The sequence below is a fragment of the Nonomuraea sp. NPDC047529 genome (genome assembly GCF_040642995.1).
GTDB lineage: Bacteria > Actinomycetota > Actinomycetes > Streptosporangiales > Streptosporangiaceae > Nonomuraea.
Genome location: NZ_JBEYTJ010000039.1, coordinates 38297 through 95437 on the forward strand (window position 1 = coordinate 38297; position 57141 = coordinate 95437).

Annotated in this window: 51 protein-coding genes (1 of these 51 running past the window's edge); 14 read left to right on the forward strand and 37 right to left on the reverse strand. The window is 71.1% G+C overall.

The window, feature by feature from the left end:
* Positions 1 to 109 precede the first annotated feature (109 nt).
* The 8 genes from ABZ815_RS41580 to ABZ815_RS41615 all read right to left on the reverse strand — a co-directional run bounded on the left by ABZ815_RS41580 (position 110) and on the right by ABZ815_RS41615 (position 9480).
* A complete protein-coding gene (locus ABZ815_RS41580) occupies positions 110 to 1963 on the reverse strand; it encodes an ABC transporter ATP-binding protein (RefSeq protein ID WP_357706936.1) in 1854 nt (617 codons plus the stop codon).
* A gap of 387 nt (positions 1964 to 2350) precedes the next feature.
* Positions 2351 to 5077, reverse strand: a complete 2727-nt coding sequence (locus ABZ815_RS41585) for a DEAD/DEAH box helicase (RefSeq protein WP_357706937.1) — start codon at positions 5075 to 5077, stop codon at positions 2351 to 2353.
* A gap of 79 nt (positions 5078 to 5156) precedes the next feature.
* The gene (locus ABZ815_RS41590) at positions 5157 to 6044 is read right to left on the reverse strand and encodes a YegS/Rv2252/BmrU family lipid kinase (protein WP_357706938.1); all 888 of its coding nucleotides are present in this window, start codon (positions 6042 to 6044) and stop codon (positions 5157 to 5159) included.
* Between the two features lie 16 nt (positions 6045 to 6060).
* Positions 6061 to 6930, reverse strand: a complete 870-nt coding sequence (gene tatC, locus ABZ815_RS41595; RefSeq protein ID WP_357706939.1) for a twin-arginine translocase subunit TatC — start codon at positions 6928 to 6930, stop codon at positions 6061 to 6063.
* Between the two features lie 34 nt (positions 6931 to 6964).
* Entirely contained in the window at positions 6965 to 7324 is a 360-nt protein-coding gene (gene tatA / locus ABZ815_RS41600) for a Sec-independent protein translocase subunit TatA (RefSeq protein ID WP_357706940.1), read from the reverse strand.
* Positions 7325 to 7337: 13 nt separating this feature from the next.
* Positions 7338 to 7556 (reverse strand): hypothetical protein, encoded by a 219-nt coding sequence (locus ABZ815_RS41605; RefSeq protein WP_357706941.1) that lies wholly within the window; start codon positions 7554 to 7556, stop codon positions 7338 to 7340.
* Positions 7553 to 8521: a WYL domain-containing protein gene (locus ABZ815_RS41610; RefSeq protein WP_357706942.1), complete on the reverse strand. Its 969-nt coding sequence runs from the start codon at positions 8519 to 8521 to the stop codon at positions 7553 to 7555. Before ABZ815_RS41610 ends, ABZ815_RS41605 begins: the two co-directional genes overlap by 4 nt.
* Complete coding sequence (locus tag ABZ815_RS41615) at positions 8518 to 9480, reverse strand: WYL domain-containing protein (RefSeq protein ID WP_357706943.1); 963 nt, start codon at positions 9478 to 9480, stop codon at positions 8518 to 8520. The genes ABZ815_RS41610 and ABZ815_RS41615 overlap by 4 nt, the downstream gene beginning before the upstream one ends.
* A 38-nt stretch (positions 9481 to 9518) precedes the next feature.
* On the opposite strand from ABZ815_RS41615, the gene ABZ815_RS41620 reads away from it, so the two are divergent.
* Positions 9519 to 10586, forward strand: coding sequence for a DUF3866 family protein (locus tag ABZ815_RS41620; RefSeq protein ID WP_357706944.1), 1068 nt, complete (start codon positions 9519 to 9521; stop codon positions 10584 to 10586).
* Here ABZ815_RS41620 and ABZ815_RS41625 read toward each other — a convergent pair.
* The 8 genes from ABZ815_RS41625 to prcB all read right to left on the reverse strand — a co-directional run bounded on the left by ABZ815_RS41625 (position 10532) and on the right by prcB (position 17677).
* A complete protein-coding gene (locus ABZ815_RS41625; RefSeq protein WP_357706945.1) occupies positions 10532 to 11011 on the reverse strand; it encodes a DUF3291 domain-containing protein in 480 nt (159 codons plus the stop codon). The genes ABZ815_RS41620 and ABZ815_RS41625 overlap by 55 nt on opposite strands.
* A gap of 33 nt (positions 11012 to 11044) precedes the next feature.
* Positions 11045 to 11692, reverse strand: coding sequence for a helix-turn-helix domain-containing protein (locus ABZ815_RS41630; protein ID WP_357706946.1), 648 nt, complete (start codon positions 11690 to 11692; stop codon positions 11045 to 11047).
* Positions 11693 to 11711: 19 nt separating this feature from the next.
* Positions 11712 to 12614 (reverse strand): FKBP-type peptidyl-prolyl cis-trans isomerase, encoded by a 903-nt coding sequence (locus ABZ815_RS41635; protein ID WP_357706947.1) that lies wholly within the window; start codon positions 12612 to 12614, stop codon positions 11712 to 11714.
* A gap of 108 nt (positions 12615 to 12722) precedes the next feature.
* On the reverse strand, positions 12723 to 13661 hold the full coding sequence (locus ABZ815_RS41640; RefSeq protein ID WP_357706948.1) for an FKBP-type peptidyl-prolyl cis-trans isomerase: 939 nt from the start codon (positions 13659 to 13661) through the stop codon (positions 12723 to 12725).
* A gap of 89 nt (positions 13662 to 13750) precedes the next feature.
* Positions 13751 to 15109, reverse strand: a complete 1359-nt coding sequence (gene pafA, locus ABZ815_RS41645; protein WP_125642647.1) for a Pup--protein ligase — start codon at positions 15107 to 15109, stop codon at positions 13751 to 13753.
* A gap of 135 nt (positions 15110 to 15244) precedes the next feature.
* On the reverse strand, positions 15245 to 15799 hold the full coding sequence (locus ABZ815_RS41650) for a hypothetical protein (RefSeq protein WP_357706949.1): 555 nt from the start codon (positions 15797 to 15799) through the stop codon (positions 15245 to 15247).
* A 153-nt stretch (positions 15800 to 15952) separates the two neighbouring features.
* Positions 15953 to 16807, reverse strand: a complete 855-nt coding sequence (gene prcA, locus ABZ815_RS41655) for a proteasome subunit alpha (RefSeq protein ID WP_357707011.1) — start codon at positions 16805 to 16807, stop codon at positions 15953 to 15955.
* Between the two features lie 21 nt (positions 16808 to 16828).
* Positions 16829 to 17677, reverse strand: coding sequence for a proteasome subunit beta (prcB, locus tag ABZ815_RS41660; RefSeq protein ID WP_357706950.1), 849 nt, complete (start codon positions 17675 to 17677; stop codon positions 16829 to 16831).
* A gap of 170 nt (positions 17678 to 17847) precedes the next feature.
* Here prcB and ABZ815_RS41665 point away from each other — a divergent pair, with 170 nt between their 5' ends.
* The 5 genes from ABZ815_RS41665 to ABZ815_RS41685 are packed head-to-tail and all read left to right on the forward strand — an operon-like array spanning position 17848 to position 23031.
* A complete protein-coding gene (locus ABZ815_RS41665; protein WP_357706951.1) occupies positions 17848 to 19212 on the forward strand; it encodes an extracellular solute-binding protein in 1365 nt (454 codons plus the stop codon).
* Positions 19187 to 20113: a sugar ABC transporter permease gene (locus ABZ815_RS41670; RefSeq protein ID WP_357706952.1), complete on the forward strand. Its 927-nt coding sequence runs from the start codon at positions 19187 to 19189 to the stop codon at positions 20111 to 20113. Before ABZ815_RS41665 ends, ABZ815_RS41670 begins: the two co-directional genes overlap by 26 nt.
* The gene (locus ABZ815_RS41675) at positions 20110 to 20928 is read left to right on the forward strand and encodes a carbohydrate ABC transporter permease (RefSeq protein ID WP_357706953.1); all 819 of its coding nucleotides are present in this window, start codon (positions 20110 to 20112) and stop codon (positions 20926 to 20928) included. Before ABZ815_RS41670 ends, ABZ815_RS41675 begins: the two co-directional genes overlap by 4 nt.
* Complete coding sequence (locus tag ABZ815_RS41680) at positions 20925 to 21971, forward strand: ABC transporter ATP-binding protein (protein WP_357706955.1); 1047 nt, start codon at positions 20925 to 20927, stop codon at positions 21969 to 21971. The genes ABZ815_RS41675 and ABZ815_RS41680 overlap by 4 nt, the downstream gene beginning before the upstream one ends.
* A gap of 22 nt (positions 21972 to 21993) precedes the next feature.
* Entirely contained in the window at positions 21994 to 23031 is a 1038-nt protein-coding gene (locus ABZ815_RS41685) for a DNA polymerase IV (RefSeq protein ID WP_357706956.1), read from the forward strand.
* A gap of 70 nt (positions 23032 to 23101) precedes the next feature.
* Here the strand turns inward: ABZ815_RS41685 and ABZ815_RS41690 are convergent, their stop codons facing one another.
* Positions 23102 to 23311 carry a ubiquitin-like protein Pup gene (locus ABZ815_RS41690; protein WP_132622197.1) on the reverse strand — a complete coding sequence of 70 codons (210 nt, stop codon included), beginning with the start codon at positions 23309 to 23311 and terminating at the stop codon, positions 23102 to 23104.
* A 149-nt stretch (positions 23312 to 23460) separates the two neighbouring features.
* Here ABZ815_RS41690 and ABZ815_RS41695 point away from each other — a divergent pair, with 149 nt between their 5' ends.
* Entirely contained in the window at positions 23461 to 23865 is a 405-nt protein-coding gene (locus tag ABZ815_RS41695; protein ID WP_357706957.1) for a hypothetical protein, read from the forward strand.
* A 26-nt stretch (positions 23866 to 23891) separates the two neighbouring features.
* On the opposite strand, the gene dop is transcribed toward ABZ815_RS41695, so the two are convergent.
* The 6 genes from dop to ABZ815_RS41725 form a co-directional block, all read right to left on the reverse strand.
* Positions 23892 to 25409, reverse strand: coding sequence for a depupylase/deamidase Dop (gene dop / locus ABZ815_RS41700; RefSeq protein WP_357706958.1), 1518 nt, complete (start codon positions 25407 to 25409; stop codon positions 23892 to 23894).
* Between the two features lie 86 nt (positions 25410 to 25495).
* Complete coding sequence (locus ABZ815_RS41705) at positions 25496 to 26575, reverse strand: acyltransferase (RefSeq protein ID WP_357706959.1); 1080 nt, start codon at positions 26573 to 26575, stop codon at positions 25496 to 25498.
* Positions 26576 to 26641: 66 nt separating this feature from the next.
* Complete coding sequence (locus ABZ815_RS41710; RefSeq protein ID WP_357706960.1) at positions 26642 to 27661, reverse strand: pyridoxal-phosphate dependent enzyme; 1020 nt, start codon at positions 27659 to 27661, stop codon at positions 26642 to 26644.
* Positions 27662 to 27713: 52 nt separating this feature from the next.
* Positions 27714 to 29972, reverse strand: a complete 2259-nt coding sequence (hypF, locus tag ABZ815_RS41715; RefSeq protein ID WP_357706962.1) for a carbamoyltransferase HypF — start codon at positions 29970 to 29972, stop codon at positions 27714 to 27716.
* 192 nt (positions 29973 to 30164) lie between these two features.
* The gene (arc, locus tag ABZ815_RS41720; protein WP_357706964.1) at positions 30165 to 31928 is read right to left on the reverse strand and encodes a proteasome ATPase; all 1764 of its coding nucleotides are present in this window, start codon (positions 31926 to 31928) and stop codon (positions 30165 to 30167) included.
* A gap of 204 nt (positions 31929 to 32132) precedes the next feature.
* Entirely contained in the window at positions 32133 to 32984 is an 852-nt protein-coding gene (locus ABZ815_RS41725; protein ID WP_357706966.1) for a tRNA (adenine-N1)-methyltransferase, read from the reverse strand.
* A 55-nt stretch (positions 32985 to 33039) separates the two neighbouring features.
* On the opposite strand from ABZ815_RS41725, the gene ABZ815_RS41730 reads away from it, so the two are divergent.
* Together ABZ815_RS41730 and ABZ815_RS41735 are read left to right on the forward strand one after the other, a co-directional pair.
* Positions 33040 to 34131, forward strand: coding sequence for a GNAT family N-acetyltransferase (locus ABZ815_RS41730; RefSeq protein ID WP_357706967.1), 1092 nt, complete (start codon positions 33040 to 33042; stop codon positions 34129 to 34131).
* Positions 34132 to 34292: 161 nt separating this feature from the next.
* The gene (locus ABZ815_RS41735; protein ID WP_357706968.1) at positions 34293 to 34790 is read left to right on the forward strand and encodes a hypothetical protein; all 498 of its coding nucleotides are present in this window, start codon (positions 34293 to 34295) and stop codon (positions 34788 to 34790) included.
* 246 nt (positions 34791 to 35036) lie between these two features.
* Here ABZ815_RS41735 and ABZ815_RS41740 read toward each other — a convergent pair whose 3' ends face one another.
* Together ABZ815_RS41740 and ABZ815_RS41745 are read right to left on the reverse strand one after the other, a co-directional pair.
* On the reverse strand, positions 35037 to 36575 hold the full coding sequence (locus tag ABZ815_RS41740; protein WP_357706969.1) for an FHA domain-containing protein: 1539 nt from the start codon (positions 36573 to 36575) through the stop codon (positions 35037 to 35039).
* 317 nt (positions 36576 to 36892) lie between these two features.
* A complete protein-coding gene (locus tag ABZ815_RS41745) occupies positions 36893 to 38029 on the reverse strand; it encodes a site-2 protease family protein (RefSeq protein WP_357706970.1) in 1137 nt (378 codons plus the stop codon).
* A 116-nt stretch (positions 38030 to 38145) separates the two neighbouring features.
* Between ABZ815_RS41745 and ABZ815_RS41750 the strand changes: the two genes are divergently transcribed.
* The 3 genes from ABZ815_RS41750 to ABZ815_RS41760 all read left to right on the forward strand — a co-directional run bounded on the left by ABZ815_RS41750 (position 38146) and on the right by ABZ815_RS41760 (position 40934).
* Complete coding sequence (locus ABZ815_RS41750) at positions 38146 to 39006, forward strand: RecB family exonuclease (RefSeq protein ID WP_357706972.1); 861 nt, start codon at positions 38146 to 38148, stop codon at positions 39004 to 39006.
* A 72-nt stretch (positions 39007 to 39078) separates the two neighbouring features.
* Complete coding sequence (locus ABZ815_RS41755; RefSeq protein ID WP_357706974.1) at positions 39079 to 40254, forward strand: sensor histidine kinase; 1176 nt, start codon at positions 39079 to 39081, stop codon at positions 40252 to 40254.
* A complete protein-coding gene (locus ABZ815_RS41760) occupies positions 40251 to 40934 on the forward strand; it encodes a response regulator transcription factor (protein WP_357706976.1) in 684 nt (227 codons plus the stop codon). Before ABZ815_RS41755 ends, ABZ815_RS41760 begins: the two co-directional genes overlap by 4 nt.
* Before the next feature lie 57 nt (positions 40935 to 40991).
* Here ABZ815_RS41760 and ABZ815_RS41765 read toward each other — a convergent pair whose 3' ends face one another.
* From ABZ815_RS41765 to metH, 8 genes are all read right to left on the reverse strand, one after another.
* Positions 40992 to 42023, reverse strand: coding sequence for a dipeptide ABC transporter ATP-binding protein (locus ABZ815_RS41765; RefSeq protein ID WP_357706977.1), 1032 nt, complete (start codon positions 42021 to 42023; stop codon positions 40992 to 40994).
* Positions 42020 to 43048, reverse strand: coding sequence for an ABC transporter ATP-binding protein (locus ABZ815_RS41770; protein WP_357706978.1), 1029 nt, complete (start codon positions 43046 to 43048; stop codon positions 42020 to 42022). The genes ABZ815_RS41765 and ABZ815_RS41770 overlap by 4 nt, the downstream gene beginning before the upstream one ends.
* Positions 43045 to 44058: an ABC transporter permease gene (locus ABZ815_RS41775; RefSeq protein ID WP_357706979.1), complete on the reverse strand. Its 1014-nt coding sequence runs from the start codon at positions 44056 to 44058 to the stop codon at positions 43045 to 43047. The genes ABZ815_RS41770 and ABZ815_RS41775 overlap by 4 nt, the downstream gene beginning before the upstream one ends.
* Before the next feature lie 93 nt (positions 44059 to 44151).
* Positions 44152 to 45921, reverse strand: coding sequence for an ABC transporter substrate-binding protein (locus tag ABZ815_RS41780; protein ID WP_357706980.1), 1770 nt, complete (start codon positions 45919 to 45921; stop codon positions 44152 to 44154).
* A 63-nt stretch (positions 45922 to 45984) separates the two neighbouring features.
* The gene (locus ABZ815_RS41785; RefSeq protein ID WP_357706982.1) at positions 45985 to 46983 is read right to left on the reverse strand and encodes an ABC transporter permease; all 999 of its coding nucleotides are present in this window, start codon (positions 46981 to 46983) and stop codon (positions 45985 to 45987) included.
* A gap of 274 nt (positions 46984 to 47257) precedes the next feature.
* Positions 47258 to 47734, reverse strand: coding sequence for a cellulose synthase (locus ABZ815_RS41790; protein ID WP_357706983.1), 477 nt, complete (start codon positions 47732 to 47734; stop codon positions 47258 to 47260).
* 85 nt (positions 47735 to 47819) lie between these two features.
* Positions 47820 to 48461 carry an HAD family phosphatase gene (locus ABZ815_RS41795; protein WP_357706984.1) on the reverse strand — a complete coding sequence of 214 codons (642 nt, stop codon included), beginning with the start codon at positions 48459 to 48461 and terminating at the stop codon, positions 47820 to 47822.
* Between the two features lie 18 nt (positions 48462 to 48479).
* Entirely contained in the window at positions 48480 to 51944 is a 3465-nt protein-coding gene (gene metH, locus ABZ815_RS41800) for a methionine synthase (RefSeq protein ID WP_357706985.1), read from the reverse strand.
* A gap of 284 nt (positions 51945 to 52228) precedes the next feature.
* On the opposite strand from metH, the gene ABZ815_RS41805 reads away from it, so the two are divergent.
* Positions 52229 to 53083, forward strand: coding sequence for a PAC2 family protein (locus ABZ815_RS41805; protein WP_357706987.1), 855 nt, complete (start codon positions 52229 to 52231; stop codon positions 53081 to 53083).
* A gap of 113 nt (positions 53084 to 53196) precedes the next feature.
* Here the strand turns inward: ABZ815_RS41805 and ABZ815_RS41810 are convergent, their stop codons facing one another.
* Together ABZ815_RS41810 and ABZ815_RS41815 are read right to left on the reverse strand one after the other, a co-directional pair.
* Positions 53197 to 53952 (reverse strand): CbiX/SirB N-terminal domain-containing protein, encoded by a 756-nt coding sequence (locus tag ABZ815_RS41810; RefSeq protein WP_357706988.1) that lies wholly within the window; start codon positions 53950 to 53952, stop codon positions 53197 to 53199.
* The gene (locus tag ABZ815_RS41815; RefSeq protein ID WP_357706990.1) at positions 53949 to 55226 is read right to left on the reverse strand and encodes a uroporphyrinogen-III synthase; all 1278 of its coding nucleotides are present in this window, start codon (positions 55224 to 55226) and stop codon (positions 53949 to 53951) included. Before ABZ815_RS41815 ends, ABZ815_RS41810 begins: the two co-directional genes overlap by 4 nt.
* 305 nt (positions 55227 to 55531) lie before the next feature.
* On the opposite strand from ABZ815_RS41815, the gene ABZ815_RS41820 reads away from it, so the two are divergent.
* The gene (locus ABZ815_RS41820; protein ID WP_357706991.1) at positions 55532 to 55996 is read left to right on the forward strand and encodes a peptide deformylase; all 465 of its coding nucleotides are present in this window, start codon (positions 55532 to 55534) and stop codon (positions 55994 to 55996) included.
* Here ABZ815_RS41820 and ABZ815_RS41825 read toward each other — a convergent pair.
* Both ABZ815_RS41825 and ABZ815_RS41830 read right to left on the reverse strand, forming a co-directional pair.
* The gene (locus tag ABZ815_RS41825) at positions 55932 to 56222 is read right to left on the reverse strand and encodes a WhiB family transcriptional regulator (RefSeq protein ID WP_357706993.1); all 291 of its coding nucleotides are present in this window, start codon (positions 56220 to 56222) and stop codon (positions 55932 to 55934) included. The two genes, ABZ815_RS41820 and ABZ815_RS41825, sit on opposite strands and share 65 nt — an antisense overlap.
* Positions 56223 to 56246: 24 nt before the next feature.
* Positions 56247 to 57141, reverse strand: the 3' portion of a protein-coding gene (locus tag ABZ815_RS41830; RefSeq protein WP_357706994.1) for a glycosyltransferase. The gene runs 26 nt beyond the window's last position; only the last 895 of its 921 coding nucleotides appear in the window; the start codon falls outside the window, past its right edge — the gene reads right to left on this strand; it ends in the stop codon at positions 56247 to 56249.

Genomic DNA, 57141 nt, shown 5'->3' on the forward strand with positions numbered 1-57141 from the left:
GAGCCAGGAGGGGCGGCCGCATGGGACCCCGCGCGGACCTTCGGCGCGGTGCCGTCGGACCGTTCCACAAGGACGCTGCCGTCAGGACCGGGCCGACAGGACCGGGCCGTCAGGGCGGCGTGCTCAGGCGCGGTCGGAGGCCGAACGAGCCGACGCGCTTGAGCCGGATCCGCTCCTCGCGAGGCACCGGCTCCACCTCCACGATCCGCGCGCCCTCCGGCACGTGACGCAGGTCGTGCGTGATGAGGATGGTGGTGCGCCCGGCCATCAGCCGCCGCAGCGGCTTCATGATCTGGGCGACCGTGGCGTCGTCCAGCCCGGTCATGGGCTCGTCGAGCACCAGGACGGGCGCGTCGCGCAGGATGGCCCTGGCGATCCCGATCCGCTGCCGCTGGCCGCCCGACAGCAGCCGGCCCCGCTGCCCGACCGGGGTGTCGTACCCCTGGGGCAGCAGCTTGACGAAGTCGTGCACGCCGGCCGCCTCGGCCGCCCTGATCACCTCGTCGAGCGAGGCGCCCGGCCGGCCGTAGGCGATGTTGTCGCGTACGGACCCCGAGAACAGCAACGTCTCCTGGTGCAGGATCGCCACGCTGTCACGCAGCGACTCCCGCGTCAGGCCCCGGATGTCGCGGCCGTCGAGCAGGACGCGTCCCTGTCCCGGGTCGTAGAAGCGCAGCAGCAGCTTGGCCATCGTCGACTTGCCGCTCCCGCTGGGCCCGGTGCAGACGATCAGCTCGCCGGGCCCGGCGGTGAACGACACGTCGCGCAGGGCGGGCCGCGTGCGTCCCGGATAGGTGAAGCCGACGCCGTCGAACTCCACCCGTCCCTCGGCCCGGCCGGGCAACGCCACCGCCCCCTCGGGGTCGGTGACGAGGGGCCTGGCGCGCAGGACCTCGATCACGCGGTCGGACCCCGCCGCCGCCTCCGACACCGTCAGCGCGAGCTCCCCCAGGCTCTGCACGGCCGGGTAGAGCATCGCCAGGTAGGCGGCGAAGGCGAGCAGGCCGCCCAGGGTGAGTCGTCCAGAGACGATCTCCCAGGCGCCGAACCCGATGACGACGATCAGGCAGACCGTCTCGATGACCTGGACGACGGGCTGGTAGAGCCCCGACAGCCAGGCCTGGGACAGGTTGGCGCGCAGCCAGCGCCGGCCCTCGCCGTGCAGGCGCCCGGACTCGGCCCCCTGCCGGTTGTAGGCCTGGACGAGCGCCTGGTTGGCCAGGCCCTCCTCCAGCACGCTGTTCATGGCGCCGTTGCTGAGCCGCTCGCGGGCCGCCGCCGTCCTGAACCTGGCCGCGAACAGCTTCGAGACGACCAGGAACGCCGGGATCAGCGCCATCGTGACGAGGGCGAGGTCCCAGCGGATCAAGAAGGCGGCACCGGCGAAGAAGATCGCGCTGGCCGCCGTGGTGAACAGCTTGACCAGGCCGGAGCCGATCAGTTCCTCGATGGCCTGGATGTCGTCGGTCAGCCTGGCCATCAGGTCGCCGAGCCGCCGGTTCTCCGAGAAGTCCGGCGACAGGGTCTGGATGTGCGCGAACACGCGGTCGCGCAGGGCCAGCAGGAATCTTTCCGCGCCGTACGCCGTGGCGTACGTCCCGACGAAGGACGTCACCCCGGCGAAAGCGGCGAGCCCGAGCCAGGTGAAGGCGGGCGCCCAGAAGGCGTCCAGATCCCGTGTGGCGAGCACGTCGTCGGTGATGTGCCCGAACAGGCGGATCGCAGCGACCTCACAGAGTGCTGCAAGGACGGCGAACACCACGCCACACGCGAAAAACCGGCGCAGGCCTTTCGTGTCCGGCCAGAACTCGCGAAAGGTTCGGCGAATAGACACTGCGGGAGCGAGTTCACGGCCGGAGAGCGCAAGGGAGAGCCGGCGGCTGGGCCGCCGGCTCTCACGGGGTTGCTCTACCACCCCCAGCCCCACCACCTGCGGAAGTTGCAGCAGCGGCGGCGGGCCCACCGGCGCCTACGGCAGCGCCAGGACTCCTGGAAGCCGGCCTGGGTCAGCTGGTTGCTAGCCATATCTTCCTCCCCCGTATGGCTGTTCCATTCGACAAATGGGACGATACCCACGAATTCACGGCAAATCACCAGAAGTTCGGCTGTTAATACAAGACTTGACCGGTGAATCCCGGCCAGAAAGGCGCTTCCGAAGGCCCGTTAAATGAGCCGTAAATCGCCAAATCCGCTAATAGCGGTCACGGAACGCTCAAAGATGCTACTCAGAACTGGTTCTCACCTAATCGGAAAACCCGAAGGGCGGGCGGATCCGGCCGGATCCGCCCGCCCTTCGAGGACATTCCCGCACACCCAGGTGATGCGAGGGGATTCAGGTGAGCGCAGAGGCTCAGGTGAGCGAGGAGTAGGCCACCACGCCGCGCCGCATGGCGTCCATCGCCTTGCCCGCGGTCTGCTTGATCTTGCTGCCCTCGGGGGCCGCGTTCCCGAGCTGACCGAGCAGGTCCATCAACTGCTTGATCCACCGTACGAAGTCGCCGGCCGCCAGCTCGTTGCCGGCCACGCCCTCCATCAGCACCGCGTCGAGGCTGTGGCCCTTGGTCCACCGGAAGGCCGCCCACGCGAACCCCAGATCGGGCTCACGGATCGTGGACAGCCCGTGGTCGGACTCGATGCCCTCCAGCTCGCCCCAGAGCCGGATCATCGACGACAGCGCGTCCTGGGCCCGCCCGGCGGGCACCTTGGGACGGCGCGCGTCGTCGGACTGCCGTGACTCGAACACCAGCGCCGACACGCACGCGGCCAGCTCGGCCGGTTCGAGCTCCTCCCACAGGCCGCCGCGCAGGCACTCGGCGGTCAGCAGGTCGAGCTCGGTGTAGAGGCGGCCCAGGCGGCGGCCCTCGTCGGTGACGGTCTCGCCGTCGAGGTAGCCGAGCTGCTCCAGCACCGAGCAGATGCGGTCGAAGGTGCGCGAGATGACGTGGGAGCGGCCCTCGACGCGGCGGCGCAGCCCCTCGGTCTCACGCTGCAGCTTGTAGTAGCGCTCGGCCCAGCGGGCGTGGTCCTCCCGCTCGTCGCAGCCGTGGCAGGGGTGCTGACGGATGAGCCGGCGCAGCTCGTTGACCTCGTCGTCCTCGATCGAGTGGTCGCGCGCCCTGGCCGGCTTGCCGAGGTCGCGGTCGCCGATCTTGGCCAGCAGGGTGGAGACCAGGTTGGCGCGTTCCTTCGGCGAACGTCCGTTGAAGTTCTTGGGGATGCGCAGCTTCTCCAGCGGCTCGACCGGCACCGGGAAGTCGGCAGGGTCGAGCTTCTTGATCTGCTTGCCGATCGTCAGCACCAGCGGGTTGGGGCCCTGGCCGCGCGGGTTGCGGCCGGGGTCGAGCACGATCGCCAGGCCCGCCCTGCGCCCGCCCGGCACCCGGATCACGTCGCCGGGCTGCAGTGCCTCCAGCGAGCGCGCGGCGGCCGCGCGCCGGGCCGCGCCGCGCTGCTTGGACAGCTCGGCCTCCCGGTCCGACAGGCGCCGGCGCAGCGCGGCGTACTCGGGGAAGTCGCCCAGGTGGCACGTCATGGCCTCCTGGTAGCCCTCCAGGGCCTCCTCGTGCTTGCGCAGCTGCTTGGCCAGGCCCACGACCGCCCGGTCGGCCTGGAACTGCGCGAAGGACTCCTCCAGCAGCGTGCGGGCGCGCTCGCGGCCGAACTGGCCCACCAGGTTGACGGCCATGTTGTAGGACGGCTGGAAGCTGGAGCGCAGCGGGTAGGTGCGGGTGCCGGCGAGCCCGGCCACCGACAGCGGGTCCATGCCCACCTGCCACAGCACGACCGCGTGGCCCTCGACGTCGATGCCGCGCCGCCCGGCCCGCCCGGTGAGCTGGGTGTACTCGCCCGGGGTGAGGTCGGCGTGGGTCTCGCCGTTCCACTTGTCGAGCTTCTCGATCACCACGCTGCGGGCGGGCATGTTGATGCCGAGCGCCAGCGTCTCGGTGGCGAAGACGGCCTTGACCAGGCCGCGGGTGAACAGCTCCTCGACGACCTCCTTGAACGCCGGCAGCATGCCCGCATGGTGGGCCGCCAGGCCGCGCTCCAGGCAGTCGCGCCACTCCAGGTAGCCCAGCACGGCCAGGTCCTCGTCGGGCAGGTGCGCGGTGCGCTCGTCGACGAGCTGCCTGATCTCGTGGCGCTCGCGGTCGGTGGTCAGCCGGATCCCGGCGTGCAGGCACTGCTGGACGGCCGCCTGGCAGCCGGCGCGCGAGAAGATGAACGTGATCGCCGGGAGCAGCCCCTCGGAGTCGAGCTTCTCGATCACCTGGGCCCGGTCGGGCGGCCGCGAACGGTGGACCTTGCCGTAGCCGCCGCGCCCGCGCCGCCCGGCCATGAGCCGCTCGGCGTCGCGCGTCACCCGCATCAGCGTGGGGTTGATGCGCAGCGTCAGGTCGTCGGTCATGAACATGTCGTAGATGCGGTTGCCGACCATCATGTGCTGCCACAGCGGCACCGGCCGGTGCTCGTCGACGATGACCGTGGTGTCGCCGCGCACCTCGCCCAGCCACTCGCCGAACTCCTCGGCGTTGCTGACCGTCGCCGACAGCGCCACCAGGCGCACCGACTCCGGCAGGTGGATGATGACCTCTTCCCACACCGCGCCGCGGAAGCGGTCGGCCAGGTAGTGGACCTCGTCCATGACGGCGAAGCCGAGCCCGGCCAGGGTGGCCGAGCCGGCGTAGAGCATGTTGCGCAGCACCTCGGTGGTCATGACCACGATCGGGGCCTCGCCGTTGACGCTGTTGTCGCCGGTGAGCAGGCCGACCTTGGCCGTGCCGTAGCGCTTGACCAGGTCGTTGTACTTCTGGTTGGACAGCGCCTTGATGGGGGTGGTGTAGAAGCACTTGCGGCCCTGCTCCAGGGCCAGGTGGACGGCGAACTCACCGACGACCGTCTTGCCCGACCCGGTGGGCGCGGCCACCAGGACGCCGTCGCCGGCCTCCAGGGCCCGGCAGGCGTCGAGCTGGAAGTCGTCGAGCTCGAAGTCGTAGAGGCCGCGGAACGTTCTCAGCGCCCCTCCGTCGTCCCCGTGCTTCTGACGGAAGGCCGCGTAGCGTTCCGCTGGCGTTGTCATACCCGTCACCCTACCGAAAGCGCCATTCCGGTCCGTCCCGGTGGACTCGGCCCACGGCGAACGGCCTTTACGTTGTAGATCAAGTGATCACGCGGAGCGCGCCGGGCTGGATCTCGCAGGTGACCGGCACCGGCCCCACGCGCTCGCCGTCGGCGTAGGCCACCACGTCGGACGCCTCCAGCGTGACCCGGCGGGCCCGCCGCACCGACACCGCCGGATGGCCCACATGGGTGCCCCGGTAGACGCCGGGGAAGACGCGCAGGAACTCGCCCTTGGACACCGCGCCGACCATCATCACGTCGAGCAGGCCGTCGTCGGGCGAGGCGTCGGGGCACACGCGCATGCCGGCCCCGTACGAGCGGGTGTTGGCCACGGCGACCATCATCGCCTCCTGCTCGACCACCTCGCCGTCGTCGAGCGTGACCCGGAACGGGATCGGACGGAAGGCGCGCAGCTCCTCGGCCACCGCCACCAGGTAGCGGCCCTTGCCGGGCGGCCAGGTGCGCCGGTTGGCGCGCTCGTTGACGCGCGAGTCGAAGCCGCAGCACAGCACCCCGGCGAACAGCTCCTCCGACTCCCCCGCCCGGACGCGGGCCGCGTCGACCTGCCGGGCCCGCATCCGCAGCACGGTCCTGGCCGCGGCCAGCGGGTCGCGGTGGGCCAGGCCCAGGGCGGCGGCGAAGTCGTTGCCGGTGCCGGCCGGGATGATGCCGAGCGGCACGTCGGTGCCCGCCACGGCCTGGACGGCCAGATGGACCAGCCCGTCGCCGCCGAAGGCGACCAGCGCGTCGGGACGCTCTGCGACGGCGGTGCAGGCACGTTCGAGCGCGTCGGCGGCGTCGGAGCCGACGATCACCGACAGCTCGGCGCCGCCGGCCCGCAACCGGCGGGCGACGGGTTCGAGCAGTCGCAGGGTGCGCCCGCCGCGCGCGGCGGGGTTGACGAGCAGGGCGATTTGGGGGGCCACGCCCGGAACCTATCGCCTATCGGGCGCCATCGGAATCCTCGGCCTCCGGCGGGACGTCCGCCAGCGGGGAGGCCTCGTCGTCGGACAGGTGCGAGAAGTCCTCGCCCGCGGGCCTGCGGCGCTCCCGCGCGTACATGAAGAGCTCGGCGAGGAAGTACAGGATGATCATCGGCGCGGCCAGCGCCATCATGGTGAGCGGGTCGCCACCGGGGGTGATGACCGCCCCGAACACGAACATCGCGAAGATCACCGTACGCCGGTGCTTCTTGACGGCCGCGTGGGACAGGACGCCGATGACGTTGAGGAAGACCAGCAGCAGCGGCAGCTCGAACGACACGCCGAAGATCAACAACATGATCAGGACGTAGTCGAGGTACTCGTCGATCGAGATCGTCGCGACGGTGTCCTCAAGGGAGAAGCTCAGCAGGATGCCGAGGCTGGTGTCCATGATGACGTAGGCCAGGCCGGCGCCGAACACGAACAGCGGGACCGCCAGCCCGAGGAAGGCGATCGAGTAGCGCTTCTCGTTGCGGTAGAGGGCAGGGGTGACGAAGGCCCAGATCTGGTAGAGCCAGACCGGTGAGGCCACCACGACGCCCACCATCGCCGAGACCTTCAGCGTGATGAAGAAGGACTGGAAGATGCCGTTGTAGACCAGGCTGCAGTGACCGTTGAGCTGGCGCGACTGCACCGTCTCGCAGTAGGGGGCGCGCAGCGCCTCCCACACCGGGTCGAACAGGATCCAGCCGACGACGATGCCCACGACCACCGCGAGAACCGCGATGAGCAACCTGTTGCGCAGTTCGCGCAGGTGCTCCATGAGCGGCATCCGGCCCTCGGGGTCGGGGGCCGATCCGGAATCGCTCGACCGTTTGAGCAGCGCCATTCGCAGTCCAGGGGTGAGGGAGGAGGAAGGGGGGTCAGCCTTGCTTGTCGGCCTGGGCGGCGGCGCTGGCGCGCAGCCGGGCGGCCTGCTCCTCTAGCTGGCGGGCCTGCTCCTCGGCCGACAGCGCGGGGGCCGGGGCGGGAGCGGGGGCCGGGGCGGGCGTGATCGGCTGCGGCGCGGGCTGCTGCGCCGGGGCCGGGGCCGGAGCCGCCTGGGCCTGGACCGTGGTGTGGGGCGTGTCGTCGTCGTCATCGCGGAGCTTGGCGGTCTCCGACTTGAAGATGCGCAGCGACCTGCCGACGCCTCTGGCCACATCGGGCAGCTTCTTGGCACCGAACAGCAGGACGAGCACGCCTGCGATGATCAGGAGCTCGGGAACTCCAAGGTTCGACATGAAACGTCCTTTATCAGCGAGTGCCGGTCTTCAGCCCCGATGGTACGCCCCCGGGGGCCGTGGTCTCATCTCCCCGGGGCGTCAATCTGGCCTGCATGGGCTCCAGACGCGCCTTCGCCGCGGCGACCTCCCGTTTCAGAGAACGTGCCGCGGCCGCGGCCCTCGCGCCCGCGACGCCGAGCACGGCCAGCCCGGCCAGGACCAGCCCGGCGGCCCAGAAGATCCACGTCATGACTGCTGAGCGTACAGGGCCAGGGCCCGCTCGGCCTCCTCGCGCACGGTCTCGGCCATCCGGGGCGGGGAGACGACCCGGCCGGTGTCGCCCAGCCGCAGCGCCAGCTTGACGATCCAGTCCTCGTCACGCGCCCGCAACGTGATCTTCAGCCGCCCTTCACCGAGCTCGGCGACCTCCTCGCACGGGTAGTACTCGGCCACCCACCGCCCGGCCGCGCTGACCTCCAGCTCGACCAGCTCGTCGGTCGGCGAGGGACGGAAGACGCCCCGGGTGACGTCGATCGGCTCGGCCTCCGCCGGCGGGTCGGCCGGCACGTCGAGCACGTCGACGCCGAGCACCCGGTCGAGCCGGAACAGCCGCATCGCCTCGGCCCGGTAGCACCAGCCCTCCAGGTAGGTGCGGCCGTCGACGACCACGACGCGGGTCGGGTCGACCTCGCGCGGGGTGACCTCGTCGCGCCCGGGCACGTAGTAGCGCAGCGACAGCCGGCGCCGGCCGGTGAGCCCTTCGCGCACCCGGCCGAGGGCGTCGGGGGCGGCCTCGACGTCGAAGGCGACCTGGCTGCTGACCGTGGCCGCGCCCTCGCCCGCGGCGCGCTCCAGCTTGGCCACCACGCGCGGCAGCGCGTCGCCGGCGGCCACGTCGGCGAGCTCGGGGGTGGCGGCCATCATGCGCAGCGCGACCAGCAGCGCGCTGGCCTCGTCGATGCCGAGGCGCAGCGGCCTGGCGATGGTCTCGGCGTTGTCGATGATGATCTCGCCGCCGTCCCAGGAGACGTCGATGAGGTCGCCGGGGGTGTGGCCGGGCAGGCCGCACATCCACACCAGTTGCAGGTCGTCGATGAGCTGCTTCTCGCTCAGCCCGAACACCTCGGCGACCTCGCCTACCTGCGCCCCCGGATGGGACATCAGGTACGGCACCAGCGCCAGCAGCCGGGGCAGCCGGTCGGCCGAACCGCTCATGCCAGGGTTCCCTTCAGTCGGCGGATGACGGCCTCGCGGGCGTCCGGCGGCCCGACCACCTGGACGTCGGCGCCGAGGCTGGCCATCCAGCCCGCGAGGCGTTCGGGGTCGGTGAAGGCCAGCTCGGCCTCGTCCCAGCCGTCCTCGCGCGGACGCACGGCCCTGGCGAGCTGGCGCAGGCCCTCGCAGCAGCCCCGGCGCACCCGGATGACGGCGACGCGCTCGTCCACCGGCTCCTCGGGGAAGCCGACCATGGCCCGCAGGTCGACGCCGTGGGGCACCTCGACGACGCCGGGGCGGCCGACGGCGCCGACCGGGCCGGTGATGCGGCTGAGGCGGAAGGCGCGCGGCGCGGCGCGGTCGCGGTCGAACCCGGCCAGGTACCAGCGCCCGCGCCGGCTGACCACGCCCCAGGGCTCGACGGTGCGGGCGCGCACGGTCTCGCTGCCGGAGGCGCGGTAGTCGAAGCGCACCACGCGGCGGTCGCGCACGGCGTCCCACAGGGCGGGGAAGGCCGGGTCGCGGGTGTCGACGCGCAGCTCAAGGGCGCCGCCGCCGATCGGGCCGCCGACCGGCTCGTCGGTGGCCACGCCGGCGGCGCGCAGCTTCAGCAGCGCCCCCGAGGCGGCCTCGGCCAGGCTGGCCCGCTGCCACACCTGCGCCGCCAGGCCGAGCACGGCGGCCTCGTCGGCCTCCAGGGTGATCTCCGGCAGCTCGTACGACTGGGGATCGATGCGGTAGCCCGGCTCGTCCTCCCACGGGTCGCGTACGACGTCGATGGGGATGCCGATCTCGCGCAACTCGTTCTTGTCGCGTTCGAACATGCGCTGGAACGCCTCGTCGCCGTCGCGGTCGTAGCCGGGAACCGCCTGGCGGATCTGCTCGGCCGACAGCGGGCGCCGGGTGGCGAGCAGGCAGATCACCAGATTCAGCAACCGCTCGGTCTTACGGCGCGACATCTGCCTCACTCCTCCTTCATCGACGCTACCCTGCCCCCGTGATCAGATGGCGCAAGGGCGAGGTTGTCCGGATCCGACGCGAGTGGCCGGGAGCGGTGGAGCTGGACGTCGCCGTACCCGAAGGTGAGTGCCGGGCACTGGCCTACCCCCCATTGGTGGGCCGCCCGGAACCCGGCGACGAGGTGCTGCTCAACACGACCGCACTCGCGATGGGTCTCGGTACGGGAGGTTACGCCATGGTGGTGGCCGTCCCGAACCGTTTGCCGCAAGATCCGGAGGGTCCGGGGCACCTGGTGAAGGCCCGCTACACCCCGCTGCAGGCCACGGTGCTGGGCGCCGACGAGCAGGATTCGGAGTTCCACGAGGTCCTGAGCGAGGCCGACGACCTGGCCGGGATGCCGGTGATCGTGGCCGATCTGCATTCCGCGCTGGCCCCGATCCTGGCCGGCCTGTACGACGGCGCCCCCGGCCTGCGGGTGGCGTACGTGATGCAGGACGGCGGCGCGCTGCCCGCCTGGTTCTCGATGTCGGCGGCCCGCCTGCGCGAGGTCGGCTGGCTGGCCGGGGTGGTCACGACGGGCCAGGCGTTCGGCGGCGACGTCGAGACGGTGACCGTGCACACCGGGCTGCTGGCGGCCCGGCACGTGCTGGCGGCCGACGTGGCGGTCGTCGCGCAGGGGCCGGGCAACCTGGGGACGGGCACCCGGTGGGGCTTCTCGGGCGTGTCGGCGGGCGAGGCGGTCAACGCCGCCGGGGTGCTGCGCGGCCGTCCGGTGGCGGCGCTGCGGGTCAGCGAGGGCGACGCCCGCGAGCGGCACGTCGGCCTCTCCCACCACTCGCTGACCGCCTACGGGCGGGTCGCGCTGGCGCCGGCCGACGTGGCGGTGCCGGAGCTGCCCGGCGCGTTCGGCGAGCGGGTGCGCGAGCAGGCCGGGCCGCTGGCGGCGCGGCACCGGCTGGTGCCGGTGCCGGTGGACGGCCTGCACGAGGCGCTGCGCGCCGCGCCCGTGAAGCTGTCCACCATGGGCAGGGGCCTGGAGGAGGACCTGGCCTACTTCCTGACCTCGGCGGCGGCGGGCAGGCTGGCGGCCTCGCTGCTGTCGTAGGAGTCCTTGTACGTGAACGCCTCGGGGCTCGGCCCCTCGGTCCTGAGGCGTTCCAGCCGCCGCATGCCCTCGGCCAGCGAGGGGATGTGCCCCTCGGGCACCCACCACATCACCATGTACGGCTCGGCCACGCGCAGGAACCACTCCCTGCGCCGGCGCAGCACGCCCAGGTGGACGCTGCGGTAGGTGAAGTCCCACAGGGTCTGCAGGGACTCCCACACCGAGAAGTTGATCAGCAGGTGGTCGCCGAAGTCGTGCACGACGGTGGCGGTGGGGTCGCTCTCGCTCTCCTTCATCCGCCACACGAAGCCGGGGGCCTCGTCGGCGACGGCGTTGACGGGTTCGAGCAGGGCGACGAACTCGGCGAGTTCGGGGGCGTCGATGGGCGCGCGCAGGTGCGCGACGTTGAGCTGGGCCAGATGCATGGGGCTCAGCACATCACTCTCGCGGCTTCTATGTCAATCTTCATTTGTTTTAGAAAGGGAGACGCAGCACTCCCCCGGCCGCGGATCCAGCCGCGCCCTGCCCGGATCCTCACCCATGCCCTCCAGCAGCCCCTGGCACAGCGCCAGGTTCATCGAGCACACCAGCAGCGGCTGCTCCTGGGACAGCAGGTGGAAGGGGCAGTTGCGCAGCCGCAGCGCGCCGCCCTCGTCGTAGGGTTCGTAGCCGCGCTCACGCAGCACACGGTCGACGGGCTCACCGGACCGCCCCCTGGCGAGGCGCGCGCCCGCCCGGCGGGCCGCCTGCTCGGCCTGCTCCTCGGCGCCCAGCAGCTCCACCACGTCGGCCAGCACCGAGGCGGGCGTCGCGTAGTCGCGCGGAGGCAGGCTGACCGTGCGCTCGCCCTTGGCCCTGCGGTAGACCTTGGCCGGGCGGCCGCTGCCGGGCCCCTTCCTGTCCTGGGGGCGGAAGCCGCTCTCCAGCAGCCCGGCCTCGACGAGCTTGTCGAGGTGGTGGCCGGCCAGCGTGCGGGACACGCCGGCGGCCTCGGCGGCCTCGCCCCGGCCGACGTCGCCGCCGCCGGCCGTCACGGCCTCGTACAGGCTGCGGCGCACGGGGTCGTGCAGCAGGCCGAGCGCCTGCAGGTCGTCGTCACTGCTCACAGCCGGAGTCTACGGAGCCTCAGTAGGCGGCCAGGACGTCCACGACGAAGACGAGGGTGTCGGAGCCCTTGATCCCGTACGCGGCGTGGCCGGGCGCGCCGTAGCCGTAGGCGGGCGGCACGATCATCAGCACCCGGCTGCCGACCGGCACCCCGACCAGCGCCTTGTCCCACCCCTTGATCACGGTGCCGTCGCCGATCTTGAACGCCTTCGGCAGGCCGGTCGGCCAGGTGCCGTCGAAGACCCGCCGCCGGTCCCAGACCGCGCCCTCGTACTGGGTGACCAGGAGCTGCCCGGCCTGCGCCGGACGCCCGCTCCCCCGCCTGAGCACCTTCGAGGCGAAGGCGCGCGGCGGCGCGGCGGACGGGATCGACAGCTCAGGACGGTCGTCACCGGTCACCCGCACCCCGGCCAGCGACCCGCCGGCGCTCTTGACCGAGGCGCCCTTGTGGTGGGCGCCCAGGATGTCCACGACGTAGAACAGGTCGTCGGCCGGGCCGACGCCGCGCGGCGGACTCGTGCCGAAGCCCTCCCCCGGCGGGATCGCCGCGATCACCCTGCTGCCCACCGTACGGCCGCGCAGCGCCCGGTCCAGCCCCGGCAGCAGCGAACCCACCGGGAAGGCCGCCGGGGTGCCCCGGTTGAAGCTGGAGTCGACCAGGCGGTTGTCGCGGCCGTCCCAGACGTGCGCGGTGTACTGGACGACCGCGACGTCGTCGTCGCCGAGCCGGTCGCCGCCGCCCGTGCTCAGCTCCTCGACCCGCAGGCCGGCGGCGGGCCTGCCGTCGGGGAAGACGATCGTGGGCCTGGCGCCGAACGCGCCGCCCACCTTCAGGTCGAGGTCGCCGGCCGTCGCGCCCGTGCATCCGGCGGCCAGCAGGAGCAGCGGCGCCAGCGACGGCACGATCGTACGGCGGCGCATCGGTCCTCCCACGACGAAGCGGCCCGGCGGCGGGAAGCCACCGGGCCACGAGATGCTACCGCGTCGTCGGAACGCCCGTCAGGAGATCGCCCGTCAGGAGATCGCCCGTCAGGAGGCCGCCAGCACGTCCACCACGAACACCAGCGTGCTCTTGGCGGGGATCTTGTCCTGGGCCTGGTCGCCGTAGCCGAGGTCCGGCGGGATGCTCATGACGACCCGGCTGCCGACCGGCACTCCGGCCAGGCCCTTCTGCCAGCCCTGGATCACGTTCGCGAGCGGGAACTCGGCCGGCTCGCCGCGCTCCCAGCTGGAGTCGAACTGGCTGTCGGTGCCCCAGATCTTGCCCGTGTAGTGGACGGTCAGCGTCTGGGTGGGCAGCACCTTGGCGCCGGTGCCCTCGATGACGGTCTTGACCACCAGCTCCTTGGACGGCTTCTTGTCCGTCTTGGTGGTCAGCGTGGGGGCCTTGTCCCCACCCGGGTTGACCACCTTGACGCCGTCGAGGCTCTGGCCGGTCTCCTTGCCCGTGGCCGCCTTCGGCACGGGAGGCCGGGCGCCGACCACGTCGAGCACGAACACCTTCGTCGGCTCGGCGCCGGCCGTGGCCTGCCCCTGCGGCGCCGAGTCGTTGGCCAGCACCGCCAGCAGCCGGCCGCCGTGCTTGACCTTGGTGAAGCCATCGCGCAGCACCTGCGGCAGCTGCTCGTTGACCGGGACGGTCTCGGGCTGCTTGGTGTCGTAGGAGGAGCCCTGGATCGCGTTGCCCTTGCCGTCCCAGTTGTAGACGGTCAGGTTGACGATCAGCTTGTCGCCGGTCTTGACCTCGGGGCCGGTGCCCGGCTGGATCACCTGGTAGGAGGACTTCGTCGCCGGCGAGCCGGCGGGGAAGGTCACCGTGGGCTTGGCGCCCACGTCGCCGGTGACCTTGAGCCCGGCCGAGCCGGTGCTGGTGGCGGCGCCTCCGTTCGCCCCGGCGTCGGTGTCGCCGCACGCGGCGGCGAAGAAGATCAGAGGCACGGCTGCCAGTACGGCCAGAGCGCGGCGCATGGATTTCCCTCGGAAAAGACGTCAGATTCGCGTCACCCTACCCGACATCGAGGTAGGGCCGAGGTAAACACCACGCCCCGGCCCGTTCCTCACATGCCCGCGATGAGCTTGTCGACCCGTTCGTCCACGCTGCGGAAGGGGTCCTTGCACAACACCGTGCGCTGGGCCTGGTCGTTCAGCTTCAGGTGAACCCAGTCGACGGTGAAGTCGCGCCGCTTCTCCTGCGCCTTGCGGATGAACTCGCCGCGCAGGCGCGCCCTGGTCGTCTGCGGCGGCACCGACTTGGCCTCGAAGATCTTCAGGTCGGAGGCCACCCGCTCGACCGAGCCGCGCTTCTGCAGCAGGTAGAACAGGCCGCGCTTGCGGTGGACGTCGTGGTAGGCCAGGTCGAGCTGGGCCACCCTGGGCGAGGACAGCGGCAGGTCGTACTTCTTGCGGTAGCGCTCGATGAGCTGGTATTTGGTCACCCAGTCGATCTCGCGCGAGACCAGGTCGAGGTCGCCGGTCTCGACCGCGCGCAGCGTGCGCTCCCACAGCTCCAGCACCCGGCGGGTGATGGCGTCGCCGCCGCGCCGGTCGACGAAGTCCTGGGCCTTGGACAGGTACTCCTGCTGGATCTCCAGGCTGGAGGCCTCGCGCCCGTTGGCCAGGCGCACCCGGCGGCGGCCCGTCATGTCGTGGGAGACCTCGCGGATGGCCCTGATCGGGTTCTCCAGGGACAGGTCGCGCATCACCGTGCCGGCTTCGATCATGCGCAGCACCAGGTCGGTCGCGCCGACCTTGAGCAGCATCGTGGTCTCGCTCATGTTGGAGTCGCCGACGATGACGTGCAGGCGGCGGAAGCGCTCGGCGTCGGCGTGCGGCTCGTCACGGGTGTTGATGATCGGCCGGGACCGGGTGGTGGCGCTGGAGACGCCTTCCCAGATGTGCTCGGCCCGCTGCGAGACGCAGTAGACGGCGCCGCGCGGCGTCTGGAGCACCTTGCCCGCGCCGCACACGATCTGCCGGGTCACCAGGAACGGGATCAGCACGTCGGCCAGGCGGCCGAACTCGCCGTGCCGGCCCACCAGGTAGTTCTCGTGGCAGCCGTAGGAGTTGCCGGCCGAGTCGGTGTTGTTCTTGAAGAGATAGATGTCACCCGCGATGCCCTCTTCGCGCAGGCGTTTCTCGGCGTCGACGAGAAGGCCCTCAAGGATGCGCTCGCCCGCCTTGTCGTGCGTGACGAGTTCGATGACGTTGTCACACTCGGGTGTTGCGTACTCAGGATGGCTGCCCACGTCGAGGTAGAGACGTGCGCCGTTGCGGAGGAAGACGTTGCTCGATCGGCCCCAGGACACGACCCGCCGGAACAGGTAGCGCGCGACCTCGTCGGGGGACAGCCTGCGCTGTCCCCTGAACGTGCAGGTCACGCCGTACTCGTTCTCCAGCCCGAAGATGCGACGATCCATCACCTCACACTATGCCCATGGATCGGCGATCGGGAGAGATCTTCACAGGTGTTTTCCGGCGGACGTCCCATTTGCCAGGTTTGTTGGATGGGCTTTACCAGGTCCGCGCCCGCCCCCGCGAAGCGCGGAGCCGGTTCACGGGGTGTAGATCTCCTGCACCTTGACGATCTTGCCCTGGTACACCGTGACGAGCGACGGCTGCCGCTGCTTGCTGTGCCGCTTGACCAGGACGGACGAGGGACAGCGCTTGGCCCCCAGGCCGGTGTTGCGGTCGACGGTCATGGCCGCCATCTCCGGCTTGCAGCCGTAGGCCGACAGGAAGACGACGTCCTTGGCGATCGGGGAGGCGTAGGCCGTCACGTCGCCCTCGGGCGGGCCGACGAAGTAGCCCTCGGTCTGCTTGGACCGCTTCCACTTGATGGGCTCGTACTCGGCGACGCCGCCGCGCACGTCGGTGATCCAGCCGCGCAGGATGCCGTTGTGGCGGGAGTGGATGCCCTTGGTGAAGTCGTGGCCGGGGTCGGCCTGGAAGCTCGTGCCGAAGATCGCGGGCTTCTTGTACGCCGGGTAGGCCGACGCGGTCGAGGTCGTTGCGGTGGCCGCGGTGGCCGCGTTGGCGGCGACGACGGAGGCCAGCAGCGCGGCGGCGACGGTGCCGCCGGCGAGGAGGGTGCGCATCGAAGTGTTCACGCTTGCTGAGATCCCACCTCGCGCCCCAGGGTTCACCGTCGCGCCAGTGATACCGCCCACCCGGCCCCCGCCCCCCCCGCGCCGGGGCCGCCGCCCGGCAGAGGGCGCGGGCCGCCGGGGCGGCCCTCGCCCTCTGCCGGTGGTCTTCGGGCCTTACAGCGGCCCTGACCCGTCGTCCACGTCGCCCTCAGGGCCCGTGGGCGGGCCGGTCGGGGGCGCGGCAGGCGGCGTCGTGGGCGGAGTGGCGGGCGGAGTGGCGGGCGGCTCCGAGTCGGACTCGGCCGGCGGGGTCGCGGGCGGAGTGGCGGGCGGCGTCACGGACGACGTGGTCCGGGCGAGCAGGCGCTCCAGCCGCGCGCCCGTCAGCCGCACGAACTTGCGGTGCTCACGGTTGCGGTCGAGCACCGCGACCTCCAGCTGCGCGACCGGCGGCCGCTCGCCGCCCGGCTCGGTGAGCGCCGCCAGCGCCACCTCCAGGGCGTCGGCCAGCGACATCGACTCGCGGTAGCGCTCCTTCAGCCGCCCGGCCACGGCGTCGGCCTGGCCGCCCATGGCCGCGAAGCCGTGCTCGTCGAACACCGAGCCGTCGAAGGTCAGCCGGTAGATGGCGTCGCCGTCGGGGGTGTCGCCGACCTCGGCGACGACGACCTCCACCTCCAGCGACTTGATCGACTCGGTGAAGATGCGGCCCAGGTTGGAGGCGTAGAGGTTGGCCAGGCCGCGGCCGGTGACGTCGGAGCGGTCGTAGGTGTAGCCGTTGATGTCGGCGTAGCGGATGCCGCCGAGACGCAGCTCCTCGAACTCGTTGTAGCGGCCGACGGCGGCGAACCCGATGCGGTCGTAGATCTCGCTGATCTTGTGCAGCGCCCGCGACGGGTTGGGCGCCACGAACAGGATGCCGTCGACGTACTGCAGCACGACGACGGACCGGCCCCGCGCGATGCCCTTGCGCGCGTAGTCGGCCTTGTCCCGCATGATCTGCTCAGGGGACGCATATCCAAAAGGCATGGACACGGGCAGTGGTCCTTTCTAGCGCAGCGGGGCGATGGGGCCGTCGGGCGAGATCATCCGGGCCTCCAGCATCTGTTCGACGTGGTCGGCCACCTGCTGATCGCTCAGCCTGCGGAAGCCGTCGGCGTCGATCACCGACACGATCGGCCAGATCTTCCTGGACACGTCGGGCCCGCCGGTCGCCGAGTCGTCGTCGGCCGCGTCGTAGAGGGCCTGGATCACCGTCATCACCATGTCGTCGGCCGAGGCGCCGTCGCGGTAGAGCTTCTTCAGCGAGCCGCGCGCGAAGATCGAACCGGAGCCGATGGCGTCGAACCTGTCACGCTCGTAGGGGCCGCCCGCCACGTCGTAGCTGAAGATGCGGCCCTGGTCGCGGTCGGGGTCGTAGGCCGCGAACAGCGGCACCACCACCAGGCCCTGCATCGCCATGCCGAGGTTGCCGCGGATCATGGTGGCCAGCCGGTTGGCCTTGCCCGCCACCGACAGCGTGCGGCCTTCCATCTTCTCGTAGTGCTCCAGCTCGACACGGTAGAGCCGGGCCATCTCGATGCCCGTGCTGGCCGTGCCCGCGATGCCCATGCACGAGTAGTCGTCGGCGCGGAACACCTTCTCGATGTCACGCTGCGAGATGATGTTCCCCGAGGTGGCCCGCCGGTCGCCCGCCATCACCACGCCGCCCGCGAAGGTGGCCGCCACGATCGTGGTCGCGTGCGGGACCTGGTCGCCGATCGGAGTGGCCAGCGCCTGGTGACGCTGTGGCAGCAACTCGGGCGCGTACGAGCCGACGAACTCGGTGAACGAGGAGTTCCCTGAGTTTCGGAAAAGCTGGTCCACCAGGCCGACGGGCAGATCCCTGTTAGGTGCCACGCGACTCCCTCCCAACATCAGTGTCTCTAGGCCGACCCTACTCATGTTGCGTTGCTGTCTGCACTTCCCACGATCAGCTCACGGCGAACCGTTCATCAGATCGTTTCTTTACGCCCGCCACACCCCGTGCAATTGTCGGTATGTCTGCACGTCCTGAACAGGAGGCCGACTTGCGACTCCCCAGCCGGCCCGCGCTCGTCGCGGCAGCCGCCGTCCTGGCCCTCACCTCCTGCGGCTCCGGCACCCAGTCCGGGGGCAGCATCACCCTCACCATCACCGCCAACTCCATCGAGGGCGGCAAGAACTCCGAGTCCGCCGCCTGGATCAAGAAGTGGGTCATCCCCGAGTTCGAGAAGACCCATCAGAACGTCAAGGTGCTCTTCCAGGGCAACGGCGTGGACGACGAGCAGTACAAGACCAAGATCGCTCTCGACCTCAAGTCCAGGACCGGGGCCGACGTCATCGACCTGGACGGCATCTGGGTCGGCGAGTTCGCCCAGGCCGGATACATCAAGCCGCTCACCGAGGTCGGCGGCGCCGGCGTCGAGCAGTGGGAGGGCTGGTCGCAGATCCCGCAGGCCGTCCAGGGCCTCGGCATCTTCGACGGCAAGAAGTACGGCCTGCCTCAGGGCACCGACGGCCGGGTGCTGTTCTACAACAAGGCGCTGTTCAGGAAGGCCGGGCTGCCCGAGACCTGGCAGCCGACCAGCTGGCAGCAGATCATCGACGCCGGCGTCAAGCTCAAGGCCGCCGGGGTGCCCACGCCCGTCCAGATCGACGCCGGCACCGCCATGGGCGAGGCCACCACCATGCAGGGCGTGCTCCCCCTGCTGGCCGGCGCCGGGTCGGAGATCTACGCCTCGGGCAAGTGGGCCGGCGCCTCCCAGGCCGTCAAGGACGTCCTGGGCTTCTACCAGCAGATCTACGGCGGCAGCGGGCTCGGCGACCCCAAGCTCCAGCAGGAGGCCAAGGGCCGCGACAAGTCCTTCGCCCAGTTCGCCGCCGGGAAGATCGCCATCCTGGCCGAGAGCGACTACTTCTGGCGCTCGGTCATCGAGCCCAAGGCCGGGGTCGCCCCCATGCCCGACCGCGACCAGGTCGTCGGCTACGCCAAGATCCCGGCCAGGCAGCCCGGCGGCGGAATCCGCGGCCAGGACTTCGTGAGCATGTCGGGCGGGGCCGTACGCGTGCTCAACCCCTTCTCCAAGAACCCCAAGCTGGCCTGGGAGCTGCTGGCCTTCATGCACTCTGCGGCCGCGACCAAGTCGCAGCTGGCCGGGCAGGCCCGCATCAGCTCCCGTACCGACGTCAACGAAGAGGTGCTGACCGCCGACCCCATGCTCAAGTACGTGGCCGACGAGGTGCTGCCGGTCACCGCCTACCGTCCGGGACTGGCCGTCTACCCGCAGGTCTCGACCGCGTTGCAGGAGGCCACGGCGGCCGTGGTCGGCGGCAAGAGCGCGGACGAGGCGGCCGCGGCGTACCAGGGCAGGCTGGAGGGACTGGTCGGTGGCGCGGCCAACGTCGGCGGCTGACGCCGCGGGGCTGGGCCGGGGCAGGGCGGTCGCGTTCGTCCTGCCCGCCCTGGTCCTGATCGGCGTCTTCCTGCTCTTCCCCGCCCTGTGGACCGTCTACCTCGGCCTGACCGACTACCGGCTGACCGGCCTGGCCGCCGCCGACCCCCAGGTCGTCGGGCTCGACAACTACGCCACCGCGCTGGCCGACCCGCGTTTCCTGTCCTCCCTGTGGCTCACCCTGCTGTACGTCGGCGGCTCGGCCGTCGTCGGGCAGGCCGGGCTGGGGTTCGCCCTGGCCTGGATCCTGCGCTCCCGGACCGGCCCGCTGCGCAGGATCGTCGAGGGCGCGGTGCTGCTGTCGTGGATCCTGCCCAGCACCGTGGTCGGCATGTTGTGGTTCGCGCTGCTCGACCGCGACGACGGCACGCTCAACGCCCTGCTGCACACGCCCGGGTTCGCCTGGCTGCTGGACTACCCGCTGCTGTCGATCATCGTCTTCAACGTGTGGCGCGGCACCGCGTTCTCGATGATGCTCTACTCGGCCGCCCTGGAGAACGTACCGCCCTCGCACCTGGAGACCGCCCGGCTGGCGGGCGCGAGCGTGCCGCAGCAGCTGCGCGACGTGGTGCTGCCCACGATCAGGCGGCACGTCCTGACGAACCTGCTGCTGATCAGCCTGTGGACGTTCAACGACTTCACGCCGTTCGTGCTGACCGGCGGCGGGCCCGAGGGCCGCTCGGAGATCCTGCCCGTGTACGTCTACCGCGTCGCCCTCCAGGACGGGCAGCTCGGCGTCGGGGCCGCCATCTCCTTCCTCATCCTGCTGATCAACCTCGTCTTCGCCCTGGCCTACCTGCGGCTGCTGCGCGGCCGTCGCCGCGCGCCGGAGGCCGCCGCCGCCGGAGGACCGCCCGCATGATCCGTCACACCGTCGGGCGGCTGGCCGCAACCGTCGTCGTCGCCGTCGTCCTGGCCTTCTTCGCGCTGCCCATGCTCTGGCTGGCCAGCGCGCCCTTCGACGACACGCCCACGATCACCACGTCGATCCCCGAGTTCACGTTGCGCAACTTCGCCGCCGTCCTGGACAACCCGTACGCGCTGGGCTCGATCCGCAACTCCCTCATCCAGGGCGGCGGGGCCGCGCTGCTGGTCGTCGTCCTGTCGGCGCTGGCCGCGTACGCGCTGTCGCGGGTGCGGCTGCCCGGCCGCGACGTCCTGCTCTACCTGCTCCTGCTGCTGTCGTCCGTGGTGACCGGCACGGCGGCGATGGTGCCGATCTTCGAGCTGGCCACCCGGCTCGGCCTCATCGACACCCATCTCGGCGTCATCCTCGTGGTCTCGGCCGGGCTGCTGCCCGCCGCGATCTTCATCCTGAAGGACTTCATGGACGAGACGCCCACCTCCTACGAGGAGTCGGCCCGCGTCTTCGGCGCCTCCTCGCTGCAGATCCTGCGGCACATCGTGGTCCCGCTCGTCCGGCCCGGCCTGGCCACCATCGCCGTGTGGGCGCTGGCCAGCGTGTGGGGCGGGTTCCTGTTCCAGTTCATCCTGCTGCGCGACCCCGACAAGGCGCCCGGCTCGATCATCCTCTACACGCTCTACACCGAGGGCGGCGCGCCCAGGCTCGACCTCATCTCCGCCTTCTCCCTGCTGTACTCCCTGCCGGTGGTGCTGATGTACCTGTTCGTCTCCCAGCGGTACGGCTTCCGCTTCCACGGAGGAATCAAGCGTTGATCTCCCTGCACGGCCTGACCAAGGTGTTCCCCGGCGGGGTACGCGCGCTCGACGACCTCGCGCTCACCGTCGCCGACGGCGAGTTCTTCGCCCTGCTCGGCCCCTCCGGCTGCGGGAAGACCACCCTCCTGCGCAGCATCGCCGGCCTGGAGACCCCCACCTCCGGGACCATCGCCATCAATGACCGGGACGTCACCGCGCTGCCGCCGGGCGAGCGCGACGTCGCCATGGTCTTCCAGGACTACGCGATCTTCCCCCACATGGACGTCACCGCCAACATCGCCTACCCGCTGCGCATCAAGAAGGTGCCCCGCGCCCGGCGGGTGGAGAAGGCGGCCGAGGTCGCGGCCCGGCTCAGCCTCACCGAGCTGCTGCTGCGGCGTCCGGCCGAGCTGTCGGGCGGACAGCAGCAGCGGGTGGCGCTGGCCCGCGCGATCGCCTGCCATCCGGCCGCGTTCCTGTTCGACGAGCCGCTGTCCAACCTCGACGCCCGGCTGCGCCTGGAGGCCCGCACCTTCCTCAAGCGGCTGCAGCGGGAGCTGGCCGTCACCACTGTGTTCGTCACCCACGACCAGGCCGAGGCGCTCGCGCTCGCCGACCGCATCGCCGTCATGTCCAAGGGCTCGATGATCCAGGTCGGCACCCCGTCGGAGATCTTCCACCGGCCGGCCACCACGTTCGTGGCCTCCTTCATCGGCTCCACTCCGATGAACCTGCTGCCCGCCCAGGTCACCGACTCCGGGCTCAAGGTGGCCGGCGCCCTTCGCCCGCTGCCCGAGGGCCTGGCCCCGGACGACGACGTCCCGGTGACGTACGGCGTACGCCCGGAGTACATGGACCTGTCCCCCGCCGAGCGCCCCGACGCCTTCCCCGGCGTGGTCTCCGTCCTGGAGAACATGGGCACCCACACCCTCATCACCCTGGAGTCCCCGGGCGGGCTCATCCAGGCCGTCGTGCCCGAGGGCGAGGAGCCGCCGCTCGGCGCCTCGCGCTGGGCCGTGCCGCGCCGCGCCCTGGTCTACCGCGACGACCGGCTGCTGTGAGCCCGGCCCGCATACTGGACCCATGGCCAGGTCCTGGATCCTGCACGTCGACCTCGACCAGTTCATCGCCGCCGTGGAGCTGCTGCGCCATCCCGAGCTGCGCGGCAGGCCCGTCGTGGTGGGCGGTTCCGGCGACCCCACCCAGCCCCGCACGGTCGCCGCGACCGCCACCTACGAGGCCCGCGAGCACGGCGTGCACTCCGGCATGCCGCTGCGCACCGCGCTGCGGCGCTGCCCCGAGGCCGTCTTCCTGCCCAGCGACCCGCCCGCCTACGAGGCCGCCTCCGAGCGGGTCATGGCCGCCCTGCGCGAGCTGCCGGTGCTCGTGGAGGTCTGGGGCTGGGACGAGGCGTTCGTCGGAGCCACGACCGACGACCCCGAGGCGCTGGCGGGCGACCTGCGGCGGGTCGTGCTCGACCGCACCACGCTGAGCTGCTCGGTCGGCATCGGCGACAACAAGCACCAGGCCAAGCTCGCCTCGGCGTTCGCCAAACCCGCCGGGATCTACCGCCTGACCGGCGAGAACTGGGCGGAGGTGATGAACGACCGCCCGACGGACGCGCTGTGGGGCATCGGCGCCCGGACCGCGAAGAAGCTCGCCGGGCTCGGCCTGCGCACGGTCGCCGACCTGGCCGCCGCCGACCCGGCCGCGCTGGCCGGCGTCTTCGGGCCGGTCAACGGCCCCTGGTACCACTACCTGGCCCTCGGCAGGGGCGAGGCCGAGGTGGTCACCACCCCCTGGGTGGCCCGCGGTCACAGCCGCGAGACCACGTTCCCCCGTGACCTTACCGATCGCGACGCCATCGCCGGCCACGTGGCCGATCTCGCCGGGCAGGTCGCCCGCGACGCGGCCGCGGAGGGGCGTCTCTGCGCGCGGGTGACGGTCAAGGTGCGCTTCGCCCCGTTCCTGACGCGCACCCGGCAGTCCACGCTCCCGGCGCCGACGGCCGATCCCGGCACGCTGACCCGGGCGGCGCTCGCCGTGCTGGGCCGCTTCGACCTCGACCGGCCGGTCAGGCTGCTCGGCGTGGCGGTCGAGTACACCGCCCCCGAGGAGTGAGCCCCGGCCGGGACGGCCGGGGCTCATCCTTCCCCATGGTCAGAGCGGTGAGGACAAGGCTTCGTCAGCCCTACTCGCCACCCTTTTGCACATAGGAACGCACGAATTCCTCTGCGTTCTCTTCGAGCACTTCGTCGATTTCGTCCAGGATCGCGTCGACATCGTCAGTGAGCTTCTCCTGTCGCTCCTGCACGTCCGGCGCCGCCGAGGCCTCGGTCTCCTCAACTTCGGCCTCACGCCGGCCGGTCTGCTTCTGCCCGCCGGTGTCCTTGGTTGCCATGTCCTACCTCCGCTTGGGGGACTGCCTCTAAGGCATATCTTCCCCGAACCTGACGACATTTCGCGTCGAACAGCCTGCGATCTTGGCGGCTTGACTGGATAGCACTCCTATCCAATAATGGATGCACCTATACACAAGGAGATCCCGACATGTCACCTTCTTCGCTGAGCACGGCAGGTGTGCTCCTCATCACAGTCCCGGGCGTCGCGTTCGGCGGCGTGACCCTGCTGCGATTCCTCATGCGCAACGAACCGGGCTACCTGGACAACCCCGTCCGCAGGGGGCTGTGGCGGGCCGGGCACGCGCACGCCGGCGTCCTGGTGCTGTTCAGCCTGGTCGCGATGCTGTACGTGGACCAGGCGAGCCTTCCGGACGGCGTGAAGGCGTTGACGCGGACGCTCATCGTCGCCGCGCCCATCCTGATGCCGCTGGGCTTCTTCCTGTCGGTGGTGCGGCCGCGCGACACCAAGCCCAACCGGCTGATCTGGCTGACCGCGGTGGGCGGCGCGTCGCTGGCCGTGGGCACGCTGACGCTGGGGATCGGCCTGCTGTGAGCCCCCGGGGGCGGCCCGGGGCCGCTCTACTCCCCGGTGCCGGTCAGCGCGGCGACCAGGTCGGCCGCGGTGCGGCAGCGGTCGAAGAGCTCGCCGACGTGGGCCTTGGTGCCACGCAGCGGTTCGAGCGTGGGCACGCGCTGCAACGACTCCCGGCCCGGGATGTCGAAGATCACCGAGTCCCAGGAGGCGGCGGCCACCGACTCGCTGTACTGGCTCAGGCAGCGCCCCCGGAAGTAGGCGCGGGTGTCGGTCGGCGGCAGCTCGATCGCGCGCTCGACCTCTTCCTCGCTGATCAGGCGCTGCATGCGCCCGCGCGCCACGAGCCGGTTGTACAGGCCGCGGTCGGGGCGGATGTCGGAGTACTGGAGATCGACGAGCTGCAGCCTCGGGTGGGACCAGGGCAGGCTGTCGCGGGTGCGGTAGCCCTCCAGGAGCTCCAGCTTGGCGACCCAGTCCAGCTCGCGCGAGAGCTGCATCGGGTCCTCGGCCAGGCGGGTGAGCACCGACTCCCAGCGGTCGAGGACGTCCTTGTTCATCTCGTCCTGGGCGGTGCCGCGTTCCTCGACGTACTTGCGGGCCTGCTCCAGGTACTCCATCTGGAGCTGCACGGCGGTGAGCCTGCGGCCGTCGCGCATCGGGATCTCGTAGCGGCAGCTCGGGTCGTGGCTGACCGCCCGCAGCGACTGGACCGGGTTCTCCACGGCCAGGTCGCGGGTGAGGAAGCCCTCCTCGATCATGGCCAGGACGAGCGCGGTGGAGCCCAGCTTGAGATAGGTGGAGATCTCCGACATGTTGGCGTCGCCGATGATCACGTGCAGCCGGCGGTACTTCTCGGGGTCGGCGTGCGGCTCGTCGCGGGTGTTGATGATGGGCCGCTTGAGCGTGGTCTCCAGGCCGACCTCGACCTCGAAGAAGTCGGCGCGCTGGCTGATCTGGAAGCCCTCGCCGCGGGAGTCCTGGCCGATGCCGACCTTGCCCGCGCCGGTGACGACCTGCCGGGAGACGAAGAACGGCGTCAGGTGCCGGACGATGTCGGCGAACGGCGTGGCGCGCCGCATCAGGTAGTTCTCGTGGCAGCCGTAGGAGGCGCCCTTGGCGTCGGTGTTGTTCTTGTAGAGCTGGATCGGCGCGTTGGACGGGACCGCCGAGGCGCGGGTGGCCGCGTCGTACATGACGCGCTCGCCGGCCTTGTCCCAGATGACCGCCGCCCGCGGGTTGGTGCACTCCGGCGAGGAGTACTCCGGGTGGGCGTGGTCGACGTAGAGCCTGGCCCCGTTGGTGAGGATGACGTTGGCCAGCCCGAGGTCCTCGTCGGTGAGCTGGCTGGGATCGGCGACCTCGCGGGCCAGGTCGAAGCCGCGCGCGTCGCGGAGCGGGTTCTCCTCCTCGAAGTCCCAGCGCGCTCTGCGCGCGCGGGCCGCCGAGGCGGCCAGGTAGGCGTTCACGACCTGGGAGGAGGTCACCATCGCGTTGGCGCCTGGCTGACCTGGTACGGAGATGCCGTATTCGGTCTCGATGCCCATCACCCGACGCACCGTCATGCAACACCCTCTGTTCGTCCGGATCTGCCTATCCGCCGTTTATATGCCCGAGCCTATGCCCTTCACAGTGCCCCGAGGCCACAGAGTTATGGCACCGACGCCTTTTCAATCTGTACGGCGGAGCTTGTTGTGATTTGCGGGGATCTGCGGGGCTTGAGTAGTCGCTGGATCGGCCGTTCGGCAAAGGAGTAGATCAGATACGACAGCACGACGGCGGCCACGGTCGTGACCAGGGCCACCGTCCAGGGGGGCAGGTCGCCGGTGAGCAACGGGATGAGCGCCGCCGCGGTGACCCCATGGAAGAGGTAAAGCGGGTAAGTGGTGGCCCCGAGCGCGGTGAGCGTCTTCGAGGGTTTGAGCCGGATCAGGCCGAGGGCGACCAGGGCCATGGCGATGAAGATCAGGGTGATGGTGACGATCACGCTGGTGTCGGTGACGGGCATGTTCTTGAACCCGGCGGCGTCGATCCGGCGGTGCACGCGGCCCAGCGCGGCGGGGATGGCCATGGCGTACCCGGCGGCGACGTACAGCCACGGGAGCAGGGCCTTGCGGTTGCGGTGGATGAGATACAGGGCCATGCCGGCGACGAAATAAGGGGCGTAGTCGGGCATGAGGATCTCGTTCAGCAGGTCGTTCTCGATCATCCTGGCGGCCAGCGCGGCGGCCAGCCAGACGCCCGAGAAGACCAGCACCCGCCCGTACGTGACGCCCACGATCACCAGGATCGCGATCAGCAGGTAGAAGCGCAGCTCGGCCCACAGCGACCAGTAGACGCCGCTGGCGTCGGCCACCTTGAACAGCCGCTGGAACATGGTGGCGTTCACCAGGTACTGGCCTGGTGAAAGTTTTGGGTCCAGCGCGGTGGCGCCGGTCAGCCCGTACAGGGCCGCCACGGCGCCGAGGCTCAGCCAGTACGCCGGATACAGGCGCACCAGCCGCGACCGGGCGAACGCCCCGAGCCCCCGCCCCCAGACCGTCATGAGGATGACGAACCCGCTGATGACGAAGAACAGCTCCACGCCCAGGATGCCCAGCCCGGCGAAGGGCGCGAGCGGGGGGAACAGCGCGGCGGGCCTGGCCCCCCAGACCGAGGCGAAGGCCACCAGATAGTGGAAGGCGACGACCGCCAGGGCGGCGATGAAGCGCAGGAGGTCGAGTTCGGCCAACCGGCCGTCTCCCCGAGCATGCTTTGGCCGGTTAGGTTGGTGCACGCCCTTTTGACGACCCTGTGATCACTTTGGTTCCACAGGTCCCTCTGTTCCCACCAGCAACACGCGTGATGCGGGGCCCAGAGCGATCGCCTCGCGGGTGCCCGGGTCGAGGGCGAGCAGCCCGGCGGCCCCCGCCGCGCCGCACTCCGACAGCGCCACCCCGCGCCTGGCCAGCAGGGCGGCGGCCTCGGCGGCCTGCTCGTCGGCCACGGTGACGAACAGGTCGGCCTGACGGCGCAGCAGGTCGAAGGCGATCAGGGACGGTTCCAGGCAGTCGAGCCTGCCCAGCCGGGTCGGCGCGCCGGCCGAGTGCACCGGCTCGCCCGCGCGGGCGCTCTCCAGCAGGCAGGGCGCGCCGTCGGGCTCGACCACGACGATCCTGGGCAGCTCGCCCCACCGGTCGCGCGTGTACCCGGCCGCGGCGGCGGCCAGCCCGCCGACCCCGGCCTGCACGAACACGTGCGTCGGCGGGATCTCGATCTCGTCGAACAGGACGGTGTAGCCGCGCATGACGTCCAGCGGGATGTCGTGGTAGCCCTCCCAGGAGGTGTCGGCGACCAGGCGCCAGCCGTGCTCCTGGGAGGCGTGCAGGGCGGCGGCCAGGCTCGCGTCGTAGTCGTCGCCCTCGCGGACGACGTCGGCGTCCAGGGCGCGCAGCCGGTGCGCGAACGGCTCGGGGACCTGGTGGCTGAGGTAGACGACGCAGCGCGCGCCGAGCTCCCTGGCCCCGGCCGCGACCGAGATGCCGTGGTTGCCGGCGCTGGCGCAGACGTACGTGGTGCCGCCGCCGTCGCGTTCGGACAGCCGGTGCACGGCGTAGGCCCCGCCGAGCGCCTTGAAGCTGCCCAGGCCCATGCGGCCGCTCTCGTCCTTGACGTGCACGGTGCCCGCCCCGGCCAGGTCGGTCAGGGTGTGCACGGGCGTGGGCCGGTAGGCCGGGTGCCGGGCGAAGTGCGCGCGGGCCTGCCGGGCGTGCCCGACGCCGATCAGCTCGCGGTCGCGTTCGGTGGAGGGCGTGCGGCCGGGGTTGAAGAAGTGCATGATCGCCATGCTAGGACGGGCCGGGCGTCGTTCCCCGGCACCCGGGCGGGTGTCACGTGGAGCGGTCGCGGGCGGCGGCCACGGCGGCCTGGCCGAGGCTGAGCCCGCCGTCGCCGGGCGGCACCCGGGTGTGGGTGAGCACCCGGAACCCGGCCGCGCGCAGGCGCTCGACGGTCCGTTCGAGCAGCAGCGCGTTCTGCAGGACGGCGCCCGACAGCGCCGTGGTGTTCAGGCCCGTGCCGTCCCTCAGCATGACGCAGCAGCGTACGACGGCGTCGGCCACGCCGTTGTGGAAGCGGCCCGCGATCGTGCCGGGGCCGATCCCGGCCGCGACGTCGGCGGCGGCGGCCCGTACGAGGTCGGCGGCGTGCACGACGAGCAGGTCGCCCTCGGTGATGGTGGCCGCGTACGAGCCGGTCTCGGCGGGGTCGGCGCGCTGTTCGAGCTCGGCGGCCGCCTGCCCCTCGTAGGTGACGGTGTCGCGGATGCCGAGCAGCGCCGAGACGGCGTCGAACAGCGGGCCGGCGCTGGAGGTCATGGGCGCGCCCACCCCGGTACGGGTCCGGGCGAGCACGTCGGGCCAGTGGGCGGCGTTGCGGCGGACGACGTCCAGGCCCGGGTGCTCGTCGCGCAGATAGGCGGCGGCCATGCGCCACGGCTGGCGGACCGCGGCCGCGCCGCCGGGCATCGGGACCAGGGCCAGGTGGCCGAGCCGGGTGCAGGAGGCCAGGTCGGCGCGCAGGAACTCGCCGCCCCACAGCGTGCCGTCGAGGCCGTGGGCGGGCCCGTCGAGCGCCACCCCGATCACCGGGCCCGTCTCGCCGTTGTCGGCCAGGCAGGAGGCGATGTGGGCGTGGTGGTGCTGGACGCCGACTAGCTCGACGCCGGTCAGCTCCAGGGCGTGCCTGGTGGACAGGTAGCCGGGGTCGAGGTCGTGGGCGACGACCTCGGGGCGGATGTCGAACAGGCCGCAGAAGTGGTCGATGCCCTCGACGAAGGAGCGCAGGGTCTCCTGGTCGTCCAGGTCGCCGATGTGCTGGGACAGGAAGGCGCGCCGGCCGCGTACCAGGCAGAAGGTGCTGCCCAGCTCGGCGCCGCAGGCCAGCACCGGGCGGGGCGCGGGACGGCGCAGCGTGAGCGGCTCGGGCGCGTGGCCGCGGGCGCGGCGCAGCACGGTGTGCCCGCCGGACCACGGGCGCAGCACGGAGTCGTCGGCGCGCACGTGGATGGCCCGGTCGTGCACGAGGAAGGCGTCGGCGATGCCGCCGAGCCGGGTGACGGCGTCGGCGTCCTCGTGGGCGATGGGCTCGTCGCAGACGTTGCCGCCGGTCAGCACCATGGGCTCGGCCAGCTCCCGGAGCAGCAGGTGGTGCAGCGGCGTGTAGGGCAGCATCAGGCCGAGGTCGCGCCTGCCGGGCGCGACCGCGTCGGCGACCGGCGCGCCGGGCAGCCGGGGCAGCAGCACGACCGGGCGGGCGCGGCCGGTGAGCAGTTCGGCGGCCTGTCCGTCGACCGCGCACAGGCGGCGGGCCTGGTCAAGGTCGGCGACCATGACGGCGAACGGCTTCTCCGCGCGGTGCTTGCGGGCCCGCAGGGCCGCGGCGGCCTCCTGGTGGGCGGCGGGCACGGCCAGGTGGAAGCCGCCCAGGCCCTTGACGGCGACGACGCGGCCGGCCCGCAGCAGGCTCGCGCAGGCGGCGATCGGGTCGCCGCACAGGTCGGCGCCGCGCGCGTCCAGCAGACGCAGGGACGGGCCGCAGGCCGGGCAGCAGGTGGGCTCGGCGCGGAAGTGGCGGTCGCCGGGGTCGTGGTACTCGGCCGAGCAGTCGGCGCACATCGCGAACCCGGCCATGGTGGTCAGCAGCCGGTCGAAGGGCACGCCGCGCACGACGGTGAAGCGCGGCCCGCAGTTGGCGCAGGCGACGAACGGGTAGCGGTGGCGGCGACCGGCCGGGTCGGCCAGCTCACGCAGGCAGTCGTCGCAGGTGGCCAGGTCGGCCGGGACGAGGGCGCGGCGCGGGCCGGCCGGGTCGCCGGCGGTGATGGTGAAGCCCCGGTGGCCCGCGGGCGCGCCGCTGACCACGGTGACGCTCTCGATCTCCGACAGGGCCGGCGCGTCGCGCTCCAGCGCGGTCAGGAACTCCTCGACCCCCGCCAAGGCGCCCTCGACCTCGATGAACACCCCCTCGACGTCGTTGCGCACGCGTCCGGCCAGGCCGAGTCTGCTGGCCAGCGAATACACGAAGGGGCGGAAGCCCACGCCCTGGACGACGCCTTCGACGCGGACGTCCACCCGTTTGCGGACTGTCACAGGCCCCAGTGTGCGCCTCGTCGAGCCTGCTTGTACGGCGGATGACGCGTGTCGCGCGCCCCTTCTGACGGCAGGCGCCCCACGGCTCTCCCGGCGAGCGCCCCACGTCGGGCCCGGCGAGCCCCCCGCGGGCGCACAGCGGACATGGAAAGGGCCGCGCGGTCGGCCGCGCGGCCCTTTCCAGCTGCTTCCCTACAGGTACTGGCCGGTGTTGGCGACCGTGTCGATCGAACGGCCGGCCTCGGTGCCCTGCTTGCCGGAGACCAGCGTGCGGATGTAGACGATCCGCTCGCCCTTCTTGCCGGAGATGCGGGCCCAGTCGTCGGGGTTGGTGGTGTTGGGCAGGTCTTCGTTCTCGGAGAACTCGTCGACGCAGGCGGTGAGCAGGTGCTGCACCCGCAGACCCTTCTGGCCGCTCTCCAGGAACTGCTTGATGGCCATCTTCTTGCCCCGGTCGACGATGTTCTGGATCATCGCGCCCGAGTTGAAGTCCTTGAAGTAGAGGACTTCCTTGTCACCGTTGGCGTAGGTCACCTCGAGGAAGCGGTTCTCCTCGCTCTCGGTGTACATGCGCTCGACCACACTCTGGATCATGCCGTGGATGGTCGCCTCGCGAGAGTCGCCGTGCTCGGACAGATCGTCGGGGTGCAGGGGAAGCTCGGCCAGCAGGTACTTGGAGAAGATGTCCTTGGCCGCCTCGGCGTCGGGCCGCTCGATCTTGATCTTCACGTCCAGGCGGCCGGGCCGCAGGATCGCGGGGTCGATCATGTCCTCGCGGTTGGAGGCGCCGATCACGATGACGTTCTCCAGGCCCTCGACGCCGTCGATCTCCGACAGCAGCTGAGGGACGATGGTGTTCTCCACGTCGGAGGAGACGCCGGAGCCTCGGGTGCGGAAGATCGAGTCCATCTCGTCGAAGAACACGATCACCGGGGTGCCCTCGGAGGCCTTCTCACGAGCCCGCTGGAAGACCAGGCGGATGTGCCGTTCGGTCTCGCCGACGTACTTGTTGAGCAGCTCCGGGCCCTTGATGTTGAGGAAGAAGCTCTTGCCCGACTGGCCGGTCTTCTCGGCGACCTGCTTGGCCAGCGAGTTGGCGACCGCCTTGGCGATGAGCGTCTTGCCGCAGCCGGGCGGGCCGTAGAGCAGCACGCCCTTCGGGGGACGGAGCTTGTGCTCGCGGAACAGGTCGGCGTGCAGGTAGGGCAGCTCGATGGCGTCCCTGATCTGCTCGATCTGCCGCATGAGCCCGCCGATCTCCTCGTAGGAGATGTCGGGGACCTCCTCGAGGACGAGCTCTTCGACTTCGGACTTGGGTATGCGCTCGTAGACGTAGCCGGAGCGGGGTTCGAGCAGGAGCGAGTCACCGGCCCTGATGGGCTGGCCGACCAGCGAGTCGGCCAGTCGCACGACGCGCTCCTCGTCGGCGTGCGAGATGACCAGGGCCCGCTTGCCCTCGTCCAGCAGTTCCTTGAGCATGACGATCTCGCCGACCTCTTCGTAGCCGAGTGCCTCGACCACGTTGAGCGCTTCGTTGAGCATGACCTCCTGGCCACGCCTCAGCGAGTCGACGTCGACGGCGGGGCTGACGTTCACCCGGAGCTTGCGCCCTCCGGTGAACACCTCGATCGTGCCGTCTTCTCGGGCTTCAAGGAAGGTGCCGAAGCCGGACGGCGGCTGCGCCAGCCGGTCGACCTCCTCCTTGAGAGCGACGATCTGGTCCCTGGCCTCCTTGAGTGTGGCCACCAGGCGCTCGTTCTGGCCGGTCACGGCCGCGAGATTCGCCTGTGCCTCATGGAGACGCTCTTCGAGGACTCTGGCCTGACGGGGTGACTCGGCCAGCTTCCGCCTCAGCGCGGTGATCTCCTCCTGCAGGAAGGAGACCTGTGTTGAAAGATCAGCGACCTCCCGTTCGCGCTGCGCGGCTCGAGCCTCAGCATCATCGCGAGCTGCCACGCCCCGTCACCTCCTTCCCAGTCGAGGGCGACTACTAAGGACCTTACCTATCTCGGGCCCCTCCGTAACCTGGCCGGGCAGTGTTCGTCGAGTGACATGCAGTATTCGGTGAATAATCCCCAATGGTGCGTTTAATACTCCCAGCATATGAACACGGCGATCTGTTCCCGTGTCACGCACCAACGCACCCTCGTGGCCAAATTGTCATAGTTCCTCGGTGGTTCCCTTCGGTCGGCGGCGTCGCGGTGGCGGCGTCACTCCGTCTGCCATGCGACGGGCGCTGACGAGGAAGCCGGTGTGGCCGATCATCCGATGATCGGGACGAACCGCGAGCCCTTCGACATGCCAGTCGCGAACCAGGGTCTCCCACGCATGAGGCTCGGTGAAACACCCGTGATCGCGAATGGCCTCCACGGTCTTGGACATCTGGGTCGTCGTGGCGACGTAGCAGCAGATGACCCCGCCGGGGGTGAGGGCCTTGGCGGCGGCGTCGACGCACTCCCAGGGGGCGAGCATGTCGAGGATGACGCGGTCGACGTCGGTCTCGTCGATCGAGGAGACCAGGTCGCCGAGGGCCAGGCGCCAGTTGTCGTCCATGGGGCCGCCGAAGAACTTCTCCACGTTCTTGCGGGCCACCTCGGCGAACTCCTCGCGGCGCTCGTAGGAGGTCACGTGGCCCTCGGGGCCTACGGCGCGCAGCAGGAAGCAGGTCAGGGCGCCGGAGCCGACGCCGGCCTCGATCACCCGGGCGCCGGGGAAGACGTCGGCCATGCCGACGATCATCGAGGCGTCCTTGGGGTAGATGACGGCCGCGCCGCGCGGCATCGCGAGCGTGTAGTCCTGCAGGAGGTGGCGGAAGGCGAGGTAGGCGGTGCCGCCGGAGGACCGCACGACGGAGCCTTCAGGCTGCCCGATCAGGTCGCTGTGCGGGATGGCGCCCTTGTGCGTGTGGAAGACGCCGTCCTGCTTGAGCGTGATCGTGTGGCGCTTGTTCTTGGGGTCGGTGAGCTGCACCTGATCCCCTGCCTGGAACGGCCCATGCCTGCGGAAACCCATGGTGGCAAGGTTATATGGGTTTCTCCCGCGTCCGGACGCACGGTATCTATGGGGGATGCTCCCGCGCGACGTGATCTCCACCGGCCCCCTGATCCTGCGAATGCCCGCCGAGCCCGACGCCGAGGCCGTCGCGCGCACGATGGACGATCCCGTCACCGCCCGGCATCTGCCGCTGCTGCCCTCGCCGTACCGGGCCGAGGACGCCCTCGCCTACCTGAAGTACGCCGAGGACAAGTGGGACTCGGGCGGCGCGGAGTGGGCCGTCACCGAGGACGGCCGCTACTGCGGCGCGATCGGGGTCCGCCCGCCCGACCGCTGGGGCACGGCCGAGATCGGCTACGTGGTGGCGCCCTGGGCGCGCGGCAGGGGCGTGGCCGCCCGGGCCGCCAGGGCGGTCGCCGACTGGCTGGCCGACCAGGGGGTGCACCGGGTCGAGCTGCAGGCCGAGGTGGAGAACGTGGCGAGCCTCAAGGTCGCGCTCAGGGCCGGGTTCCGCGAGGAGGGCCGCCGGCGCAGGGCCAGGCGGCTGCGCGACGGGCGGTGGGCCGACCTGGTGTCCTTCGCCAGGATCGCCGGGGAGCCGGCGCCGGCCGACGAGCCGTACCTGCCCTTCTTCGACGGCGGCGAGCTGAACGACGGCGTGGTGCGGCTCGTGCCGCTCTCGGTGGACGACGCCGCCGAGTACCACCGGATGATGTGCGACCCGAGCGTGACGGCCTACTCCCTGACCCCGCCGGCCTCCCTGGCGGAGGACGAGCAGCGCTGCCGCTGCACCGGCTACTGGTGGGCCACCGGCCAGCGGATCGAGCTGGCGATCAGGGACGCGGCCACCGGCGCCTTCGCCGGGCACCTCCAGCTCATGCAGGTCGCCCCTGTGCTCGGGCAGGCCATGATCGGCTACTCGCTGGTGCCGGGCTTCCGCGGCAGGGGGTTCATGACCCGCGCGGTGCGGCTGCTGGTCGACTGGGCGTTCGCGCGCACGTCCCTGCACCGGATCGTGGCGGGCACCGACGTGGTGAACACGGCCTCGCACGCGGTGCTGGAGCGCGCCGGTTTCAGCAGGGAGAGCCTGCACCGGGAGCTGTTCCCGAAGCCGGACGGCACGCGGGCGGACGACGTGGAGTGGGTGCGGCTGCGGTCGTCGTGAAGGGCTCGGCCGGCCTGACCTCCTAAATGCGGAAAAATCGCAATTTCCTGTTGAGGGGTAGTCAAGAGCCGCGTCGAGGGTGATACTCCGGGGCACCGTTCGGAGTTTCGCGTGACCGGGCCGCGCGATCTCTTCCCCCTCTACCCGAGGGAATCACCGCGATGCCAAACAACCGTGTCGATATCGCCATGCGTGACCTCATCTCCGCGTTCTCCTGCCTGGAGGTCGCCGACGTGATCGATCGGCTCGCGCGTGCCGCGGCCGTCGTGGCGGGCACCGCGTACGCGGGGTTCGTCCACGTGGACGTGCTGCGGCGGGAGGCCCGTCCGGTGCACGTCCACGCGCCGCCGGGTGACCCGCTGCGGGTGCGGCGGTGGCTGACGGAGTCGGGGGTGCTGAAGGAGCTGGCCGTCGCGGAGGAGGCCCTGCGGCTGGCCCGGGACGAGACGATGGGCGAGCCGGGGTTCCTGGCCGTCCCGGTGCCGGCGCAGCTGCGCGACCACACGTTCGTATGGGTGGCGGGACGGGGGTTCCAGGAGGGGGACGAGCACCTGCTGGGCCGGTTCGCGACGGCGGCGGGGCGGGCGGTGGAGGGCGCGCGCGGGCTGGAGACGGCCGTGCGGCTGTTCCGCGGCGTACGGACCTTCCGGCCCGGCTGACCCTTTGGACGGCCCGGATCCCGCTTTCCGAGAGGGCCGCCGATCAAGTCCGGACTTTTCCGGAAACGTCACGCAGCGTTCGCAGGAAATGCGTTCTCCGGTCCCGATATTTCGCATTCAGACGGGAAATATCAGGCATTATCCAAGCAATTCCAGCAACAGCTTCCCGGCACACGAACGCCCGCACTCCCGGCGAGGGAATGCGGGCGGACGGGACCTCGATCAGCCCCTCGATCAGCCCCTCGATCAGCCCCGGTGGGCCTCGAAACGCAGGGTGCGGGAGACGCCCACCCGGACCGTCGTGCCGGGCGCGATGGTGACCGGCTCGTTGGGCGGGATGTCGTAGAAGTTGGGGTCGCCGGGCGGCTGGATCTGGGTGCCGTTGACCGAGCCCAGGTCGACCAGGTTGACGTCCCAGCCGTCGAGGGCCACCCGCAGGTGGCGGCGCGAGACCGAGCCGTCGGGGCTGGTGACCTTGGCCGGCCTGGCCGAGCCGCCCGCCACCTCGGGCGCGCGCTCGGGATCACGGCCCAGCAGGTAGTCGCTCTCCAGCGGCAGCGCCGTGCCGTCGTCGAGGATGAGCACCCCGAGCGAGGGCCGCGGCCCCTTGTACGGCACCAGCGTCCGCTGCACCAGGGCGATGCCGCAGACGGCGCAGTAGGGCACCCTGGGGTCGTTGAAGTGGTCGTTCTTGCAGTCGACCCCGTAGACCAGCGGACGGTCACCGTGGTCGCCCTGCTGCTCCTGCGGCGGCGGCCCCGGGTGGTCGAAGTGCTCCGGCGGGCCCAGCACGGGCGGGGCCGGCTGGTCGAAGTGGTCGGGCGGGCCCAGGTGCTGCTGCTGGTGGTCGGCCATGCCGCTGCCGGCCGGCGGCAGGTCGTCGTAGGAGGGGAACTGCTGCGGGGGCTCGGGGTGGGACTGCTCCTGCGGAGGCAGGTAGGGAGGCTGGTCCTGGGGCGGGAGGTAGGGCGGCTGCTCGTGGCCGAACGGCGGCTGCTCCTGGCCGAAGGGCGGCTGGTCGTGCCCGAACGGCGGCTGGTCCAGCGACGGAGGGCCGGAGTGGGGGCCGGAGTGGGGGCCGGACGAGGGGCCCGGGTGCGGGACGCCGGCCTGCGCACCCGAGGGCGGGCCCTGCTGGACGAGCGGCGGCTGGTCGGCCAGCGGGTAGGGAGGCCGCTCGACCGGTCGCTCGACCGGCGGCTCGACCGGCGGGGCCAGGTCGGGCTCCATGTGCAGGCCCGTGTTGGGCAGCTCGCTGGTGAGCGGCCTGGACCGGTCGGGCGCCTGCGCCTGGGGACGTACGTGCACCGGCTGGTCGGTGAGGTCGCCGATCAGGCCGCCGCCGTGGACGACGCCGCCCTCGAAGCCGACCGCGGGATGCGCGGCGCCGGCGCCGGGCAGGGTGAGCTCGACGCGCTCGACCGGGCCGCTGATCAGCCGGTCGGCCCAGGTCAGCGAGTCGCTGCCGGCCAGGCGCGTCTCGCCGCCCGAGGTGCTGACCGAGGCGGACGCGGAGCCGCTGACCAGCACCGCCACGCCGCCGCCGACGGGACCGGCGACCGCGCACGTGACCGGGTCGCCCGCCATGTTGGCGGCCAGCACCTGCGCCGCGCGGCGGGCCAGCGCCCGGCCGTCGCCGCCGGAGGCGGCGGTGTCGCGCAGCGCCTCGATCAGGCCGTCGGCGGCCGTCTCGCCCGCGTCGCACACCAGCAACAACCCGCCGACGTAGGCGACGAGCCCGTCACCGGGAAGGGGACGCACCACTCCGAAGCCCTGGCCGCTCATGCGCCCTCCCTCATGACGACCGTGCTGCGCTCATCGGTGCCCTCGCTGCGCTCGGTCACTCAACTCTCCTCCCCGGAAGCCGGCGATATTACGGCACCCGCACTGCCGTGCCGGCCACCAGCCATACGCATACCCAGGCGACGTGCCCGTGTCGCGGCCCAGGCGTCTCGATTCGGTGAACCGGTGGACCACGACCAACCCGTCAACTGTGCAAGTTCGGCCAAACAGAAGACTATCGGCCTGCCGTCCTGGCATCGAAATCGCCGGGCTACGGGAAGTGGCCGGACAAGACCTTAGCCGCAAACAGGCGGGGCATGTCAGACCCCGGTGAAGACGCGGTTGACGTCGGCGGTGGCGAGCACGCCGTAGATCTCGCCGCCGTGCTCCACCAGCAGGTACTCGCCGGCGGGGGCCGAGCGCATGGCGTCGATGAGCGGTTCGCCGGTCAGGTCGGCGGCGAGCACCATGGTGGGTTCGATCGCCTTGGCCAGCGAGGCCACGTCGACCCACGGCCGCCGGTGCTCGGGGGTGGCCTGGACGGCCGCCTCGTTGACGATGGCGACCGGCCGTCCGTCGTGGTCGACCACGACCAGGGCGCCCGCGCGCTGCTCGGTGGCCTGCCGCAGCGCCTCGGCCAGCGGCGTCTCGCCCGCCACCGGGATCGCCCTGCGGGCCAGCGCCCGCGCGTTGACCTGCGGGATGCGGGCGCGGATGCGGGCCACGCGCAGCGACTGGGTGGCGCCCATCCAGATGAAGGAGGCCAGCACCACCGGCCACAGCAGCTCGACCGGGTCGAACCCCTGCCCGCTCGTCATCGACGTCGCGAACGGCAGGACGACCAGGAGCACGGCCAGCACGCGCCCGCCCCAGGCGGCCACGACCGTGCCGGAGCCGGGGTTCTTCGTCAGCTTCCAGACGCCCGCGCGCAGCATGCGGCCGCCGTCGAGGGGCAGGCCGGGCAGCAGGTTGAACACGCCGACGATGAGGTTGGCCACCCACAACTGCCAGATGAGCACCTCGGCGATGCCGCCGTCGTTGATCAGGTACGTGTCGGCGAGCAGGCCCAGGCCCGCCAGTCCCAGCGACAGCCCAGGCCCGGCGGCGGCGACCAGGAACTCCTTGCCCGGCGTGGGCGGCTCCTTCTCGATCTCGGACACGCCGCCGAGGAAGTAGAGGGTGATCCGGCGCACCGGCAGGCCGAACATCTTGGCCAGCACGCTGTGGGCCAGCTCGTGCAGCAGCACCGAGACGTAGAGCAGCACGGCGAAGACGAAGGCCACCGCGTAGGCGACGGTGCTGTCCAGCTCGGGCAGCATGTCGCGCATGCGGGGGCCGAACATGACGGTGATGAAGCCGGCGACGATGAACCACGTCCAGGAGACGTACACCGGGATGCCGAAGGGACGCCCCATCCGAAGGCCGGGGAACTCCTGACGCGGGCTCTGCTCGCTCACCGCACTCCTCGTACGTCCATTACGTGCTGTTGCTGCCTCGATGCTACGCGCCCGATCACGTGTTCCTCGTCCCGGCGAGGGTTATTCTGTCGGGCTCTTGACCTAGAGTGCGGTGCATGACGTTGACCGAACCGGTGATCATCGGAGCTCTCTCCCCGTCCCGGGCAGGCGATTTCATGACCTGTCCCCTGCTCTACCGGTTCCGGGTCATCGACCAGCTGCCCGAGAAACCCTCCCCCGCGGCCGTGCGCGGCACCGTGGTGCACGCCGTGCTGGAGCGGCTCTACGACCTGCCGGCGCCGCGCCGCTCGGTGCAGGCGGCGCTGGAGCTGCTGGAGCCGCAGTGGCAGCGGCTGCTGGAGGACGACGAGCAATATGCGCGCATGTTCGCCGACGACGCCGAGCAGGCCGAGTGGCTGGCGCAGGCGCGGGCGATGCTGGAGCGCTACTTCACCCTGGAGGACCCGACCCGGCTGGAGCCGGCCGAGCGCGAGCTCTACGTGCAGGCGGTGCTGGAGGGCGGCCTGATGCTGCGGGGCTACGTCGACCGGCTCGACGTGGCGCCCACCGGCGAGGTCCGGGTGGTCGACTACAAGACGGGCAGCGCGCCCGGCCCCGACTTCGAGGCCAAGGCGCTGTTCCAGATGAAGTTCTACGCGCTGGTGCTGTGGCGGCTGCGCGGGGAGGTGCCCCGGCTGCTGCAGCTGGTCTACCTGGGCGGGCGCGGCGAGGTGCTGCGCTACGCCCCCGACGAGGCCGACCTGCTGGCCACCGAGCGCAAGGTCATGGCGCTGTGGACGGCGATCGAGCGGGCGCTGGAGACCGGCGAGTGGCGGGCGCGCCGCAGCAAGTTGTGCGACTGGTGCGACCATCAGGCGCTGTGCCCCGAGTTCGGCGGCACCCCGCCGCCGGTGCCCGACCGTCAGCCGGGCGACACCGTGCGCAGCAACCGGCGCGCGGCCACCGACGAGCTGTAGCCCTCCGACAGGCCGCCCCTTATCCTCCCGAGGGAGGAGTTCCAGGCTCTCACCTGGGCCTACAGTGAAGCGGTGCGGATCGACCGACCCCTGTTCCACGACACGGCCCTGGCCGTGGTGGTGGCCGCGGCCTCGGTGACGCTCTTCCTCCTCTACGGGCCCGAGCGCCTGCAGCCGCCGGAGCTGGCGCCCGAGGGCATGCGCGCGCCCGACGGGCTCGGGGCGGCGCTGCTGGTGCTGGCCGCCGCGCCGATCGCGGTGCGCAGGCGCTGGCCGCTGGCGGCGCTGTGCGCGGGCCTGGTGCCCGAGACGCTGCTGACCTCCCTGGGTTACGGCGCCGGCGCGTCGGGGGTGTCGGGGCTGGTGCTGCTGTACTCGGTGGCCTCCAACCGGGGGCTGGCGGTGGCGCTGGGCGGTCTGCTGGTCTCGCTGCTGACGTACACGGTGGGGGCGCTGGCCGGGCCGGTCACGCTGCCGGGCCCGAGTGAGCACGTGGTGGCGATCGTGGTGCTGCTGGCGGTCTGGGGGGCGGGCAGGAGCCTGCGGCTGCGGCGGGCGTACCTGGAGGAGCTGCGCGACCGGGCGTCCAGGCTGGAGCGGGCCCACGCGGCCGACACGCGGGCCGCGCGGGCCGAGGAGCGTTCGCGCATCGCCCGCGAGCTGCACGACGTGGTAGCCCACCACGTGAGCGTGATGACGGTGCAGGCGGCCGCGGCGCGGCGGGTGCTTTCCGCCGATCCCGACCTGGCGCGGGAGGCGCTGTCGGCGATCGAGAACACCGGGCGGCTGGCGATGACGGAGATGCGCAACATCGTGGGCGTGCTGCGTACCGACGCGCGGGCCGAGCTGGGGCCGCAGCCGGGCGTGGGCGACCTGCCCGGGCTGGTGGAGCAGATGCGCGAGGCGGGGCTGCCCACGCTGCTGCGCGTGGAGGGCGAGCCTCGGCCGCTGCCCGCCGGGGTCGACCTGGCCGCCTACCGGCTGGTCCAGGAGGGGCTGACGAACAGCCTGCGGCACGCGGGGGCCGGGGCCGAGGCGGTGGTCACCGTCCGCCACGCCCCCACCGGCCTGGACGTACGCGTCGAGGACGACGGCATGGGCACCGCACCGGCGACCGACCGGCCGGGCCACGGACTGGTCGGCATTCGCGAGCGGGTCGCACTCTATGGTGGAATTCTGAACATCGGTCCGCGACCGGGGGGCGGTTTCGAGGTGCGGGCGAGCTTCCCGTTGAAGGACGGCCAATGACGATCAGAGTGCTGCTGGTGGACGACCAGCCGCTGCTGCGCACGGGATTCCGGCTGATCTTGGAGGCCGAGTCCGACATCACCGTGGTCGGCCAGGCCGGCGACGGCAAGGCCGCGATGGAGCAGACCAGGGCGCTGCTGCCCGACGTGGTGCTCATGGACATCCGCATGCCGGGCGTCGACGGCATCGAGGCGACCCGCAGGATCGTGCGGGAGGCCGCGCCGACGGCGCACGTGCCGAAGGTGCTGGTGCTGACCACGTTCGACCTCGACGAGTACATCGTGGAGGCGCTGCGGTCGGGGGCGTCGGGGTTCCTGCTGAAGGACGTGCCGCCCGACGAGCTGGTGCAGGCGATCCGGGTGGTGGCGGCCGGCGACGCGATCGTGGCGCCGAGCGTGACCAGGCGGCTGCTCGACCGGTTCTCCAGGCGGCTGCCCTCGGCCTACGAGCAGGCCACGCCCGCCCGGCTCGACCGGCTGACCGAGCGGGAGCTGGAGGTGCTGCGGCTGATCGCCAAGGGCATGTCCAACGCGGAGATCGCGGCCAAGCTCGTGGTGAGCGAGACGACGGTCAAGACGCACGTGGGCAACGTGCTGACCAAGCTGGGGCTGCGCGACCGGGTGCAGGCCGTGGTCCTGGCGTACGAGACCGGGCTGATCACGCCCGGCGCGCTGTCCTGAGGCCGCCGCCCCGGCAGGAGGGCGGCGGCCAGGGGCGGTGGGGCCCCCGTCAGGCGGTCAGGCCTGGGTCGCCGCGGCGGTCGCGGCGGCGGGCGCGTTCTCCGGGAAGTGGCAGGCCACGCGGTGGCCGCCGGCCATGGTCTCCAGGGGCGGCTCGACCGTCTTGCAGATCTCCTGCGCCTTCCAGCAGCGGGTGTGGAAGCGGCAGGCGGGCGGCGGGTTGAGCGGGCTGGGCACGTCGCCGGTGAGCCTGATGCGCTCGCGTTCCTTGCGCGCCTTGGGGTCGGGCACGGGCACGGCCGACAGCAGGGCGTTGGTGTAGGGGTGCATCGGCGAGCTGTAGAGGCTCTTGCGGTCGGCGATCTCGACGATCTTGCCCAGGTACATGACCGCGACCCGGTCGCTGATGTGGCGCACCACCGACAGGTCGTGGGCGATCACGACGTAGGTCAGGTCGAGCTCGTTCTGCAGGTCCTCCAGCAGGTTGACGACCTGGGCCTGGATGGACACGTCGAGCGCGGAGACCGGCTCGTCGGCGATGATGAGCTTGGGCTTGAGCGCGAGCGTGCGGGCGATGCCGATGCGCTGCCGCTGGCCGCCGGAGAACTCGTGCGGATAGCGGTTGTAGTGCTCGGGGTTGAGGCCGACCAGGGCGAGGATGTCCTGGACCGCCTTCTTGACGCCGTTCTCGGTCTGCACGCCCTGGATGCGGAACGGCGCGCCGACGATCGTGCCGACGGTGTGGCGGGGGTTCAGCGACGAGAACGGGTCCTGGAAGATCATCTGCATGTCGCGGCGGAGCGGCCTGAGCCTGCCCTGCCCCATGTGCGTGATGTCCTGGCCCTCAAAGACGATCTTGCCGCCGGTCGGCTCCAGCAGCCTGGTGACCAGGCGGCCGGTGGTGGACTTGCCGCAGCCGGACTCCCCCACCAGGCCGAGCGTCTCGCCCTTGAAGACGTCGAAGCTGACCCCGTCGACCGCCTTGACGGCGCCGACCTGCCGCTTGAGCAGGCCCTTCGTCACCGGGAAGTGCTTCTCCAGCCCTTGGACGGAAAGAAGCGGCTCGTTCGCGGTCACCGTCTCGCTCACTGGCTCTCCAGCACTGGCTTGATCTCGTTCTCCCACAGCTCCCGCCGCTCCGTCCTGCTCATGTGGCAGCGCACCAGGTGGCCGCCCTCGGTCTCGATCAGGCCGGGCACCTCGCTCCTGGCCTTGTCCCCGGTGCGCTCGGCGTAGGGACAGCGGGGGTGGAAGGCGCAGCCCGGAGGCACGTTGATGAGGGACGGCGGCGAGCCCTTGATCGGCAGCAGCCGTTCGGTGGGCTCGCGGTCGAGGCGGGGCATCGATCCCAGTAGACCCCATGTGTAGGGGTGCTCGGGACGGTAGAAGATGTCGTCGGCGGTGCCGTACTCGATGCACTTGCCGCCGTACATGACCAGGATGTCGTCGGACAGCTCGGCCACCACGCCCAGGTCGTGGGTGATGATGATCAGCGCGGAGTTGAACTCGCGCTGCAAGTCGACCATGAGGTCGAGGATCTGGGCCTGCACGGTCACGTCGAGCGCGGTGGTCGGCTCGTCGGCGATGAGCAGTTCGGGGTCGCACGACAGCGCCATGGCGATCATCGCGCGCTGGCGCATGCCGCCGGAGAACTCGTGCGGGTAGGAGTCGACACGGCTGTGCGGCTCGGGGATGCCCACGCGGCCCAGCATGTCGACGGCGTGCTTCTTGGCGACGGCCTTGGAGACCTTGTGGTGGATCCGGTACGCCTCGATGATCTGGTCGCCGACCGTGTAGAACGGGTGCATCGCCGACAGCGGGTCCTGGAAGATCATCGCCATCTTCTTGCCGCGCAGCCCGCGCACGTGCTCCTGCGAGGCGCCGACGAGCTCCTCGCCGTCGAGCCAGATCTCGCCCGAGACGTTGGCGCCCTTGCCCTTGTGCAGGCCGAGGATGCCGAGGCTGGTCACCGACTTGCCCGAGCCGGACTCGCCGACGATGCCGAGCGTCTTGCCGCGTTCGAGGCTGAAGGTCAGACCGTCGACGGACCTGACCAGGCCGTCGTCGGTCGGGAAGTGGATCTTCAGGTCCTTGACGTCGAGAAAGGGACTCACGCCAGCCTCACTCTCGGGTCAACGACCGCGTAGAGCAGGTCGACGATCAGGTTGGCCAGGATGATGAAGGCCGCCGCGACGATCGTGACGCCCATCACCTGGGGAAGGTCGTTGTTGCTGATGGCGTCGACGGCGTACTTGCCGATGCCGGGCAGCGAGAAGGTGCTCTCGGTCAGGACGGCGCCGCCGAGCAGCAGCCCCAGGTCGAGGCCGAACATGGTGAGCACGGGGGTGAGCGTGGCCCGCAGCCCGTGTTTGAGCACCACCTTCCGCTCCGCCAGGCCCTTGGCCCTGGCCGTGCGGATGTAGTCCTCCGACATGGTCTCCAGCATGCCCGCCCGGGTGAGCCGGGCGTAGCCGGCGGCGTACAGGAAGGCGAGCGTCACCCAGGGCAGCATGAGGTTGTTGGCCCAGGTGAGCGGGTCTTCGCTGATCGGCACCCAGTCGGCCACGTCGCCCACCAGTCCGAGCTGGTCGCGGAAGATGGCCAGGGAGACGATGCCGGTGAAGAAGATCGGCAGCGAGACGCCGGCCAGCGCGATGCCCATGGACAGGCGGTCGAAGAAACTGCCGCGGCGCAGCGCCGACAGCACCCCGGTGGCCACGCCGAAGATGACCCACACCACGGCCGCGCCGAGCGCCAGCGACAACGTGATCGGCAGGCGGTTGAGCAGGTCGGGCAGGACCGGGTTCTGGCTGACGTAGCTGTAGCCGAAGCAGGGCGCCGGGCAGTGCTCGATGCCGGGGCCGTAGTTGCGGTCGACGCCGACGAAGATGCCCTGCACGAAACGTCCGTACTGGACCATGATCGGGTCGTAGAAGCCGAGGCGCACAGCCGTGTCGTGGATCACCTCGGCGTTGGCCGCCTTGCCCACGTACCGGGAGGCCAGGTCGTCAGCGGACATCCCAGCGAGCCGAGGCACGAGGAAGAAGATGGCGAACGTCGCGATGCTCACCACGAAGAGCAGCATGACGGCCGCTATCAACCGTCTGAGAATGTATGTGAACACTGATCTCGGCCATGGCGGCCGGGCCTTGTGGGCCCGGCCGCCGAAGCCTTCACCTGCTTTCGGTACGTGACGTTCCGGCAGTATGCGCCGTTGCTACTGGGTGCTCAGCGTGAGGAACTCGTACATGCCCCAGTTCTGGGAGACGAAGACGTTCTTCAGCTGCGGCGGCCGGTAGAACAGGCCGTGCGCCCAGACGTAGGGAAGGATGTACGACGACTCCATGACTTCCTTGTCGACCGCGGCCCAGATGGCGTTGCGCTTGGTCGCGTCGGTCTCGCCCGCGGCCTGGTCGATCAGCTCGTCGATCTTGGGGTCCTTCACGCCGAGGTTGGTGTTACCGGCGGGACGGATGACCCGGCTGTCGACGATCTGCTGGAAGAAGCCGAAGCCCTCGGGGTAGTCGGCGCCCCAGCCGTAGACCATGAGGCCCAGGCCGTTCTTCTTGGCGAAGTCGGGCTTGCCGGCGTAGAGCTTGAAGTAGTCACCCTGCGGGAAGCCCTTGAGCTCCAGCTTGATGCCCACGCGGCCGAGCGACTGCTGCAGCGCCTCGGCGGTCTGCTTCTCGGCGGAGCGCTCGTTGCGGAAGGAGATGGTGGTGCTGAAGCCGTTGGGCTGGCCACAGGCCGCCAGCTCCTCCTTGGCCTTGGCGACGTCACCGGTCGGGTTGGCCTCGACGCCGTAGGGGTCGATCTTCTGGTAGCCGGTCATCTTGGCCGGCATGAGGCTGAGTGCCACGTCGCCACCGGCGTCCGGGCCGCCGTAGGCGCCCTGGATGGCCGAGCGGTCGGTCGCGTACTGCACGGCCTTGCGGCAGTGGATGTTGTCGAACGGCGGCACGTCACCGTTGATGTTGGTGAACCAGGTGCGGTCGATCGGGGCCGAGTCGGCGTACTGCTTGACCTTCTCGTCCGTCAGGACCGTCTTGCGGGCGTTGGCCGCCACACCGGTGCTGTTGACCTTGACGTCGATCTTGCCGGAGAGCAGGCGCTGGTCGAGGTCGTCCTCGTTCTGGCCGAGCAGCACCTCGATGGAGTCGTTGAGCTGCTTGCGGTTGGGGTCGGTCGCCGCGTCCCAGTTCGGGTTCTTGACGAGCTCGATGCGCTTGGTGAGCTCGTGCGCCTTGAACATGTACGGGCCGGTCGCGACCGGGTGCTCCTTGTACTTCGAGCCGGTGTCCTTGGCCTCGGGCACGGGGGCCGTCTGCGGGAGCATGGCGAAGTAGTCGAAACCGCCGTACGCCTTCTTCAGGTGGAAGACGATCGTCTGGTCGTCGGGCGTCTCGATCGCCTTGAGGTCGTCGAGCTTGCCCTTCATCTTGTACGGGCCGGTGTAGCCGCCGAGGTCGAGCCAGTCGTTGAAGTACGTCGGGCCGCTGGGCAGGATGTCCTTGTCCAGCGAGCGCGCCACGCCGTACTTGACGTCCTTGGCGGTCACCGGGGTGCCGTCCTCGAACTTGACGCCCTTGCGCAGCTTGTACGTCCAGGTCTTGCCGCCGTCGCTCGGCGTGCCCAGGCCCTCGGCCAGGTCGCCGACGAGCTGCAGGCCCTCCTCGCCGGGGACCGGCTTGAACATGGTCAGCGCACGCGTGTAGAGGCGGGCGAAGTTCCAGGCGTAGCCGTAGTACATGTCGCCCGGGTCGACCGAGTCGAAGTCGCCGGGCATGCCCATGTGGAGCGTGCCGCCGGCCTTCTCCGACGGGTTGATGACCGCCGTCACGCCCGCGTTGTACTTGCTGGACGGCTTGTCGTCGCTGCCCGAACCGCTGGTGTTCTTGCTGCCGCCACCGCCGCCGCCACACGCGGAGACGACCACGGCGAGAGCGGCGGTCACCGCGATCGCCGACGCCTTAGATCTCATCTTCATCGACCTGACACACCCCTTGAATCTAGGAGTTGAGAGAACTTGCGGATAACTACTCACGAGGCCTTATCGGGCCTTGGGATCGAACGCGTCCCTGAGGCCGTCACCGAGCAGGTTGAACGCCAGCACGGTGATGAAGATCGCGAGGCCGGGGAAGATCATGAAGTTGGGCGCCACGTCGTAGTTGTGGACCGCCTCAGCCAGCATGCCTCCCCACGTGGGGGTCGGCGGCCGCACGCCCACGCCGAGGAAGGAGAGTGCGGCCTCGAACAGGATGTTCGACGGGATCAGCAGCGTCGAGTACACGAGGATCGGCGCGAGCAGGTTGGGCAGGATCTCCTTGAACAGGATCGTGTGGCTGCGCGCGCCCAGGCTTCTTGAGGCGTCGACGAACTCCCGCTCGCGCAGGGAGAGCGTCTGGCCTCGGATGATGCGCCCGATGTAGGGCCAGTTGAAGAAGCCGATGATGAAGACCAGCAGGCTGATCCTGAGGGTGTCGCCCGACATGCCGAACGCCTTGTCGGGAATGACGCCCGCCAGCGCCAGCGCGAACACCAGCAGCGGGAAGGCGAGGAAGATGTCCATGAGACGGGAGATGACGGTGTCGACCCAGCCGCCGAAGAAGCCGGCGATCATCCCCATCACCGTGCCGAGCACCACGCACAGCAGAGTCGCGAAGAACGCGATCAGCAGGGAGATGCGGGCGCCGTACAGGATCCGGCTGAACAGGTCGCGGCCCGTGGTGGGCTCGACACCGAACAGGAAGTCCCAGCTCATGCCGCCGAAGGCGCCGATCGGAGCCTGGATCGCCGGGTCGATCTTCTCCCGGTGCCATTCGGCCGGGTCGTGACCGAACCACGACACCAGCAGCGGCGCGAAGATCGCCACGAGGATCAGCAGGACGATGACGATGCCGCCGATCATCGCGATGCGGTCGCGCTTGAGGCGCATCCAGGCGATCTGCCCGAGGGAACGCCCCCGGATGACTGAAGACTCCGCCCCCTCAAGAACGGTCTCCGGCCCGGCCTCGACGGCCGAGCCAGGAACATCGAGCGGTGCGGTCATGCCAGTGGCCCCCTGGATTCCAGACGACGTCGTCCGTGTCGGCGCGACCCGGTCAGGGTAGTGCGCCCGTGCAAGGCGAGTCCGCGCAGTCGCGGCCCCAGGAGGCAGAATCTATGGCCTGAGCTGGTATGACCAGTCCCTCAGCGCTCGATGTGGCTCAACTGTGATTGACGCGAAACTTATTCGTATCGATCTTGATGAGAATGTCTACAGCCCATCCCGGTTGGGTCTCGGAACTGTGACAGTGCCGATCCACGACCGATTCCGTCCGAAATCAGCTGATGCCGCGGCGCTTCAGCAGAGCCTCGATATCGGAGAAGTCATCGTCGCTCTTGGGCGTCTTGGGGGTCACCGACGGCTGCGGCTTGTTCGCTACGGGCTGAACCGACGGCTTCCCGTCCGGCTGCCCGCCCGGCTCGGGGGCCGCCTTCTTCTTCCGGCCCACGGACAGCCTGCGGCCGCGCATGAACCCGGAGACGACGAACAGCACGGCGGCCAGACCCGCCACGGCCACGCCGGCCCACACCATCGGGTTGAGCACCAGCCCGGTGACGAACCCCACCGCGGTCGCCCCGATCGTCCACAGCGCGCTGAGCGCGCCGGTCAGGTAGGCCGCCACCGGCAGCAGCGACCAGGCCGCCAGCCGCATCCCCGCGGCCGCTCCCCTGCGCCTGAAGGCCAGGAAGCTCAGCACCAGCCCTACCGCCGTCACCCCGGCGCACAGCGGCAACCAGGCGATCTGATTGAACATTGAGGCCGCCCCTCGTCTCGACTACGCCTTCCATCCTGGCACGCGAAACACGGGCGGCCCCTCCTCCGCGAGGACCAGACGCCCCCTAGGGGATCAACGCGCGCAGATCGGCGACCCCGACCTCGGCCAGCGAGGAGACCACCAGGCGGCCGGGGGCCGGCTCGACGGGCAGCAGGTTCGGGACGGCCACGACGGCGCAGCCCGCCGCCGTGGCGGCCGCCACGCCGTTGGGTGAGTCCTCCAGCACGACGCAGCGCACCGGCTCGACGCCGAGCAGCCGGGCGGCCTTGAGGTACGGCTCGGGGTCGGGCTTGGTCCGCTCGACGTCGGCGGCGGTGACGACGACGTCGAAGCGGTCTCTGCCGAAGCCCTTGAGCACGGCCTCGGCGATCTCCCTCATCGAGGAGGTGACCAGGCCGACCGGCACCCCCTCGTCACGCAGGGCCTCCAGCAGCTCCGCGGCCCCCGGCATGACCCCGACGCCCTCCGCCAGGCGCTCGACCATGCCGGAGACCATCCACTCCTGCACCGTCGACGCCGGCACGTCGGCGCCGGAGACGCCCAGCATGTAGTCGAGCGTGCGCTCCATGGAACCGCCCACCAGGTGGGCCTGGTGCTGTGGCGTCCATTCGGCGCCGAGCCGGGCCATGACCCTGGTCTCGATCTCCAGCCAGACCTTCTCGCTGTCGACGAGCAGGCCGTCCATGTCAAAGAAGACCGCTTCCACGGGTTGTTCCCCCCGGATCTAGACGTTGAAGTACTTGGCCTCGGGGTGATGGGCGACCAGCGCCGAGGTGGCCTGCTCGGGGTGGAGCTGGAACTCCTCCGACAGGCTGACGCCGATGCGCCCGGGGTCGAGCAGCTCGAACAGCTGCCGCTGGTCCTCCAGGTTGGGGCAGGCCGGGTAGCCGAAGGAGTAGCGGCAGCCCTGGATGTTGACCTTGAGCATGTCGTCGAGCGTCTCCTGGCCGCCGATGCCCCACTCCGCGCGCACCCGGGCGTGCCAGTATTCGGCCAGCGCCTCGGTGAGCTGCACCGACAGTCCGTGGAGCTCCAGGTAGTCGCGGTAGGCGTCCTTCGCGAACAGCTCGGCGGTGGCCTGGGAGATCTTGGCGCCCATGGTGGCCACCTGGAAGCCGACCACGTCGACCTCGCCGGAGTCCTTGCCCCGGAAGAAGTCGGCCAGGCACAGGTGCCGGTCGCGGCGCTGGCGCGGGAAGGTGAAGCGGGTGCGCTCGTTGCCGTCGTCGCCCAGGATGATCAGCGAGTCGCCGTCGCTGACGCACGGGAAGTAGCCGTAGACGACGGCCGCCTCCAGCAGGCCCTCGGTCTGCATGCGCTCCAGCCACATGCGCAGCCTGGGCCGGCCCTCGGTCTCGACCAGCTCCTCGTAGCCGGGCCCGTCGCCGCCCCTGGTGGGCTTGAGGCCCCACTGGCCCAGGAACAGGGCGCGCTCGTCGAGGAAGGCCGCGTACTCGGCCAGCGAGATGCCCTTCACCACGCGGTCGCCGTGGAAGGGCGCCGCGGGCACCGGGTTGTCGGCGGCCACGTCGGAGCGGGCGGGCAGCGCCTCGACCGGGGTGCGCTGCAGCACCGCGCCGGTCTTGACGCGCCGCTCGCGCAGCGGCGGCAGCGTGGCGCCCACGACGCCCCGCTTGACGGCCATGAACGAGTCCATCAGCCGCAGCCCCTCGAACGCGTCGCGGGCGTAGCGCACCTCGCCCTCGAACAGCTCGGCGAGGTCCTGCTCGACGTAGGCGCGGGTGAGGGCGGCGCCGCCGAGCAGCACCGGGTACCTCTCCGACAGGCCCCTGGAGTTCATCTCCTCCAGGTTCTCCTTCATGATGACCGTCGACTTCACCAGCAGGCCGGACATGCCGATCACGTCGGCCTTCTGCTCGTCGGCGGCCTCCAGGATGGCCGAGACCGGCTGCTTGATGCCGAGGTTGACCACCTGGTAGCCGTTGTTGGACAGGATGATGTCCACGAGGTTCTTGCCGATGTCGTGCACGTCGCCCTTGACCGTGGCCAGCACGATGCGGCCCTTGGTCTCGCCGTCGACGCGGTCCATGTGCGGCTCGAGGTAGGCCACGGCGGCCTTCATCACCTCGGCCGACTGCAGCACGAACGGCAGCTGCATCTGGCCGGAGCCGAACAGCTCGCCGACCGTCTTCATGCCGTCGAGCAGCACCTCGTTGATGATCTCCAGCGCGGGCCGCTGGCTGAGCGCGTCGTCGAGGTCGGCCTCCAGGCCCTTGCGCTCGCCGTCGATGATGCGCCGCTTGAGGCGCTCCCACAGCGGCAGCGCGGCCAGTTCCTCGGCCTTGCCGGCGCGCATGGCCGCGGCGTCGACGCCCTCGAACAGGTCCATGAAGCGCTGCAGCGGGTCGTAGCCCTCGCGGCGGCGGTCGTAGACCATGTCGAGCGCGACCTGGCGCTGCTCGTCGGGGATGCGGGCCATCGGCAGGATCTTGGACGCGTGCACGATGGCCGAGTCGAGGCCGGCGTTGACGCACTCGTTGAGGAACACCGAGTTGAGCACCATGCGGGCGGCCGGGTTGAGGCCGAAGCTGATGTTGGACAGCCCCAGCGTGGTCTGCACGCCCGGGTAGCGGCGCTTGAGCTCGCGGATGGCCTCGATCGTCTCCAGGCCGTCGCGCCTGGTCTCCTCCTGGCCGGTGGCGATGGGGAAGGTCAGGCAGTCGACGATGATGTCCTCGACGCGCATGCCCCAGTTGCCGGTCAGGTCCTCGATGAGGCGGCTGGCCACGCGCACCTTCCAGTCGGCGGTGCGGGCCTGGCCCTCCTCGTCGATGGTCAGCGCGACGACCGCCGCGCCGTGCTCGCGCACCAGGCGCATGATCTTCTGGAAGCGGGAGTCGGGGCCGTCGCCGTCCTCGTAGTTGACGGAGTTGACGGCCGCGCGGCCGCCGAGCATCTCCAGGCCGGCCTGGAGCACGGCGGGCTCGGTGGAGTCGAGCATGATCGGCAGCGTGGAGGCGGTGGCGAAGCGGAACGCCAGCTCCTTCATGTCGGCCACGCCGTCGCGGCCGACGTAGTCGACGCACAGGTCGAGCATGTGGGCGCCGTCGCGGGCCTGGTCGCGGGCGGTCTCCACGCAGTCGTCCCAGCGGCCCTCCAGCATCGCCTCGCGGAAGGCCTTGGAGCCGTTGGTGTTGCAGCGCTCGCCGATGGCCAGGTAGGAGGTGTCCTGGCGGAAGGGGACCGTCTGGTAGAGGGAGGAGGCGCCGGGCTCGGGGTGGGGGCGGCGCGCGGCGACCTCCTTGCCGCGCACCCGCTCGACCACCTGGCGCAGGTGCTCGGGGGTGGTGCCGCAGCAGCCGCCGACCAGCGACAGGCCGTAGTCGCGGGCGAAGGTCTCGTGCGCGTCGGCCAGCTCCTGCGCCGACAGCGGGTAGTACGCGCCGTCGGAGGTGAGCACCGGCAGGCCGGCGTTGGGCATGCACGACAGCTTGAGCCGGGAGTGGCGAGCGAGGTAGCGCAGGTGCTCGCTCATCTCGGCCGGGCCGGTCGCGCAGTTGAGCCCGACGATGTCGACGCCGAGCGGCTCGATCGCGGTGAGCGCGGCGCCGATCTCGGAGCCGAGCAGCATCGCGCCGTTGGTCTCGATCGTCACCTGGGCGATGATCGGGACGTCGCGGCCGGCGGCCTCGACGGCCCGCTTGGCGCCGATGACGGCGGCCTTGACCTGGAGCAGGTCCTGGCAGGTCTCGATGATGAGCGCGTCGGCGCCGCCCGCGATCAGGCCGGCCGCGTTGTCGCGGTAGGCGTCGCGCAGGTTCCGGTAGGGCAGGTGGCCCAGGGTCGGCAGCTTGGTGCCGGGCCCCATCGAGCCGAGGACGAAGCGCGGCTGGTCGGGCGTGGACCAGTGGTCGGCCCGCTCGCGGGCGATGCGGGCGCCGGCCTCGGAGTACTCGAAGACGCGCTCGCCGATGTCGTACTCGCCGAGCGCGGCCAGGTTGGCGCCGAAGGTGTTGGTCTCGACGCAGTCGACGCCGACGGCGAAGTAGGCGTCGTGCACGCCCTGGACGATGTCGGGGCGGGTGACGTTGAGTACCTCGTTGCACCCCTCGTGACCCTCGAAGTCGTCGAGCGTCGGGTCCTGCGCCTGGAGCATCGTGCCCATAGCCCCGTCGGCCACGATCACGCGCTGGGACAACACTTCTCGGAAGGACGGGGAGATGCTCATGCCGTAGAGCTTATCGGGTGCGTCCCGACCGCTTATTCTTCCGCCTGTCAATTGACGTGGCGTCCAACAAGGCCCTGACACCCATGACCGTTCTGCCCCTTTTGGGATGATCCGCTAGGGGCGAACGAAAGGGAGGGGTGAGAGCTGCGGGACGGGGGATAGTCGCGTGGTGGGCTGGGCGAAAGGGGTGGGCCGGTGGCTCGGAGCGTTCGCGGGGAGATCGGTGACGCCGACGCCTGCTTACCGCATAGGCTTAGCGCGATGACGGAGAGAGGAGGCGACACGTGATCGAGCTCGAAGGGCTGCCCGAGCTCGTCGACCCGGTGCTCATTGCCGCGTTCGAGGGCTGGAACGACGCGGGCGAGGCTTCCAGCGGTGTGATCGCCCATCTCGAGTCGTCCTGGAAGGCCGAGCCGCTGATCGCGCTCGACCCCGACGACTACTACGACTTCCAGGTCACCCGTCCCGTGGTGGAGATGGGCGACGGGCTCACCCGGTCCATCGTGTGGCCGACGACGCGGCTGTTCCACGCCCGTCCGCCGGGCAGCGAGCGCGACGTCGTGCTGCTGCGCGGCATCGAGCCCAACATGCGCTGGCGTTCCTTCTGCGCCGACATCGTCAAGGTCTGCCACGAGCTGGGCGTCGAGCTGGCGGTGATGCTGGGCGCGCTGCTCAACGACTCGCCGCACACCCGTCCCGTGCCGATCCTGGGCGGGGCCACCGACGAGGCGCTGGCCCGCTCGACCAACCTTGAGCTCAGCCGCTACGAGGGCCCCACCGGCATCGTCGGCGTGCTCCAGCACGCCTTCGGCGAGGCCGGGCTCGACGCGATCTCCCTGTGGGCCTCGGTGCCCCACTACGTCGCCCAGCCGCCCAACCCGAAGGCCACCCTCGCGCTGCTGCGCCGCATGGAGGACGTGCTGGAGATCCCGATGCCGCTCGGCGACCTCGACGAGGAGGCGCGGGCCTGGGAGCGCGGCGTCGACGAGCTGGCCTCGCAGGACAGCGAGGTGGCCGAATACGTCAAGGAGCTGGAAGAGCGCAAGGACGCCGCCGAGCTGCCCGAGGCCAGCGGAGACGCGATCGCCGCCGAGTTCGAGCGCTACCTGCGGCGACGCGACCGCGACACCGACGGCTGACCTCCGACCGCGCCTGTCGGGGCAGGCGTCGGGACCGGCGGCCGACCGCTTCAACGCCGCTGCCGGCCGGCCCGTGACCGTTCTGATGCCGCTGTCGGCCGGCCTCTGACCGCCTACGTCCGGGTGGGTGCCGGGATGGGCTGACGGCTTTCGAGTGCCTGGTCGAAGCGGTGCCAGATCAGGGCGGTCACGGCGGGGTCCGGGGCCAGCGGGGCGGTGACCAGGTCGGCGCCCGCGCCGGTCAGCCGGTCGTGGAAGAAGCCGGGGGCCAGCACGTACGAGGCGACCACCACCCGGCCACCGGACGTCGTCCGCGCCTGATCCACCGCCTCGCGCAGGGACGGCGTGCCCGACGCGGCGAAGGCCGCCGTGACCGGACGCGACAGACGTACCGAGAGCCGATGGGCCGCGGCGCGCACGTCGGCGAGCCCGGCGGGGTCCGAGGAGCCCGCGGCACCCAGGATCACCGTGTCGGCGGCGCGCAGCCCGGCTCGGTCCAGCGTGCGGACGAGTGCCGAGGTCAGCAGGCGGTGCGGCCCCAGCCGGTCGGCGACCAGCGCGTCCGGGCGGCGGGCGGCGATCACCTCGGGCAGGTCGATGTGCACGTGATAGCCGCCGGCCAGCAGCAACGGCACGACGACCACCGGCCCCGGCACGGCGGGCAGCACGTCCTTGAGCAGCGGGCCGCTGATCTCCAGGAAGGCCGGCTCGACCCGGCGCCCCGGACGGGCCCGGCGGACCGAGCCGGCCAGCGCGGCCAGGGTCCGCTCCCCCGCCGCGCTCCGCGTACCGTGCGCGGCCAGCACCAGCGTGGGCAACGGTCCGGCCGCCGGCACGGGGGCGGGCTGGGCGGGCCGGTGGGCGGTCACGGGGTCGGCTCGTGGGAGCAGGCCAGGCGGTAACCGCGTTTGACGACCGTCTCGACGATGCCATGCGGGCCCAGGGCGCGGCGCAGGCGGGTGACGGCCATCTCCACCGCGTGCTCGGCCGAGTCGCGGGCGGTGCTGCCCGGCAGGACCGTACGCAGGTCGGCGCGGGAGACCACGTGGCCCGGCTTGTCGGCCAGGCGTTTGAGCACCGCCATCGGCGCGGGCGGCAGGGGACGCAGGTCGCCGTCCACGACGACGGCGTGGCCGCGGATCTCCAGCCGGTGCCCGCCCGCCACCAGCCGGGTGACGCCGTGCTCGGGCAGATGCCTGGCCAGGACGCGGGCCAGGGCCCCCAGCCGGGCGCGGTCGGGCAGCAGGGCGCGTACGCCGCGCGAGGTCAGCGGCTCGGCCGTCACCGGGCCCACGCACGCGGCCACGACGGGCCCGCCGAACGCGGCCAGCAACGCCTCCTCCAGCCCGTCGGACCGGGCCGCGCCGAGCATCGCGTGGACGGCGGGCGCGCTGGTGAAGGCCACCGCGTCCACCGCGCCGGAGACGGTCTGGCTGATCAGGCGGCGCAGGGGCGAGATGTCGCGGTAGGGCAGCCATCGGTAGACCGGGATCTCGATCACCTCGGCCCCGGCCCGGCGCAGGTCGGCGACGAAGGCGGTGAGCGGCTCGCCGTGCTGCTGCACCGCGATGCGGCGGCCACGCAGGTCCTGGGCGAGGAGGTACTCCTTGATCTCGTCGCAGGACTCGGTGGCGGGCGTCCAGTGGTCGGTCAGGCCGGCGGCCCGTACGGCTCCTCTGGCCTTGGGGCCGCGGGTGAGCAGGCGCGCGCCGGCGAGGTGGCCGCCGAGGTCGGCGGACAGGCCCCATCCTTCGGCGGCGGCCATCCAGCCGCGGAAGCCGACGCCGGTGGTGACGACCAGGTCGTCCAGGGGGGCCTGGAGGGTGTGGCGGGTGGCGGCGAGCAGGTCGGCGTCCTCGGCCAGGGGCACCAGGCGGATCGCCGGGGCGCTGACGACGCGGGCGCCGCGCCGCTCCAGCAGCGCGCCGAACTCCTCGCGCCGCCGCGTGGCGGTCACCCCGACGGTGAACCCGGCCAGCGCGTCGGGCGCCGTCTCGGGAGACGACCCGGCGGCCGCGAGACCCGCCGTCCCGGGTGACGATCCATCGGGCGCGAGGCCCAAGGGCTCGGGGGACCACCCGGCGGCCGCGAGGTCCGTCGGAGGCGCGTACGCGCGGTCCCTTGGGCCTTCGGCGGCGGTCATGCCGTCACCTCCGGGCGGGCGATCCACCCCAGGTGAGCCGTCCGGCCCGGGCGGGCGGGCCGGCTCAGGCGGGCGGGCCGGCCTGGGAGGGGTCCGGGCGGGGGGCCGGGGATCACAGACGCGGGTGACGCAAGTGAGATCACCCTCCGATCCTGCTTTCGGGTGGTTTCACCCCTGGGTCTCCTCTGTTACCGCTGTGCTACAAGGCACGGCCTTCAGGGTTGAGGGCAGCCGGCGGCGGGAACCGTTCCGCATGACGATCACGGCGTTTCGGGGAGTTGCGGGTGACGGTCCGGCCTATTCGCGTGTTCGACGATCCGGTGCTCCGCGCGGTCGCGGAACCGGTGCACGACTTCGACCGGGAGCTGCGGCGCCTGGTGAAGTCCCTGACGCTCACACTGCGGGCGGGAGCCGGCCGGGCGGGCCTGTCGGCCCCGCAGATCGGCGAGCCGGTTCGGGTGGTCGTCTACTCCTACGACGGACGTTCCGGCCATCTGGTCAACCCGCGGCTGGAGCTGTCGGAGCGGCGGATCACCGCCGACGAGGCGTGCCTGTCCGCGCCGGGCCTCTGGCGTCCGCTGGAACGCTCCTACATGGTCACGGCGCGCGGCCGCGACATGTTCGGCAAGCCCGTGACGCTACGGGCGCTGGGCGTGCTGGCGAGGGTGCTGCAGCACGAGACCGACCATCTCGACGGCGTGCTGTTCAGCGACCACCTCGAAGCTGCGGAGCGGGAACGTTTCCTGGCCGAGGCGCTGCCGGCGAGCTGAGCTCCCGCCGCTGCTCGGGGTCGGTGCCGCCCCACACGCCGTGCGCCTGCCTGGTGTCCAGCGCGTACTCCAGGCAGGGTCTGCGCACGGGGCACCGGCCGCAGATCGTCTTGGCCTTCTCGACCTGCGAGCGGCCGGGCCCTTCGAGCGAGATCGGGAAGAACAGTTCGGGGTCCAGTTCCAGGCAGGCCGCCCGGCGTGACCAGTTGAGCATCATCATGCTCATCGCGCCTACCCATGCCTTCCGGCGTCATACCTCGGCCAGCAACCGGTCCCAGTCCTCCAGGAACCGGGGCAGGCCGTACCGGGCCAGGGCGGCGGCCCGCGCGGCCTTGCCCGCCTGGGCGGCCCGCTCGGGGTCGGCGACGAACGCGTGCAGGGCGTCGGCCAGCACGTCCACCTTGGTGGAGATCACCCCGGCCTCCTGCGGCACCGCCTCGACGGCCTCGGTCGTGGCCAGCGCCACGACCGGCAGGCCGAGGGTCATGGCCTCGATGAGGGCCAGGCCCAGCGACGTCCAGCGGTAGGGGTGCAGGTAGGCGCGTCTGCGGGCGAGGGCGGCGTGCATGACGTGCTGCGGCAGGTCCTCGTAGGTGCCGTACGGCAGGCCGTCCACCTTCATGCCGAACACGTCCAGCGGCACGCGCTCGGCGAAGCGCGGCAGCAGGTCGGTGCCGGCGACCCTGGTACGGCGTACCGGCTCGTTGACCACGACGCCTGCCCTGGCCAGCTCGCCGGTGTACAGGTGACCGGGGTCGGGGACGCCGTGCTCGATCACGCGGGTGCGGGCCCGGCCGTTGTCCCAGAACAGCTCGTTGAAGTGGGTGACGTGCACGAGCGTGATGTCGTCCTGGCCGGACAGCGGATGCCTGGTACGCGGGACGTCGCCGGCCGGGGTGTTGTGCTCGACGTACACGCCGGGCACCGCGCGGCCGAGCCAGTCGCGGGCCAGGTCGATCTCGTACGGCCGCTGGTAGACGACGACGTCGATCGGCTCGTCGCGGATGCGGTCGTACGGCACCTCGCGGGCGTTGGCGGGCCAGTCGTAGGTGGCGGCGCGCCCCCGGCCGTCGGGACCGCGGCCGGGCACGAGCGGCAGCACGTAGTCGTGGCCGCCGCTGACGAAGGCGCTGGTCCACGCCCCG

Coding starts and splice junctions, on each gene's coding strand:
- ABZ815_RS41585 (WP_357706937.1), bottom strand. CDS start 5,077: ATGACAACGCCAGCGGAACGCTACGCGGCCTTCCGTCAGAAGCACGGG.
- tatC (WP_357706939.1), bottom strand. CDS start 6,930: ATGGCGCTGCTCAAACGGTCGAGCGATTCCGGATCGGCCCCCGACCCC.
- tatA (WP_357706940.1), bottom strand. CDS start 7,324: ATGTCGAACCTTGGAGTTCCCGAGCTCCTGATCATCGCAGGCGTGCTC.
- ABZ815_RS41605 (WP_357706941.1), bottom strand. CDS start 7,556: ATGACGTGGATCTTCTGGGCCGCCGGGCTGGTCCTGGCCGGGCTGGCC.
- ABZ815_RS41610 (WP_357706942.1), bottom strand. CDS start 8,521: ATGAGCGGTTCGGCCGACCGGCTGCCCCGGCTGCTGGCGCTGGTGCCG.
- ABZ815_RS41615 (WP_357706943.1), bottom strand. CDS start 9,480: ATGTCGCGCCGTAAGACCGAGCGGTTGCTGAATCTGGTGATCTGCCTG.
- ABZ815_RS41625 (WP_357706945.1), bottom strand. CDS start 11,011: ATGCATCTGGCCCAGCTCAACGTCGCGCACCTGCGCGCGCCCATCGAC.
- ABZ815_RS41635 (WP_357706947.1), bottom strand. CDS start 12,614: ATGCGCCGCCGTACGATCGTGCCGTCGCTGGCGCCGCTGCTCCTGCTG.
- ABZ815_RS41640 (WP_357706948.1), bottom strand. CDS start 13,661: ATGCGCCGCGCTCTGGCCGTACTGGCAGCCGTGCCTCTGATCTTCTTC.
- pafA (WP_125642647.1), bottom strand. CDS start 15,109: ATGGATCGTCGCATCTTCGGGCTGGAGAACGAGTACGGCGTGACCTGC.
- prcA (WP_357707011.1), bottom strand. CDS start 16,807: ATGCCTTTTGGATATGCGTCCCCTGAGCAGATCATGCGGGACAAGGCC.
- ABZ815_RS41675 (WP_357706953.1), top strand. CDS start 20,110: ATGATCCGTCACACCGTCGGGCGGCTGGCCGCAACCGTCGTCGTCGCC.
- ABZ815_RS41685 (WP_357706956.1), top strand. CDS start 21,994: ATGGCCAGGTCCTGGATCCTGCACGTCGACCTCGACCAGTTCATCGCC.
- ABZ815_RS41690 (WP_132622197.1), bottom strand. CDS start 23,311: ATGGCAACCAAGGACACCGGCGGGCAGAAGCAGACCGGCCGGCGTGAG.
- ABZ815_RS41695 (WP_357706957.1), top strand. CDS start 23,461: ATGTCACCTTCTTCGCTGAGCACGGCAGGTGTGCTCCTCATCACAGTC.
- dop (WP_357706958.1), bottom strand. CDS start 25,409: ATGACGGTGCGTCGGGTGATGGGCATCGAGACCGAATACGGCATCTCC.
- ABZ815_RS41710 (WP_357706960.1), bottom strand. CDS start 27,661: ATGCACTTCTTCAACCCCGGCCGCACGCCCTCCACCGAACGCGACCGC.
- ABZ815_RS41725 (WP_357706966.1), bottom strand. CDS start 32,984: ATGGGTTTCCGCAGGCATGGGCCGTTCCAGGCAGGGGATCAGGTGCAG.
- ABZ815_RS41730 (WP_357706967.1), top strand. CDS start 33,040: ATGCTCCCGCGCGACGTGATCTCCACCGGCCCCCTGATCCTGCGAATG.
- ABZ815_RS41735 (WP_357706968.1), top strand. CDS start 34,293: ATGCCAAACAACCGTGTCGATATCGCCATGCGTGACCTCATCTCCGCG.
- ABZ815_RS41740 (WP_357706969.1), bottom strand. CDS start 36,575: ATGAGCGGCCAGGGCTTCGGAGTGGTGCGTCCCCTTCCCGGTGACGGG.
- ABZ815_RS41750 (WP_357706972.1), top strand. CDS start 38,146: ATGACGTTGACCGAACCGGTGATCATCGGAGCTCTCTCCCCGTCCCGG.
- ABZ815_RS41760 (WP_357706976.1), top strand. CDS start 40,251: ATGACGATCAGAGTGCTGCTGGTGGACGACCAGCCGCTGCTGCGCACG.
- ABZ815_RS41780 (WP_357706980.1), bottom strand. CDS start 45,921: ATGAAGATGAGATCTAAGGCGTCGGCGATCGCGGTGACCGCCGCTCTC.
- ABZ815_RS41785 (WP_357706982.1), bottom strand. CDS start 46,983: ATGACCGCACCGCTCGATGTTCCTGGCTCGGCCGTCGAGGCCGGGCCG.
- ABZ815_RS41790 (WP_357706983.1), bottom strand. CDS start 47,734: ATGTTCAATCAGATCGCCTGGTTGCCGCTGTGCGCCGGGGTGACGGCG.
- metH (WP_357706985.1), bottom strand. CDS start 51,944: ATGAGCATCTCCCCGTCCTTCCGAGAAGTGTTGTCCCAGCGCGTGATC.
- ABZ815_RS41815 (WP_357706990.1), bottom strand. CDS start 55,226: ATGACCGCCGCCGAAGGCCCAAGGGACCGCGCGTACGCGCCTCCGACG.
- ABZ815_RS41825 (WP_357706993.1), bottom strand. CDS start 56,222: ATGAGCATGATGATGCTCAACTGGTCACGCCGGGCGGCCTGCCTGGAA.